This is a genomic window from Chitinophaga eiseniae (assembly GCF_900167135.1).
In the GTDB taxonomy this organism is placed as follows: domain Bacteria; phylum Bacteroidota; class Bacteroidia; order Chitinophagales; family Chitinophagaceae; genus Chitinophaga; species Chitinophaga eiseniae.
In genome coordinates, this window is sequence record NZ_FUWZ01000002.1 from 115,344 (window position 1) to 173,014 (window position 57,671).

Below are 57,671 nucleotides of genomic sequence, written 5' to 3' on the forward strand. Positions count from 1 at the left end.
CCAACTACAAGGTTATCTTCGACATCACCAGTAAAACACCTGAAGCACAACAAACCCTTTTACGGCAACTGAACGGTATCCTGAAAGGCGCTCCTGATGCGCAACTGGAAGTAGCCATATACGGCGACGCCCTCGATATGGTGTTGAAAGACAAGTCCGGCGTGGCGCCGGCAGTGAGCGAACTACTCAGCCAACACAAAAATGTGAGCTTTAAAGTATGTGGCGCCACGATGAAACGAAACAACAAAACCGCCAGCGAACTGCTGCCCGGCGTACAGGTAGTACCCGACGCCATTTATGAAATTATCACCAAACAAAGAGAAGGGTGGGGCTATATCAAAGTAGCACACTGACACATAACCGGATTTTCATGACGGGTATACGGGCACGCTTTGACATATGCCTGGTGGCGCCAGGAGCGCGCTGGTCCCAGGATCGACTATAATAGTATCGCTCCCGTTTTTTAACGGGCTTGCAGCGGCTGTTAAAAACACCGGGCAGGCGTAGATTTCGCAAAGCGGCTGTCCGTGGCGGAACACTGGAGAAAAAACTGGCGGAGCTGATGAACTGATGAAACTTGTTAAGGCTGGAAATACAAAAGGGCCGGAGATCAGTTTCCCGGCCCTTTGCAATACACGCAGGCAGATATTATCATTTTTTTATTAGACGTACCAGCCAAATCAATATAATGGAGCCGATCAGCGCCACAACCAGTGAACCGATCAGGCTACTGCCTATATGCAGCCCCAGTTTACCGAAAATCCAGCCGCCCAGCCAGCCACCAACGACGCCCAGAATAATATCTATGATAATCCCGTATCCGTCGCCACGCATAATTTTACCGGCCAGCCAGCCAGCGATGCCTCCGATAATAATAGTCCAGATCATAATGATGGGTTTTAATGTACTCATCAATATAAGGTAAAATTTCCTTGTTATTTGTTATTTTTTGTTAATACAAATTAATCAGTAGATATTTACGGATGTTAAATTATTAGTTTATATTAGGATACAAACAATATTTTAAATTACGCTTCTTCCATTTTCCCTTCAAAAAATTTAATCAGCACCCCCTCACTAAAACTGTAACCTAAAACTTCCGAACACCCCAAAATTACTTGCATTCGACACCGCCGCCTGCTGGGGATAAAACCGCCAAACAGCGTCTACTCTGAAGAAACGGAAAATATTATCAAAACCGGTGCCTACCTCCGTATATACGTTTCCGTTAAGCGACCGCATGCCATATCGACCAAATTCCATCTGGTTGTACATACGATTTCGATATGATAAATCGCCGATCACTGACTTCACATTCCAGAACTGGCGCACGCCCGTCCTGCGCATGAAAGGCAACAGGTTCAACAGTTTACCGTTGAAGTTATGCTCGATATTGATTCCCGCATAACGGTCACTGAAGAACTCATATTTATTCATCAGGCTGAAAGCCTCTTTGTTATAATAATAGGTTTCGTTTCCGGGATGTATCTGCAATAGCATAAAAGGCAGCTTATCAGCAAAAATCTGCCCGGCATATACCATGTAATTGATACGGCCCCAGCCTGTTAAATTAAACTGCTGCCGGATACTCATATTTAGTTTATGATACTGGTATTTGCTATCCAGTACGCCGGCGCCGGCGAGGGAATAGCCGATCTCTGCAACCGGTAGGTTGCTGCGCACCCGCCTCGTTTTACGGAAGGTACGTACCTCTTTCTCGCCCGGCGCATAACGGAATTTCAGCTGAAACTCCGTATTGACGACTTTTTCATGTTCTGTCGACAGAAAAATTTTATGTGGTGGCAAAGGTTCGAAGGTGGTGTAACAGGTACGGGAAACGGTGCCCTGCAATGAGAACTCCTGCGGGAACTGTTTGAGGACGGACACCCGCATATCTGCCTCCCGGATAAACTTCTGCGGAATACCACGACGGCGCACCAGCTGACCAAAAATATTGTCGAGTGATACTTCCTCTCCGTTAAATCCACGCTGGTTATTGTCCAGGTCATCTTTATAGGAAGCAAATACCTGCCACCCGTTGTCTTTGGGCCAGGTATAGGATACGGCCATCTTCCCTTTCAGCGACCTGTCTTTCATACCGTAGGCCAGATAACCGTTCAACCGCCAGTTACGGCTGAATTCAGCGGTAGTGCCGAGGTCAAACCGCGCTCTTGCTCCTTCCACGCGGTTGCGGCTCACCCACTTATACCAGGGCCCTATCTCCACCTTGCCCAGCTTGATATGACCATCTACCAGGAAAGTAATGGTATTGCTCAAACGTTTGAAAGAAGGGATCGATTTTAGTGTATCCACCAGCGTTATAGCATGTTTTTCGTTGCGGGTTAATGTCTCCGGCCGGTGTTGTTCCATATATGCCTTACCGCCGGTGGTTGCGCTGTCGGCAATCACCACCTCTTCATTCCTGCGGTTGCTGTTTAGTTTCGTAGTGATAAAATCCTGGTTGGTAGCAATATTACTGTATAAGGTAGTCTTACGGCCGATGAAAGTCGTCCTGGATTTTCCCAATGGCGCCAGCTCCACTACAAAACGGTCTTTCGCCACCACCCAATCTTTCTCATGCTGCTGCGTAAACTCCTGGATAATATCCAGCCGCTTTACAAAATTGATATTCACCGCCCCCACCACCGATAAACTGATCTTCTGTATTGCCCAGGTGGAAGCCTGTATCCAGCAATCGCCGGCAAACAGGTTTTCGCCTTCGCGACGGGGTGTAAACGCCAGATGATAAAATTGTTCTCCGTTACGGGTAACGGTATCCAGTCCTTTGTAATGATAGTAGCGGTCTCCCACGCTGCTGAGCGGACTGATAAACTCACGTCCGAAAACAGGTATGGCGTTCTGATAAGTATTGATTTTTTGGTTGATGCCTCCCATATATTCCATCACCGACTCATTCTTAACGCCGCTACTGCTCAGGGCACGTATCTCCTCCCTTACGCGGGACGGGCTGCCGGACACATAATAATCGGAGACCGATTCACTCAGGAAAACGGGAAGAAAAGGACTTTGTTCAGAAGTGGAGTCTATCCGCTGCGTGACAAACGTATAGGGCTTCATCAAACGCGACTTTTCCCAGCGTCGCTTGTCGATATTGGAAATATCTATCTCCAGTTTGTTATACAGTTCGGCGTAATAGCTATCATAATGCCCGGGTGCATTGGCCGCCTTGCGGGCCACTATCTGCCGCCACCATACCAGGCCCCTGTCCATCTTCGCTTTTACCTCCACGCCAAGTTTCATGGTGGCTTCCAGCTGTATCAGCAACGGAGCAACATCTGTGGCCGCCAGCGGAATCATCTTCTGGTCATACCCCACGTAACGCACTACCAGCGTGTCTTCCCGGCGGAAACTGCGCGCCAGGTTAAAATGACCGGCACTATCCGTCATCACGCCGTAACCGGCGGCTTTCCAGTAAACAGTAGCGAATGGTAACGGCTCTTCGGTAAATTTGTTCACCACTTTCCCGCTCGTTGTAGCGGAATGCTGTGCCCAAACCTCATTTGCTGACAATAGTAACCAAAATAACACGACCCATCCCTTGCAAATACAGACGAAGGTTTGCGGCATCAATATAACAGTTGTCGTACTAATAAGACGGTAAATATCATGCCACCCCCCCATTCCCCTCAAAGAATTATTGAAAAGAGCACCCCGCCGTTGAAAAGGTGACAGCGACTGTTTAATTGATTTTTATCGCAACACGCTTATAACCAACTTTAGTACACAAAAAAACAAATATGAAACAGCTATTATTTTTTTTGCTGCTAATGGGACTTTTTCCCGGGGAGCAGGGTCAGGCACCGGCACCGGCACAACTCCGCGAATGCGATAGCAGGGAACACACCATCAGCGTACCCTGGAAACTGGGTGGTCCCGGTACCCAAACCATCACCGCAGTGGCGCCGGAGCAGGACCATCAGACGATTACGTTAAAGCGGGAAGGATTTAGTGAAGGATTTTATGATAACGATGCCCGCAAAAAAGGCTGGATTAAAATACCCAGCCCTGGCTATTTATGCTAAAACATCAGCAGGTTGCTGATAGCGGGCATAGTCCGTATAGCCTTTGCCGGTACCGCCGAAGAAAGTGGAAGGATCCGGCACATTCAATGGCAGGTCATATTCCAGGCGGTAAGGCAGGTCAGGGTTAGCGATAAAAGGACGGCCAAAACCCACCAGGTCTGCCCAGCCTTTCTTCAGCGCTTCTTCCGCTTTGGCTTTGTTGTATTTACCGGAATAAATCAGTGTGCCTTTAAAAGCTTCACGGTAGGCCTCTTTAAAAGCCGGCGCCATCACCGGCGCATCTTCCCAGTCAGCTTCCGCGATATGGATATAAGCTACTCCAATTTCATTCAGCAGCCGTGCTGCGGCGATATAGGTCTCCTCCGGATGATCGTCCTGTGCGCCCATCAGCGTTGTCAGCGGCGCCTGGCGAACGCCCACTCTTTCTTTGCCGATAGCATTGGCGACAGCCGTTGTTACTTCTTTCAGGAAACGCAGCCGGTTTTCAAGGCTACCGCCATATTTGTCCGTACGACGGTTGGTTTGTGAATCAATAAACTGTTCGATCAGGTAACCGTTGGCGCCATGCAGTTCCACGCCGTCAAATCCGGCAGCGACGGCATTTTTTGCGGCGACGGCATAGTCCTCAATAATAGCAGCTATTTCCGGGATGGTCAGCTCACGGGGCATAGAGTGTTGTTCCTTACGGATACCGCCACCGGTCGGGCCATTGCCGGTAGCGTCAATCACTACTTTTACACCTTCCGCCTGGATGGCGGAGGGGGCCACCGGAGCTGCGCCTCCCGGCTGCAGGGACACGTGCGATACACGGCCCACATGCCACAACTGGGCAAATATCTTCCCGCCTTCGCGATGCACCGCATCGGTTACTTTTTTCCAGCCTTCCACCTGTGCAGGGGAATAGATACCCGGTGTCCAGGCATATCCCTGGCCCTGGCGGCTGATCTGTGTTCCCTCCGTAATAATAAGCCCCGCGGTGGCGCGCTGCGCATAATATTCCGCCATCTCATCGGTGGCTACGTCGCCGGCGCCCGCCCTGGAACGGGTCATGGGAGGCATTACAATCCGGTTGTGCAGTATGATATTTCCTATAGTGTGATTTGTAAAAAGCATTGTCTTCTGTTTTTAGGTTTTCTGATTCGACAACACAAATTTCCATCGAAATAACTCATTACACAAATAAGATAAATTGTACTTTTGTATCAGAAAAATGATAGATCATGAATTTAAATATGGAATGGCTGCGTACCTTCAAAACCATTTACGAGAAAGGTACCCTTACCGCGGCCGCGCAGGCGTTATATATCTCCCAGCCGGGCGTGAGCCTGCATCTCAACTCCCTGGAGGTGGCTACAGGCTACAAACTGTTTGACCGCTCAGCAAAGAAAATGGTGCCTACCGAAAGGGCCAAGGTGCTCTACAACTTCATCCAGGAGCCTATGGGCCGGCTGGAAATGGCGGAACAGGTATTTCACCGCAGCAGCCGGGAGGGGCGCTCTACCATCAGCATCGGCATGTGCTTCGAAACATTCCAGTTCACCCTGGAAAGATATATCTCCACCCTGCCGTTTAACGTGATCGTGAAATTCGGCCTGTACCAGGAAATGATACACGACCTCGATAAAGGCGTGCTCGACCTGATCGTAACGCCGGAAAAAGGAGAACAGACCAACCTCGAATTCAAACCTTTCTCCCGGGAGAAAATTCTCCTGGTATGCGGTGAACGTACAAACATCAAACCGCTTAAAACACTCCTGAAGGAGCTCGACGTAAAGGAAGAAAAAGTAAAAGTGGCCAAAATAGGCGCGCTGGAAAGCTGGCTGAAACAACAGGTATGGTATAGTACCGCCGCAGACATGGACCATCTCAAACGTTTCTGGAAAATGAACCTCCGGCAGAACATCGACTTCAAGCCCAATTATATCGTGCCTAATATCAGCTCTATTGTCCGTTGCCTGAGCGGCAATGAGGGCTTTGCGATCATCCCCGATTTCCTGTGCCGCGACGAGATCAAATCAGGACAGGTAAAAGCCGTATGGGCCGGGGATGTCAAAGTGGAGAATACGTTGTATTTCGGGTCCCGTAAAAAAACCATCTACGCCAAAGAAATCAAAATGGTGGAAGACATCTTCCGGAAAGAAATGGCGGCGCTATAAAAAAGTCAGCCGCTAATTGTTTCCAATTAACGGCTGACGTGACAGTTATGGGTAAGGCAAAAATTACGGTTTCTTAGCCCACCACAGCGGTGTAGTAACTTCTTCGGTACCACCCAGGAAGCCTACGGCCTGATCGTAGCCTTTGCTGTTGGCAGCTCTCATAGAAGAAGGATAGCGTATACGCTGCGGGTAAAATTTAACGCTACTGGTCATATAGTTACCATTATTCAACGCCGGCAATCCGGGTATAGACTGTTCTACGTTCGGTGTTTCAAAGAACGGCAAGCCCAGCCTGCGCTGATCGCTCCACGCTTCCAGCGGCAACCATGGCATGTTGGCAATATACTTCTGTGTAATGATCTTCGTTAGCAGGTCATTTTTTACCGCCCCATTTTTATACAGGTTATTAACCGGGTATTTAATAGCAACAGTGCCTGGTGCATCGGTATAACCGTTTTTGAAGTTCATGGTGTGCGTAGCCGGCGGTTCAGCAGTGTGGTCCCAGCTTACAGAAGTACCAACCATGTTGAAATCGGAAGAAGCCAGATAAGCGCCTGCGAACTGGGAAACACCCCAATACTCAAAGTTCTGCGTGATCGCTTTTTCATACGCCGCTTTACCGGACATCGGCACGGTCCATCCTCTTACAGCTGCTTCCGCCATCAGGAAGTAAGTTTCCCACGGAGCGAAGAAGATACGTTTGCTGGTGCTGCCACGGAATTGCTGTGTCATACGCGGAGCGCCGCCGGGCCAGTAATACCAGCGGTTAAGCGTACCTTTGGTGCCCCAGTCGCCATTGGTTTGACCATTCCAGGCCATTTTACCATCCAGTAATTTGGCTGTATCCTTATCATTCTTCATCAAAGCACGGGCAGTTCGCTTCCAGGCATTCTCATTGTAAGAAGGGTATTTAGAGAAATTAGGATTAGTGAAATCGCCGGCAGGAATAAACGCTTTATAGGCGCGCGGGTCAATTGTCTGCGGTAAACCATCAAACCAGAAACCTGCCAGCGGATCGCTGGAAGTAGTTGGGAAATGGTTTGTCAACTGCAAACCTGCCCAGTCGGCAGGCCGGATATACGGCTGGTAAACCGGGTCGGTGAGCTGATCAGCAGTTTTCACACCACCGAGGCCTGTGTACAAATTCTCCAGTGTAGTAGTCATCAGCTGCTCATTCCATTCACGGCTCATTACACCGCTCAGCGCATCCCATCCTGGTTTTTCCTGTACCTGGAAAGTCTGGCTCATCTCCGTGATCAGATTGCCACGCACTGCATCTTCAAATTCTGCTTTAGCCTTACCGCCATCTACTTCAGACAAACGCATGGCAAGGCGCAGGCGCATAGAGTTGGCGTAACGCTGCCATAACTTATAGTCAAACCCATAGGCCGGATCATAATCTTTCAGACTACCGGCGCCACGATCGACTTCCAGTTTCGAGCTGGCATCTTTCAATTCAGACAACGCAAAATAGTATACATCCTTCACACTGGCGAAGTCGGGATTGAGACCAGTAACATAACCCTGAATCGCCACCGGTCCGTAGTTATCAGACATTTCGGTCAACAGATACGCACGCCATATACGCGCTACCTGCAACAGGTTATTGGTATTTTCAGTGATCTTACCTGCCTTGATTTTTTTCTCACTCACCTCAACGGCATTGTAAATATTGGTCAGCCAGCTGGTAACCTGGTTGTAATAAGCGCCGGACCAGCCGTCGTTATTAGCACCGGAAGTAATACCGTCGTCCAGTTGCTGGTGTGCTGCTGCTTTCCAGATCAGCACAAACGAACGTTCTGCCACATCCGGGTCCATTTGTGCGGCAATGATAGAGCTATTGATGAGAAACTCCTCCTGTACCTGGGTTTCATCGGCCACTTTAGGGTTCCGGTTGATTTCATCAAATTTGCTGCAGGCGGACAACAACATGGAAAATGCTGCCAAAGCCACGCCTGATTTTATGAATATTTTTTTCATGTCAGTTGCAATTAATGGTTAGAAACTAAGGCTAAGGTTCAACAGGAATGTACGGGTGGTCGGAGGCGCACCGTTTTCAAAACCGGTAGCATTGGAACCGATCGCAAATACGGATTCCGGATCCAAACCGCGTACATGGCTGGAGATCATCCATACGTTGTTGCAGGACAGACCTACTTTCACTGCCTGCACCGGAAGGCGGCCCAATGCGCTCTTCGGCAGGTTGTAGTTCAGCTGTACATTTCTAAGACGAACACTGGTAGCATCATACAGGTTGATTTCCGGAGCGCCGAGGTTACCAGCAGTCATGGCGTTCCAATACTGCTGTGTTGTAACTGACTTATTATTGGCTCCATACTTTCCATTACCCAAATCTACAACGCCAGGAACGACGAGATCATTTCTCTCACCGCCGGGTGCTGTAATAGCAGCAGTACCTGCTTTCTGCATCATCAGCTGGGTAGTAGAAAAGATCTTACCACCAATACGGGCGTCCACCAGGAAACCCAGGGAGAAATTCTTATAAGAGAAAGTGTTCGTTACACCCACCAGCGCTTTAGCACCCTGGTTACCGAGAAACAAGCCGCCAGTTGGCGCATCCACCACCACCGGCAGACCGTCTGCATTCAGCAAGAGCTGTCCGTAGAATTCACTGTTCACATCTGTTACCCGTTGCAGTATTCTGTTAGCGTAAATATCGCCGTACAATGAACCTGTGCGGGCTACTACAGAAACCGCGTCGAAACCACCCAGCGCATAGTTGTTCACGTTTTCTGCTGTACTAATATCAATAATCTTGTTGCGGTTCATAGAGAAGTTACCGGATATGTTCCACATCAGTCCTTTAGTATTGTTGAGAATCCTGGCATCTGCCATAATCTCAATACCGCTGTTCTGAATGTTACCGGCATTGATTTTACGGGTGGAGTAACCTGCAGCAGGGTCCAACGGCAGATCAATCAGCTGACGGGTAGCATTGGATTTATAATAGGTAAAATCAAGACCAAAGCGGTTGTCTGCAAAACGGAATTCTGCCCCAAATTCATGGGATTTAATCAACTCGCTTCTTACGTCTTTATTATAGTAGTTTTTGTTGCGGGAAGCGGTAGTATGGCCGTTCGGATCGTTGCCAATCGTAAAGTAGTTATACAGCTGGTAAGGAGGCAGACTGTTACCTACTGCGGCATAGGATGCTCTCAGCTTACCGTAGCTCAACCAGGAAGGCAGCGATTTGATGTGCTCTGTCAACAGATAAGATAAGCTTACAGACGGATAGAAGAAAGAACGGTTTTCCGGGCTGAGTGTAGAAGACCAGTCATTACGCCCGGTAACATCGAGGAACAGGTAGCCGTCCCAGTTCAGACCTGCAGTTCCGTACAGTGAATTGATACGTTGCTCGGTGATAAGATCTGTGCGGCTGATAGCACCCTTAGAGTTGTCGATGGCAAACAGGTCTCTCACTACCAGGGCGCCGGTACCAAAACCTACATTGGACGTTTTCTGCTTCATGAGGTTTCCACCCACGCTGATATTTCCGCTCAGTTTACCAATCAGGTTATCTTTTTTAGCAGTAATCAGGGTGCTGTAGTTCAGTTCAGAAAAAGTATATCTTCCGGTACTGTAGCCACCATCAACAGCGGCGGGGCTACCGAAATAGGTTTTGCTTTCTGTGTTGGTGGTATACATATCACCACCCGCTTTGATTTCGGCATTTAACCAGCTGGTGAATTCATATTTCATAGATCCATTCAGGATAAAACGATTACGGATATCCTGGTTAAGCCGGTATTTGGTGGCCCAATAAGGGTTTACATCATTACTGGTGCTATACCAATACATTTTACCAAACTCGTTCACCGGATTTTTGAATTGGGTAATATCTATGCTGGTAGGCATGGTGTACAACAGGGAAGCATAGTTCCACGGGTTAGTACCTGCTGCCGGCCTGTTCAGGGCATTAGCATTGGAGTACTGCACCTTAAAGTCTGTGGATAGGCGGTTTTTCTCACCGTACTTGCTGGAAATTCTGCTGGTGATATTTATACGGGATAATTTTGTTCCCGGGATCATGCTCTTATCATTCAGATAATTCAGGGAAGTATATACAGACGTCTTATCCAGTTGTTGCTGAAAAGAGATATTCTCGTTGTGGCTCAGCCCTGTATTATAGAAACTTTTTGGGTTGTCATAATAGGCCATTTTCTCTTTTTTACCAGCCCAGTTGGTTACCTCCTGTCCTGTAATTTTCGGTCCCCAGCTGGTACCGGCAGTCTCGTTAAAAGCGCCGTTAGCACCTTGTCCATAAGCTTTTTGCATTTCAGGACGGGTAAAGAAGGTTTCTACGCCAACTGTGGAGGAAACGGTAATACCCACACCTGCATTTCTTTTACCTGTTTTAGTGGTAATAAGAATAACGCCATCGCCTGCACGGCTACCATATAATGCAGCAGCCGCAGGACCTTTCAACACTGATACACTGGCGATGTCGTTGGCGTTCAGATCGGAAAGACCGTTACCCATGTCCAGAGACGGGTTCCAGTAGTCATTGGTACCATTGGGCGCCACACCGGTGGAGTTGTCAATAGGTACGCCATCCACTACGATCAGCGGCTGGTTTTTACCATTCAAAGAGGTGTTACCACGCAGGTTGATTTTGGAAGAAGCCGCAGGACCGCCACTGGAGCGGGTTACCTGTAAACCAGCCACCACGCCGGTCAGCGCGTTGGTGATATTGGTTTCATGTGCTTCCACCAGTGTATTGGCTTTTACTTCCTGCATGGAATAACCCAGCGATTTTTTCTCACGGCTGATGCCCAAAGCGGTTACCACCACTTCGTTCAGACCTTTGGAGTTGTCCTGCATCACGAGGTCCAGGTTACCGCTGGCAGGTACTTCCAGCTTGGTGAAGCCTACGCTTGTGATGACCAGCGTAGCATTAGATGCTACCTGTACGCGGAAAGCACCTTTTTCGTTGGAGGTAGTACCGTTGGTAGTACCCTTTTCAACAATCGTTGCATAGATAACAGGGGCGCCGGAGCCATCCTTCAGGGTACCGGATACCCATTTTTTCTCCTGCGCATAAGCGCTTTGACAGCAAAGGGCTACCAGACAAGCCAGCAGCGCAAAGCCTAACCACCTTTTCATTGCGGTAAATTTTGAATTTAAATAATAAATGATGACACGTTACTATTACAGCACAGGAAGTCCCATACAGCCTTTGTCAGTGCTGTTTATCTTTTGATTGATGCTAATTTTTTTTGTCTTACGCTTTACTCTGTTGAGCTTTATCCAAATTTTCCATAACAAGTGCCGCTGCGCCTAAACGTTCCGCAGCATACCCCAGGGATGATATTCTTATTTCTACATTTTCTGCGATTTTTGGAATACAATGCTCATTTAATGCATGTTGTACCGGTGCCAGCCAAAGCTTGCCGGCCTTTGTGCCTCTCCCACTCAGGATCACCAGCTTGGGGTTGAACAAGTGAATCAGTATAGCGATCCCCCTGCCGATGTGATATCCTGCCTCTGATAATAATTCTACAGCATACTTGTCGCCCTTGATAGCGGCGTCCATAATTTGATGATACGTGGCAATTCTGTTGTCCATCGACAACCCTTTCATTACCGTGGTCCTCCCGGCCTGAATGCCGGCAATCGCTTTTTCTGCTATCACAGAAAGTGAAGTCTCTGTTTCCAGGCAACCCATTTTTCCACAACTACAGATCTTATTGTTGGTAAACAGCGGAATGTGGCTGAACTCACCGGCAAATCCGTTTTCACCGCGGAAAAGGCTGCCATTCAATACCATACCCAAACCAATCCCCCAACCAATATTGATCACCAGTGCATGCTGACGGTGGCGGGCTTCCCCCAGTTTCCACTCAGCCAGCGCAATCAGACTCGAGTCATTGTCAATGCTCACCGGTATTCCGGTCACTATCTCCAGATATTCATTAATGCTCTTCGCGGGCGTGTCAAAAAAAGAATAATTGACCCCCTTCGTTACGTCCACAAAACCCGGCATACCAATGCCAATGCCTGCAAACTTCTCTTTTGGAATACCAGATTGCTCCATCACTCCTTTTAATTCCTGCCCCAGGATAGAGATCCCGTCAGGATGAGCGGATAAATCCAACTCCAGTACCCGTTCCTCTCCGATCATCCGGTTGCTCATGTCCAGTATACAAATACTGGTCATAAACTGGTCCATCGCCACAGATAATATATACAGATAGTCCTGCCGTACAGAATACATCTGCGGACGGCGCCCCCCTGTAGATATCGCATATCCCGACTCTATCACCAATCCCTCCTTCACTAACTCATTAAGCGCTTTTGTGGTATGCGGAAGACTCCTGCCGGTCAACTGCGTTAAGTCGGTACAGGATAACTCCTTGTTGAAGTAAAGGTGTTTTAGTATAGTCTTCTTAAATAACTCTTGGCGGTCAGACACCATTTTGATTGATACTATTTCAGGTACATCACGATTATAACAAGTGAATCAGCTCATCTCTCATAATTCCGGTTCAAGATAGCCAAACTTTCTAAAACTAAACAAGAACTTCCTCGAAAATTTTAATTAGTTCGATATAATTATCAAAAAAATGCGTAAAGTTATTATGAAAATGTTAATTCTGTATCAGAAAAAGGCAAAAATCTGTCTTTAAAAAGTAGCTAAAACGTAAAAGCAGGTAAAACGTTTTACGAGTTTTCACGCAAAGCCATATTTAAGACCACAATATGTGGTAAGAACGCAAAGGAGCGGAGATCACATTTCATTGAATTACCAACAAAATGTAATCTCCGCTCCTTTGCGTTCTTATAAAACAACGTAGGCCTTAAAGTATTTCTTTGCGAGAAAGCGCTTCGCGATATGCCGCCACAATCTCTCCCACCGGCCTGTTCAGTAATGTCTCATTAAAATTCAACGACGACTTCCCCTGTTCAGATGACCGCCGCATCACAATCTGATGCTTCTCCCGCAGGTAATTGGACAGCTTCACAGAATCAATCCCCGCCCCGTATGCCATCTCCACACAGTTGGACCCATGCTCAAAAGGCGTCAGCTTCAGCCCCTTCAACCGGTTCAACTGTCCCATCAACTCCCGCGCTCTCTCCGCCGTTTCCCGCAACCGCTCCTCCAAACCTTCCAGGTAGTACAAAGCCAACGCACTGTTATGCCAGTTGCGGTACAACGCGCCGCCATGTATCTTGATCTGATGCTCCATCTTGTCCATCACCGCCTGATCGCCGCAAAGCACCGCACCGTTAATAGCTCCCACACATTTATACAATGAAATAAACACGGTATCAAAATAACTGGCATACTCCTTCACGCTGACGCCGGCAAAAGCCGCCGCCAGGTGCAGCCGCGCACCGTCCAGGTGCAATTTGTACCCCTTCTCCCTGCACCAGGCGGATATACGCCGCAACTCCGCCACCGGCACCGTCTTCCCCATACAACGCCGCACCGGGTTCTCAATAGACACCACCCCGATACCGCTCTTAAACAACTCCCCTTCCTCATGATACGCAATGGACTGCTGCAATGCCTCCAGCGTAAAATAAGCTTCCCCGGGAGCCAGCGGTATCAGTCGCTTGCCATGCAACGCTGTCGCCGCATCAGCTTCATCCCGGTACACATGGCTCGTCTCCTGTACAAACACCTTGGTATTATCCCCGCTCAGCACCCGGATGGCCAACTGATTGGCCATCGTGCCGGAAGGCATGTACACCGCTTTCTCCTTGCCGGTAAGTCGCTGAAATAACTGCAACAACTCGTCCATCGTGCCATCATTACCGTAGAAATCCGGTACGATCGGTTTCTTCCGGTTGATCTCCTGCAACTTGTCCAACGTCTCCGTCATGCTCAATCCCAGGCCGTCCCGGATAAAGTTCACCGGCAACGCCTTCTCTGTACTACGTACAGCCATCCTCGTTATCACGGATGGTAAACATACCGGCAATACGCCAAGGCCGGAAGATCTCAGAAAATTCCTTCTGTCTATGCGCATGTCATTTATGGGTTAAATGGTATGAAAAAAATCAGTCATCTGCTGCTCTGTAGGCAGGTTCAGCTTCTTACGCAACCGGTACCGCTTGATCTCCACCCCACGCACGGATATCGCCATCAGCTGCGCTATCTCCTTGCTGGAAAGCTTCAACTGTAAATAAGCGCACAACTTCAGATCGGTATTGGTCAGCACCGGGTAACGGTCTTTCAGCTTCTTCAGAAAATTATTATTGATCTCATCAAAATGCGAGGCAAACTGCTCCCAGTTGGCATTGTTCTTCTCCACATCATTCAACAGCAGCAATGCATTGCGGATCTCCGGGTTATTATCGTTTTTCTTATACACACTCGCCAGGATATCCTTCACCTTCACCAGCGCATCACCCTTTTCCACCAGGTGCAACGACGCATCGGCCAGCGCATTGTTCTTGAAACGTATTTCATTGGCCAGCTTCTCATTCTGTAACTCTACAATCTCTTTTTCATTCTTCTCCAGCTCCAGCTGATGGATGTATTTCAACCGCGCCTGCTCTTCGTCAAACTTACGCTGCTGCACCGCCAGGTTCCGTTGCTGCCAGCGATACAACAGGTACAGCAAGCCCGCCAGCAATAACACATATACCAGATACGCCCATACGGTTTTATACCACGCCGGCAACACACTGAAGTGATAACGCAATGCCACCGACTCATGCCCCAGGTTGTCCCGCGCCTTCACTTTAAAAATATACCTGCCATCCGGCAAATTTGTATAGTCTTTCTCCGACTTAGACGACCATGCTGACCAGCGCCCGTCGTATCCCTCCAGCTGATAGCTGTATTCAATATTGTTCTGCAACCCGTATGCCGGAGAACTGTATTCAAAATGAAAAGAGTTATAACTCTTCGGCAACGCCGGCGCCTCCTTTTCATCCTGAACAAAACCAGCTTCTGCCCGGCGAAAATATCCTCCGAAAATCAGGCTGTCCGATTTCCCCAGCGCCCTTACCTGCCCCATGATAATACGTACCTGCTGCTGATTGCCGGCATATTTCTCATAGTTCAGATGGATCATCCCCTTCTCAGAACCAATGAATATATTCTCCCTGTTATAAGGATAGATGTTTTCAAAACCCAGTAATATCTTACCATCCAGCTCCGGAATATAGGTAATGGTAAACGGCTGGCCCTCCGATGGACGGCGGAAATCCACCACCCCTATCTTTTTCCCGCTGCAAAACCAGAGATTGCCATCTGCGTCTTCATTCAGATAACGTATCTCCATCGTGCCGAAGACCGGCCGCAGAAAAGCAGAAGGAACAAACCTCCCGGCAGCGGCGTCGAATTCGTATATCCCCTTCGCGGTACCAAACACCACGCGGTTCTTTACTTTAAAAACAAAGTTATTCAGCGCAGAAGGCAGGCCCGCGCTGTCGGTAAACAAATGCGCCGTAAGCGTCTTACGGTCGGCTGACAGCTGTAGCTGGTACACGCCCCGGTATGGGTGCGACGCCCATATCACATTATTATTGTCGATCTCCAGGAAACGGATAGACTCCTGTAACCCCGGCACTACGCCCTTGTCCACAAACCGGCCCTGCTCAAACGCCAGCATCCGCACCCCCGCATAAGTGCCGGCCAGCACTTCCGTAGCCGGGTACACCGATGTCATCGGCTTAAACAACCAGGTCCCCAGCCCAAAAGCCAACGGTTGAATGATATGGTCTTTTACCTCGAAACTGCCAATGTGCTGCCCAATTAAAAGATGACCGTTCACTTCATCCAACCGCCATACCTCGTGCTGGCTGCCACCCATCCTGGCAAAGTCACCTTTGGAAAAACTCAGGTCGCCGCTGCCGGACAAGGGTACATAATACGCCCCGTCAGACGTGGCGATATACAGCTGCCCTTTATAAATACGGGCGGAATAGCCGGATACTTCATTGGTCTTACTGGGACCTATATATTTTATTGCCGCATTGTACGCGATAAAACTGATCCCGTTATTTAATCCTGCCCACAGGTTGTTGTCCTTATCCAGGAAGACACTGAGCACATTATTGTTCTGCAGCCCTTCCGTCCGGGAGATCTTCTGCACAATGCGCCCTGCGAAATCCATCACCAGGCAGCCTTCCGCCGTGGTGGCGGCTACCAGCTCACCAGCATTGATACGCGTGCACACAGAGAGATTAACACCTGCCGGCAGATGGCTGTCCTGCTTTTGCAACGACCCATCCGGCTGCAGGAGAAAAAGCCCGTGCGTCTGTGTGGTGATCAACAGGCTGTCCCGGCCAATTTCCATCATACCGGAAATCAGCACGTTGTTCAGCGGCTCCCCGGTATTGACCGGCAGCCATTCATGACGCTCCAGCCGCAGCAGGCCATTGGCCTTGTCCTGCGCATATAGTTTATCACCCACCTTCCGGAGATACATCCACTCGCTGGTAGTGGGGTATACCTTAATACTGTTATTACGGAATTCCATCAGCCGGTCCGAAGCCTGGAAAAAAACAGACTCCCCGAAGCGCTCTATCCTCCAGATGTCCGCGAACCTGTTCTGCGATTTTGGCAGTAATTTCTTTAAAGAAGTATAAGTCAATACCCCGTTGGCCCCTCTTTCAAAATAGCCTATTTCATCCTGGCCGCCGACATATACCCTGTCGTTGCTGTCCATCGCCAACGCACGTACGATGGTTTTATTGGGCAACGGGTATACGTTCCAGTGACTGCCGTCATAGGTCAGCATTCCTTCATTATTCGCGAAGTACATCATCCCCCTGCTGTCCTGCCGGATATCCCAGGTCTGCGTCCCTGCCTTGAAATCGCTTTTGCTGTAATTAATGATTTGTGGTAATCCTATAGTGTTTTGTCCGGTACAGGTCAACCTGCATAGGTATATCAAGATAAGCAAGCACCATATTCTCATGAAATGAAGATATAAAATTCGGATGATGTAGTAATGATGTAGTTGATTTTTATTGAAAATCAATTATTTAAATAATTATGATGTAGTAGAGATGTAGCGCTTTTGTTTGGGCTGAAAACGGTATCCGATAATTTTACTGCATCCAAACCAACACTCCTGTCAACTAAAATCCTTACGGAATCTTAAAAAAAATTGAAACGAAAGATCAGCATCATCACCGGACATTCTCCCGTATGAAACTGTAAAAACTGACTCACGTATGAAAAAATTTCTTCCATGCATGCTGATGCCTGTACTGTTGTTTTTTGCCAATATGTCATGGGCTCAGAACATTCCCGTTACCGGCAAAGTAACTGATGAAAAAGGGGAAGCCATCCCCGGGGCATCCGTCGTGTCCCGCAACAGCAAAACGGCAGTAGCGGCCCACCCGGACGGCACCTTCCATATCAGCGTACTCCCGGGCGAAAAAACCCTGCACGTATCCGCCATCGGGTTTGTGCAGCAGGACGTAACAATTACCGCCGCCCCCCTGCATATCATCCTGCAGGCATCTCCCAGCGACCTTAACGAAATACTGGTCGTAGGCTACGGCACCCAGAAAGTGACCAAAGTATCCGGCGCCGTGTCCACCGTCAAAGGCAGTGATATCACCGCCCTCCGACCGGTAAGGCCGGAAGAGGCGCTACAGGGCCGGGCCTCCGGAGTAAACGTCATCCAGAGCGGCTCTCCCGGGTCCAAACCCACGGTCCTCATCAGAGGTATCCCCTCCTATACCGGCACCGACCCACTCGTGATCATCGATGGCGCCATGCAGTCGCTCGACGATCTGAACGCCCTCAATGCTGCCGACATCGAGTCGATGAACGTGCTGAAAGACGCCGCCACCACTGCCATCTATGGTGTTAAAGGCGGCAACGGCGTGATCGTGGTCACCACCCGCGGCGGTAAAAAGAACCAGAAGCCCGACCTCACCATCAACGCCAACTACGGCGTGCAGGAAGTGCTGAAAACCATTCCGGTGTTAAATGCAGCCGAATACGGCGCCATTATTAATGAAGGCAGCGTAGCCTCCGGCGGTAACATCATCTTCCCCGACCTCGCTAAACTGGGCGCGGGCACCAACTGGCAAAAAGAGATCTTCCACAAAGCGCCTATCATGAACTACAACGCCAGCTCCCGCGGCGGCAGCGACCGGATGACCTATTTCCTCTCCGCCGGATACCTCGCACAGGACGGTATCACCGGCGGCGGCAGCAAATCCAACTTCAAAAGGATCAATGTCACCGCAAACATATCCGTAGACATCACCCGCAAACTGAAGTTCATCCTGAACACCAGCTACGTAAACATCAAAAGCAAAGGGATACAGGAAAACTCCTTCAACTCCATCATCGGCAGCGCGCTCAATTTCGATCCTACCGTGCCCATATATAATGATGTACCCAATACCACCGGTAAATACAGCTTCAGTAACCTGCTGCTCTCGGAGATCTTCAACCCGCTGACCAAACTGGAAAATACCTATAACCTGAACAACGGCAACAAACTGTATGGCAAAGCGGAACTGCAGTATGAAGTGATCAAAGACCTGAAACTGACCGGTCGCTTCGGCTACACCAACTGGGACAATACCAGCAAAAACTTCACCCCGCTCGTATTTTACGGTCCGCTCAATGTGGAAAACACCATGACGGCCGAAGGTATGCCGGTGGTGATTAAAAACGGCCTTGGCGGCATCGCCACCAGCACCCATAACAACGTTTCCCAAACCAAAGAAGGTAACTTCAGCTTCACCGCCGAAGCATTCGCCAACTATCACTTCAATTTAAAACAGCATCATCACATTGACGTAGTAGCCGGCGGGGCCATGTATAAAACCACTGCCAACGGTATCACCGCCACCGCACAGGACGTGCCTTTCAACTCCTGGGCCTTCGCAGACCTCAGCGCCGCCACCGGTACCAACACCGCCGGCGTGATCTACTTCCGCGATACTGTCATCAACGGCGTAGCCACACAGGTACGCGATCCCCGCGGCGACGTGGCCCCTAACCTCAACGCCCGCACGAACAGTAACTATTACTCCTTCCGTCGTAACCAATCCTATTTCGGCAGGATCAACTACGACTACAGGGATAAATACCTGGCATCGTTTACCGCCAGAAGGGACGGCTCCTACGCCTTCGGTCTAAATAACCCTTATGCCAACTTCTTCTCCGGCTCCGCCGGATGGGTAGCCTCCCAGGAAGATTTCTTCCGCTCTGATTTCATCAGCTTCCTGAAAATCAGAGGCAGCTACGGCACCGTGGGTAATGAAAACGTAAAACCCTCTCCCGTTAAAATCGTCACCGGTGGCCCCAACTATGGCGATGGTAACAACAACGGCTACACGTTCGGCAACTCTTTTGTGCCCGGTTCCACCGTTGCCTCCTACGCCAACCCCAGCATGGCCTGGGAGAAACAGACACAGTTCAACGGTGGCTTCGACATCACCTTCTATAAAAGCAAGTTTTCTGTGTCAGCAGACTACTTCAGAAAAGAAGTAAAAGGGCTGCTGTTCGTGTCCGAACCATCCCTTTATCTGGGAACCGCACAGGTGCCTGAATCCAACATCGGCTCCACCCGCAGCAGCGGCGTGGAACTGTCGGCAGGCTATAATGAAAATATCGGCCGTGACCTGAAACTGAGCACCAACCTCAACTTCACCACCGCCCGCAACATCGTGACAGCCACCAACGAAGATGGCACCGCTTTCATCCAGGGCGGCAACTACTTCAACGGTGTATCCCAGAATGTGACCCGCTTTGAAAAAGGCAAAGCCCCCGGCTACTTCTATGGCTATAAAACCGCCGGCCTGTTCCAGTCCACCGACGAAATAACCAAAGCCCCGAGGCAGGACGGCGCCCAGCCCGGCGACATCCGCTTCGTGGACGTCAACGGCGACGGCGTGATCAACGACAAAGACAAAACCGGGATCGGCAACCCCTTCCCGAAATTCACCCTGGGATGGAACCTCTCCCTCTCATACAAAAAGTTTGACCTCAACGTGTTCACCTATGCTTCAGTAGGCAACGACGTATACCGCGCCTACGAAAGAAACGCCAACTACACCAACAAATTCCGCGATGTGCTGGACAGATGGACCGGCCCCGGCAGCACCAACGATGCACGCCACCCGCGCTATTCTTTCACAGACGCCAACAGCAACATCCGCGCATCCGACCGCTACGTGGAAGACGGCTCTTTCGTGAAAATCAAGAATATCCTGCTCGGCTATACGCTGCCGAATACTTTCTTCCGGAAAGCCGGCTTCTCACAGGTACGGGTATACGCACAGGTGAAAAACGCTTTCACGTTCACCAACTACTCCGGCTATGACCCGGAAATATCCGGCTTCATCATGAACACCGGCGTGGACCGCGGCGCCTATCCGCAAGCAAGAACATGGTCTGTAGGCGTTGATTTCAAACTGTAAAAAAATAACAACATGAAAAACTTACTGTATATAGCCGGATTGTTCGTGATAGTAGCCCTGCTCTCTTCCTGCAAGAAGTGGGTGGACTATGACGCACATGAAGATTTTCTCGTGACAGAGAAAGACTACCTCCGCTCCTCCGATGACTACAACACCATGGTGATCAGTGTATACTCGCCGCTGCAATGGCTCAACCAAACCGTCCCTATCGGTGATATTGCCTCCGACAACGCCGTTACCGGCGGGGAAAACGCTTCCGACGTATTGGGCCTTCAACAGATCGACGACTATACCCACACACCGGCCAACGACTATTTTACCGAGATCTGGAAGTCGGCTTACGAGGGCATCAACCGCGCCAATTATCTCACCCAGTACAAAGACAAGAACATCTCTGGCAACAGTATCAATTTCACGGGCAAGGATGCGCTTTATGGAGAAGTATATTTCCTGCGTGCTTACTATTATTTTACCCTGGTGAAGTTTTTTGGGGATGTGCCCCTGTTTTTCGACAGAAGGCTTAACCTCTCCGATTCACGGACCTTACAACGGTCACCCAAAGCCGAAGTATATGCACAGATAGAAAAAGACCTCAACACCGCCATCGCCGTACTGCCTAACTCCAATCCGCAGGCTGGTCGTGTTACCAAATACGCCGCCCAGGCACTGTTAGGTAAAGTGCTGATCTATCAGAACAAATTCGACGCGGCCGCTACTACGTTGGAAAATGTAGTGAACGGGCCTTTTACACTGGTGCCTAATTTCGCCGATATCTTTTTACAGTCCGGCGAAAACGGGTCAGAATCCGTATTCGAGATCCAGTATTCCAACCTGTTCCCTTACTGGAACTGGGGCGCCGCCACCCGGGGCCAGGGCAACTATGCCGTACAGCAATGCGGTATCCGCGGCCTTACCGGCAGCAGTCCTTATGCACCGGGATGGAGCACCAACCTGCCCACCCAGGACCTGGCCAAAGCCTATACCGTCGGTGATCAGCGGAAAGCTGCCACCGTACTGGATATCGAAGCCTATAAAACAGCGCATCCGGAGTTCACCATCACCTACCAGGCAGCGCCCTATAAAAATACAGGCCTGTATAATCAGAAATACCTGCCGCGCAAAGGAGAAACTTCCGGTCAGACAGAACTCAACTACCTCAATAACTACCGCACCATTCGTTTTGCAGAAGTACTGCTCCTGGCGGCAGAAGCCAACAACCGTGCGACCACGCCCAACGATGCCAAAGCACGCGATTACCTCAACAAGGTACGCCGCCGCGCTTTCCGCGATAACCTGCATGATGTCACCGTCTCCGGAACAGCGCTGCGCCAGGCGATCTGGGACGAACGCCGGCTGGAGCTGGCCATGGAAGGCGATCGCTTCTTTGACCTGGTACGTACCGGCCGCGCTGCCACAGTCATCACCGGTTTCAAAGCAGGCAAGAATGAACTGTTTCCTATTCCGCAAAGAGAAATCGAGATCTCCCAGCTGCAACAAAATCCAGGTTATTAACAGCCAAACTTCAACCGCATGAACAAACTTACCTATATACCGCTGCTGCTGCTCATGACCATGGGCAGTGGCTGCACCAAAGACAACTTCGATAATACGGACTTCCTCAACACAGGAACAGCTCCTGCCAGCGAAGGCATCAACTTCAACATCAAAGACGATAACTCCGGCCTCGTCACCATTACCCCCAACAGTGCCGGCGCTACCGCTTACGATATTTATTTCGGAGACGCCACCACCGAACCCGTGCGCATACTTCCCGGGCAAAACACCACCCATATTTACAAGGAAGGTACCTATCCCGTAAAAGTAATCGCGAGCGGCATCACCGGCCAGAAAACAGAAACCACCAAACAACTCGCTGTAACATTCCGGGCACCTGAAAGCCTGACCATCACGGCCAACGCCAACCTGCACGATCTTACCGTGTCGGCGGCGGCGTTGTACGCGACCGGAGGATATAAAGTGTACTTCGGCGATGCGGCCAATGAAGTACCGGTACTGATCGCTGAAGGTGCCCATGTTACACACACCTACGCCAAAGCCGGCAAATACCAGGTAAAAGTGGAAGCTCTCAGCGGTGGCGCAGCCATCACCACCGCCACCAAAGAGGTGACGATCTACAACGCGCTCACCCTGCCAATGACTTTTGAACAGCCGGATGTCAGCTACGCCTGGGGCGATTTTGGCGGCAGCGTCACCTCGGTGATACCGAATCCCTATCCCGGAGGGATCAACGGCAGCGCCACCGTTGGCAAAATCATCAAAACAAAAGACCAGACATGGGCCGGCAATTATATCAGCATGAGCAGCCCGATAGATTTCACCAACAACAAAAAATTCAAGGTAAAAGTATATTCCTGGCGACCAGGGCTGCGTGTACTGTTGCAACTGGAAAGAAGCGGGGACAACACTTTCATGGAAAACATGGAAGCCGTTACCACCAAAGCCAATGCCTGGGAAGAACTGACGTTCGACTTCAGCGGCAAAATCATGGATAACAGCAAGAAACTGCAGAACATACTCTTCTTCCTGGACAACGGCACACAGGGCGACGGCAGCCAAAACTTCACCATCCTCTTCGATGACATCGTATTAACCAACTAATTACGTATCACGCATGATCAAGCATATCACACTGACATTCCTTTTCGGCGCCATGCTGTTGCTGGCCGGCAGCTGCGGCAAAGACGACTATAAATTCGGCGATCTCACCACACCCGGTAAACCCGCACTCACGGTCACGGTTAACGGGAAAGACGCCACCCACCCCAATGGCGACGGTACCGGCACCATACAACTGAGCATCCATTCCGAACACGCCTATAACTACAAAGTGGATTTCGGTGACGGGCAGACACCGAAAACAGGTACCATCAGCGCCTATACGTATACCTATAAACATACCGGTGTGAAAAAATTCACCATCACCGTGTATGCCTCCGGTAAAGCCGGCATCACCAGTACCAACACCATGGAACTGGAAATATACCGCGCATTCATCCCCAACCCGGAGCTGGTCAGCATGTTGACCAACAACGGTGTAAAAAAATGGCGGGTAGATAAAGATGCGCCCGGCCATCTCGGCGTATCTGCCGCCGATGCCTTCACACCTGCATGGTGGGCCGCCGCGCCGAATGAAAAAGCCGGTCTTGGCATCTACGATGACATCTACACCTTCAATGCCAGCGGCAACATCTTCACCCACACCACCAACAATGACCTCTTCGGTAAAAAGGAATACTTAAAAGACTTCGATCCCGCCATGACCGGCACCGGAGACTATACCCTTACCGGCGCTAAAGCGGCCGACTATACGGAAACGTTCGGGTACGATGGTAGCGCCACCGAAGAATTTATCACCTTCCCGGTAAAAGGTCATCTGGGTATATACCTGGGAACACACAAGTTCCAGGTACTGGAAAGGACCGACACGCATATGACATTACGTTGTGTGCAGGACCCGGGTGCATGGTATGTTAAACTAATCGCAATTCAATAACTTATGAAACATTTAACCGGAATGATGATGGGGCTGCTCATCACCCTGAGCAGCTGTGGAAAATCAAATGACAACAAACCGGCGGAGAAAGTAGCGCCGCTGAACCTGGCCGTAAGCACGGTCGTGAGCACCGACAGCAGTGGCACCGTTACCTTTACCGCCGCCGCCGAGCACGCCGTGAGTTATGACTATGACTTCGGAAATGGTCATATCAGATCTACCGCCAACGGTAGCACGAGTTACACGTACAACACACCGGGAGTAAACAACTACACCGTGAAAGTCACCGCCAAAAGTGCAGACGGCCTCACCATTGGCAAATCACTAACGGTAACAGTACCGGTGTCCACGAAGTTGATTTGGTCCGACGAGTTTAACCAGGATGGTGCCCCTGACTCAAAAAACTGGGGATACGACATCGGCACCGGCGACAACGGCTGGGGCAATAACGAAGCACAGTATTACACCAGCCGTGCCGAGAACGCCGCGGTTTCCAACGGGACCCTGAAAATCAACGCCATGAAGGAAAGCTATGACGGGAAAGATTACACGTCTGCCCGCCTGCTCACCAAAGGTAAGTTCAATTTCACCTATGGCCGCGTGGAAGTCAGCGCCAAACTGCCCACCGGTGGCGGCACCTGGCCAGCCATCTGGATGCTGGGCAGCAATATCACCACAGCAGGATGGCCTGCCTGCGGCGAGATAGACATTATGGAGCATAAAGGCAACGAACCACAGAAAATATACGGTACCGTGCATCATCCGGGCCACGCCGGCGGCAATGCAGACGGCGGCACTACCATGGTAGCCAACGAAACCGGTGCGTTCCATAAATATGCGCTGGACTGGTCGCCCACGCAACTTCGCTGGTATGTGGATGATAAACTGTTCTTTACATTCAATAATGCGGCTGGCCTGCCTTTCAACCATGATTACTTTATCCTGCTCAATTTCGCCATCGGCGGAACTTTTGGTGGCGCTATCGACCCGGCCTTCACCAAAGGGACTATGGAAGTAGATTACGTAAGAGTGTATAAAAACTAACAGACAGGAATTCTCTAAAAATATTACCGCCGGCTTATGTTGTTAAGCCGGCGGTAATATTTTTATTCGTTGCTATCATACGTGTCTGCTGCACGTCGCAGCTTCCATTGGATAACCTTCCGCAGTTTCTCCGGCCCCAGTACCTTCATACCATCCGCAAAGCCGAGGATTTCCCGCTCCAGCTCAAAATTATGCTCTACCATAATGGTAATGACCGTCCCTTCTGTTCCTTCAGAAATCACTTGCTGACTATGATGCAGCGGTTTTGTCAGCACATAGGGCGCATGCTCCGGCGTCACGAGGATCGTTACCTGCTGGGGTCTTGTTCTTGCTACGGTAGGCCCGATCGCGTGTTGATAGTAGTCTTCCGGCGTGTGTCCGTCCAGGTTAGGGCGGTAGGTTTCGGTTTCATCGATTTTTAGTTCCACTATCCTGTCCAGCGCCAGCGTGATAATGCCAGCAGTGGCGTTTTTTGTTCCCACTGCAAACCACCGGTTCTTAAATTCTTTCAGCCACCAGGCGTGCAGGTGCATCTCACTGGCGGATTTAGCGCGGAACGACTGATATTTCACCAGCAGGGTCTGTTCCCGGACAATGGCATCGTAGATCATGCCGAGATGCGATAATCCCCGCAGGTGCTCATTCTTCTCAAAATCGACCACCGTCCGCTGGTTATGTGACGAGGCATATACGTGCCCCTCCAGTTTCTGCACCACGTCGTTCAGATGCTGGAAATGGGAAAAGCCCCTGAACTGCTTCAGTACCTCCACAGCTTCCGTCATACGGGTCAGGTCATGCTCACTCAGTGGGATATTGGTAATGCTATAAGCGGGATCTTCGTAGGTATAATATTTTTTCTCTACTATAATAATAGGCGCGTTGTAGCCCAGCTTATCACTGCGCATCATCTGGATGTCGGCCTGTATGGTACGGCGGCTGATGCCTTTTTCCATGCCTTCATAGTCATACAGGGCTTCCGACACTTTATCGATCAGGTTCGCCAAAGTCCAGCGCCGGCGGCGGTTCCGGAGGCAGGTGTCAATGGTTTTATATCTTATTAAGGCGTTACGGTTAACAGGCATTCCAAAAAAATTTTAATAAAAATAAATAAAAAATCGACCTGCGCAAAAAGACTGCGCACATAGGGAGACATCTTTGCATCATCAATCACACAGTAATACAAAACGATATGAAATTCAATCTTTTCACCAAAGGCTCCCAACAGGTAACCAATCATGCAGGTGCACCGGCGTACAAGACAACTCCGGAAATGGAACTGTACACCAGCGTAGTGACAGCTTCTCTGAATGACCAGTTCTATGAAGGAGCCGGTGACAGACTGGCTCGTATCTGCGCACTGATGGACCAGAACGATCCGGCTTTTGTAGCCCGGCTGGCAGTGTACGCCCGTGAAAAAATGTACCTGCGCAGCATCCCGATGGTATTGGCCGTGGAAATGGCCAAACGCTTCAGCGGCAACGCGTTGGTAGGTAAAACAGTGGCGCGTGTAGTACAACGTGCAGATGAAATCACGGAAATACTGGCTTACTATACCATGGCCAACAAACGCACACAGGTAAAAAAGCTGCATAAGCTGAGCAAACAGGTACAGAAAGGACTGGCCGAAGCCTTCAACCAGTTTGATGAATACCAGTTTGCGAAATACAACCGTAAAACAGCCATCTCGCTGAAAGACGCGTTGTTTCTTATACACCCGAAAGCCAAAGACAACGCCCAGCAGGAAGTGTTCAACAAAATTGTCAACGACACCCTGTCTGTACCCTATACCTGGGAAACAACCCTGTCTGCCGTTGGTCAGCGCTCCTTTGCCTGCGAAACAGATAAAAGAGTGGCCGTGCGCGAAGCCTGGGAAGAACTGATCGCCAGCAAACAACTGGGATACATGGCCACCATGCGTAACCTGCGCAATATGCTGCAGGCGGATATCAGCCCGGCACACATCAGCATGGTATGCGACTACCTGACCAACGAGACAGCGGTATTGAATTCCAAACAGCTGCCCTTTCGCTACCTCGCAGCTTACCGTGAACTGAAAGAGGTGCAGCACGGCCTTACCGGTCAACTGATGCAGGCGCTGGAAACAGCCGTTAAAATCAGCGTAACGCACCTGAAAGGATTCGATGTCAACACCCGCGTGGTCATCGCCTACGACGTATCGGGGTCCATGCAGTTCCCGCTGTCTCCCCGCAGCAAAATCAAAGGCTATGACATCGGTCTGATGCTCGGCATGTTACTGCAGCACAAATGCAAACATGTAGTCAGTGGCATGTTCGGAGACACCTGGAAAACCGTAGCGCTGCCGGGTAACAGCATCCTCTCCAATGTAGACGCATTCTACCGGAGGGAAGGAGAAGTAGGTTACTCCACTAACGGCTACCTCGTGATAGCAGACCTGATCCAACGCGCCTGTGTGGCCGACAAGGTCATGCTTTTCACGGACTGCCAGCTGTGGAACAGTACCGGCGGACAAAATACATTCGCCAACAGCTGGGCCGCCTACAAACGAAAAGTGGCGCCCAACGCCAAACTGTATCTCTTTGACCTGCAAGGGCTGGGTACTACTCCGGTGGATATACGTCAAAACGATGTATACCTCATCAGCGGCTGGAGCGATAAAGTATTCGATGTGATGGAAGCCATCGAAAATGGCCACTCCGCACTGGAACACATCCATAGCATAACCCTTTAATCATCCGTTTTTGTTAACTACATAAAACGCAGCGCGCTGAAAGGGCGCGCTGCACTACCGGCCCGGTAGCTTAAAAGGACAAAGCTGCGGTAAAATTACGTCACCGCGGAGTGTATGGAACATATCGTGACGGGCACGCCCTGTCATGATCAGAATTTACAGTGCACCGAACGTTTGAATACCAGTAGGGAAGCGTATTTACAGCCATACTGTTCAGCAATGAAAATGCAGGTTCGATCCCTGTCCGGGCAACATCAACATCTGTCAGGTGTCGTATGAATGGGCTACTTCACTCCAAACGAAAATTCCTATTCGACTTGTTACCCTGATATAACAACGGCGGGTGCCGTAGCGACGGGCTACTTCGATTCAGGCTTGATGTGCAGGTTCAAATCCTGCTCGCGGTGATATCCGCGGTCGTCTAATGGCAGGACGCAGGCAGTCTGCAACGGAGCAATCCGGGGGCAGATCCACAGCCATCCTGTTGCGCCCTTTTGCCCTGCTGTTGTTATCTATAAAAACATAATTATTGAAGATAAGCAAGTGTCGTATGAACGGGATACTTCGTTAGGGAATTCTTTCCTGTTCAGTTTTTTACCTTGTTTACCTTAACAGATATTCCCGTACCTCTACTCCACGTGCGCCAGCCACTACCGGCACTCGGCTATCCAGCGAAAAAAAATGCACAAATGCCTGGTGAATAAAATCATGCATCACAGCGGTACCACTGGTGTAAACAGAATAGTTAATGCCATTTGCAGTAAAAAAGTAGCTGGTGATAATACCTTTATCTGTCTGCTCCGTGATTTTAAACCGGGTAATGTTTTTCCGCCTAAATACCACCTCCTTGCCACGGCGAACAAACAACAGGCTATCTGTAGTAAATATCAGTTGCTCACACCGATACCACATGCCACCTAAATAATGACCGATCGCCAACATCACCCCTACAAAAGGCAGTAACAATACCACCATCCTGACCAATCCCGGTATACGGAGAGCCATCAGCGCACTTTCATACGAATGCACCCAAATGGCATACAACGCAAACAACGGCAGGAAGATGGCAAATGCTATCAGCAGCTTTCGCTTCGGCTTCGCTACCAGCCAATATTCTACAGGAAATTTTTTTTCCATCAGGACTTGTGGTCTATGTAATAAAACAACACCTGCAACAACAGCACAAGGATAATGACGCCAGCGCCCAGAAAAATCAGCATCACCTGCCCCGGCGTTCTTTTTTCCAACCATTTATAGGTGAGGGGTTCGGTCTTGACAAGATATACGCCATAATGCGGAAAAAGGTTCTGATGAATTTTATTCCGAAGGTCTTTTTTGTTGAAGTGTTTATCGATGTAAGGTTTCAGACAGGACATCATCTCGTCTACGGTCTGTAGGTCTTCCTTTCTGGAAAAAGGCGTCATAGCGCCGATGCCGACCCGCATCCGGACAGACAGCCCCGTTTTGGTATAGAAAGTAAGGTAACGAAAATCGGCACTGCCCATATTATTTATTTCCCGGATGCTCTCCAGTGGAATATCAAATTCTTGTTTCCGAAACCGGATCAGCAAACGCTCAGCATTTACCCGCACGGTCCAGGTCTTGTCACGGACCAGCTTCGCCAGCCAGTACATGGAAAGGATACTGATACCCAGTATCGCGGGAATAATCAGGCCACGCGGCACTTGTAGCGGATTGACCGGTAAAAATACGTTGAGGAGATAAAACAATCCCAGCAGCACAACAACCAGGATTGGCAGCAATGCAAACCCCAGCCGTATCTCTGTCTTCAGGTCAAGCCCCTGAAACCGGAATTCCTTTTCTTTGATAGCTGTCATCATACTTATTTTATCTGTACCGGCGCAGTAGTAGTGGGTAAAGGTCCATCCGGCGGCGTGGAAGGCTCGTCGAGCGGTTTATACCGGTAGGAGTTTTCCGGATCGCCACAGGCGGTATAAAACACCGGTGGGAGCTGCACTTTTCCAGGCGCTCTTTTTTCTTTGGAAGCCGGACCCAGCAACATGTATTTATACAGGACGCTTACATCGTTGTATTCAGTAACAAGTTTATCCTGCGGTGTATCATGCGCTGTATATTGTCCCGCTGCGGCATTATAGGTGTATTCAGCAGTATCTATTTCTGTCAGCAACTTATAAAACCGGTTAGCATACAGCACGTCTTCCTTCTCTTCTTTTTTCTTGTCGTCACCCAGGTAAGCCTTCATTTCCTCTACTTCCTTATCGTTGGGCTGATGAAGAAGCCCCCTGCTTCCTGTAAGACTTGTCCGCAGCACCGTCTCCCCTTCTTCTTTGGTGACAACACCTACAAACGGCTCCTGGTAACGGTTAGGCTTCTGGTAGAGGAATACAAAATCATTGTATTTTTTTTCGGGAGAATAGATCTCTGTGTTGTGGTCCATCTTTTCTATCCCAAAGTCACTATCCACATGGGAAAATATGATCTGTGAAGGAACAGCAGCAGCTTCATAAATGTAAGGAGGCTTAAAACAGTTTGCGTCTTCATTGAACACACGGCGCGTTTTGCCATCATTAAACTGAATAAACGTTTTTCCCCGTTCAAATCCGTTGAAATACATCCGTACACTGTCTTGCAGCGCCTTATTTTCTCTGGCGAATACAATAAAAGTATTGGCTGGTTTATCGGGAACAAACCGGATATGGTCTTTTTCCACATGATAAGTCCCGGGCACCAGTGTGGCATAACCATACAGGAAAAAACGGCCGTTATCGAAAAGACAGAACCCGTCCTGAACACCGCCATAGCGGCCGGCGAGAGACTGTGCAGAGGCGTCATTATTCATAAATAAAGATAGCGTGATGGTAGTCAGTATACAAAGAAAGTAGAATATGCTGTTCATAAATTGTTTTGATTACAATACTCAAAAAAATCCCCCAAACGGAAAATCCGGGTAAGGTAGGCATAGTCCTGGTTCACCTGCTGATAACTTTTCAGGGACGGCGCCGCTACGTCCAGATTACCTTTGCCGAGGGTACGGTCGGGAATAAACAAAGCATTCGTTACTTCCGGCTCCCCCAGCAAAGAATAAACTTCCCGGCCTTCCACCGCATAGGGCTTGAACCGGGAGCTGAGGTTTTTCCTGGTATAGATGGTATTATAGATAACATATTTGGACCGCGAAGGGTTAATCACTCCATAAGAGGTCAGTTCCATATTCAGCTCCTGCGGGGGCATACCCAGCGCCTCACAGCTGATATCATGTACACCTTCCGTCAACGCCACCCTTAAAAAGGAACGCGCCGGAACGACATACTGTTTCTGGTCAATCGCAACAGTTATGTCCCGGCCCGTCGGGTTATCAATCAACGTTGAGCCGCTGAGCGTTGGTTTCAGCAATAGCTCATAGCCGGCGTAACATCCCATCAATACCAACACCAGCAACAGTCCTATGATTCTTTTTCCTGCTATTTGTGTCATGGAATCACTGTTTTTTCTGAAATACGGTTTTCAGTGATTAAAGTTAACCCAGGACCGTTGCATACTTTGGGGCAAATTAATTTCCGCACACGGCGGGTCAACATCTGTAGGCTGCAGAGAAATATCCGCATTTATATTTTATCGATAAAACTGAGTACCACCTCTCTCTTACGGTCAGACACCGGTACCGTTTCACCGTTAAACATTTCAAGATAACCTTCCTTATAATATTTGCTGACGTAGTTACCATTCACAAGATAAGACTGATGGCAACGGATAAACGTTTCTTCCGGCAGCAGCGCTTCATACTCTTTCAATACTTTGGAAACCAGGATGGAACTGCCGTTTTTCAGATAAAAAGTCGTATAGCCCCGGTCACTCTTACAATACAGGATATCCTCTATATCGATGATCTGTGTATATTCTGCGCTCCTGAGCGCCACGCGGCGCGGACGCGTTCCTCCTTTATAGTGATTGGCGGCGATCTCCAGCTGATGCTGGTTAAATTTCTGTTGCTCGCTTTTTTTGAAACAACGGTCCACAGCTTCTTCAAAAACAGTTGTCTCGATCGGTTTCAGCAGATACGCGAAAGCGCCGAGGTTCAACGCCTGTAACGCATACTGGTCGTAGGCGGTAATAAAAATGATCTGGCTGGCGGTAACGTCAATGCGGCTAAACAAGGTGAAGCTGTTACCGTCTTTCAATTGTATGTCTGCCAGAATCAGCTCCGGCTGCAGCGCAGGTATTTCTTCCTGTGCCTTTGCTATTTCCCCGGAATAGCCCACCACCTGCAGGTAGGGAATCTCATTCACCAGCGCCATGAGATGTTTCAGGATATTGATTTCGTCTTCAAGTATATAAACAGTCATCGGACTTGGTTTTAATCTATTAATAAAGGCAGATAGATGGTCGCTCTGAAGCCCTGCCCTTCCGTTTTGGGCTGTGCTTCAAAGTACGCTTCGCGGGCCGTTTTGTTGAATAGGAGGTCCAGCCTTTCCTGGGTGATGATACGTGACAAAGATTTTTTCTCGCGCGGACCGTGTGTCTTTTCCTGTTCTCCCGCGCCGTTATCATCGATACAAATCACGAGCCGCTGCTGCTCCTGGCGAAAGGTGATGGTCAGCACACCGCGGTAATCGATAGACTTAAAGCCGTGCTCAATGGAGTTTTCCACAAACGGCTGCACCAGCATGGGCGGTATCAGGATAGACGATATATCTGTATCGGCTGTATCAATGCTATAGGAAAATGCGTGTTCAAAACGCATCTGCTGTAGCTCGATGTAATTTTTCAGTGAACTGATTTCGTCTTCCAAAGGAATCAGGTCATGTCGGTTTAGTTCCAGTACATTGCGCATCAGTTTGGAGAAAGATACCAGGTAAGCGTTGGCTTCCCGCTTTTTATCCGTGCTGATCAGCCCTTGCATATTGGCAATGGCATTGTAGATAAAGTGAGGGTTCAGCTGCATCTGGCGTGTCTTCTGTTCCAGCAGCAGTCGTTTGTTTTCGATGGACAATCTTTCGTTTTTCTCACGGAGAAGTTTCTGCCGGTAAATATTGTATACATAAAACGCAACAATGGCCAATAACGTACAGACACCTACGAAAATCCAGCGTTGCTGGGAAATGACTTTTTTATTCAGTTCATTGTTCATCTGCAACGCTGCTATCGCCTGGTCCTTTTTCTCAGTCTGGTATTGGGTGTGCAGCTCTTCTATCCTGGAAGCTTCGATGACCTGCATGTTCCGGCCAAAGATGTTGAAAGCCGCATGTAAAGCTTCCAGTGCATTTTTGTAATCACCTTTTTGTTTGTAGGCTTCATGTAGTCCCTGGTATTCCACCAGCAGGTTCATTTTCTCCGGCTGACGCCCTGCCCATAAAATAGCGGCTTTATAATAATAGATAGCAGAATCTGTCTGTTGATTGCGTACAAACGTGGTCGCCATATTATTAAATGCCTGCAGGTGCAACTTCTGCTGCGACTGCAGGTAACTGAAATAGCGCCGTTCGGGGGCGACGGCTTTACCGAACTCTTTCCGGGCAGAATAAAGCTGCGATTCATAGTCAAAGGTACGGGCGAGCGCGAGTGTGTCGTCTATCTGCAGTGCCAGCTGACGGGCGCTGTCCAGGAACCGCTCCATAGCGGCGGTATTAAGCTGCCGTGCGGAGAGCATAAAGGCTATGTCAAAATAACGCTGACGGATATTCGGATGGGTACGGAATGGATGGTGGTTGTAATACTGCTGCGTGTACTCCACTGCCTTGGCTACATTCTGATTATTGTAATAGGATTTTGCCAGCAGGTCGTACAGCCGGTAGGTGAATACACTTTGATGTTGTTCTGCCTTTTTTACGGCCTCCAGGATACGGGTTACAAGATCAGCCTGAGCAATATCGGAGCCGGACAGCGCACGGTTCAGTGTGGCGAAGTCCTTTAACGTCTGCAGGTCTGTCTGCCTGGAGGCCGGCACTACTTGGCGGAAGGAGAGCGAGGCACTGTCATATTTCTTTTCCAGTGTATACAGGTTACCATGCAGATAATGGTACCAGGGGTTAACAGCTTTATCGGGCGTGGAATCCAGGCGCGCCAGCTGTGCGCGAAGGCTGTCCGTATACGGCTTTGTTTTAGCCGTATCGCCGGAAAGGATGAAGGAAACATAGTTTTTATCGGATGCACCGGTATTGTCGGGAGCCGTCTTTTGGTCCGGCGTCCCGCAACCGGCGCACCAATAAAGGGCAACAAACAAGGGAAGTAATAATTTATGTGCTCTGAACAGTTTGATCATATTCGTATATCCGTGTCCCCTTGTAAGCGATAACGATTGCTAACAGGAACAAAATTAAGAAGTGAGGTGATTCGTTTTTGGCCGGGGTAATATTCGCAGACGGCCGGTTAATATTCGCGGCGGCAGACAAAATATCCGCTCAGGAGGCCATACCGGCTGTTACCAGCCGCAGGCCGTTCTGGCCGTATTTCTCCTTGTAGGCCTTGGGTGTCATGGCCACGTACCGCTTGAATATCTTGCGAAAGAAGCTCATATCTTCATAACCACACCGGAAAGCGATTTGTTCTACGCCCTCCCGGCTGCTCTCCAGCATTTTTTTGGCAGCTTCGATACGCACCCTTTGCAGGTAGGCCAGCGGCGTATTGCCGGTGGCCTGCTCAAACCGGCGGATAAAATGCCGGATGCTCATATTATATTGGGCTGCCAGCGCCTCGACGCTGATGGCGTCTGCATAGTTTTTTTCGATGAACTGCTGCGCTTTACCGATCACGTCATCGGTGTGATCATGCTGCAGCCTGAAAATAGAGAAGGCGTCCTGCGGCTGCTGGTGCATATTGATCATCAATATCTTGGAAGTGATGATGGCCGCTTCATGCCCGCAGAATTTCTCCACGAGGTACATCATAAAGGTGGTGAAGCTGAAAGCACCACCACAGGTATAAATGCTTCCCTGGTCAACAATTATTTTATCGTCCTGCACCTCCACTTCCGGGTACAGTGCCCGGAAACGGTCGGCAAACAGCCAGTGGGTGGTGGCTACTTTTCCGTTCAGTAAACCGGTAGCCCCCAACAAAAATGCCCCTACGCAGATACTGGCCAGTTCAGCCCGCTGCAGGTGCTGTTGCCGCAGCCAGTCAATCAGCCGCCGCTCCTGTTGCACCACCGGCAGTATCTTGTCCGACTCCATGGCCGGTACGATCACCAGGTCGTACACTTCCTCTTTGGGTAATTTGGTGGGCACAGCCGTTCCCATGGCTTTCCGCCAGAGCTGGCCATCCTTCTCTTTCACAAAGTCTATCTCAAACCGTACGCTGACAGGACTGCCTGTCAGCAACGGCGCTGTCCGCGCCATGGCGGCCAGGATGTCTGCCGGGCCCGCCACGCTGGACGGAACAGCATTTTCATAATCGAGAATAGCAATACGCATATAATTCTGGATATATATGATAATGGCAATATTAACTTCCAACAAGGCATTTTTGCCATAGTATAAAGTTAGCCTTTCCTCCCGTTTCCGGTAAATTATTTTCTACCGGGTATGATAATTGAGACCTGGAAAATGGGAAAACAGGAAAAACCATGCCGTCGTCTGTCATCCGTACATATCATTACGACGCCCTGCATGCTGTACTGCGGATTGTGTTTGTTTCAGGGGCTGTATACGACTACGAAGCCGTACCGGAATCCCTGTATGAGGAAATGAAAAAAACGAAGTCTAAAGGCATTTTCTTCAACCAGTACATCAAAGACAGATTCAAATTCTCCCGCCGGCATGATCCTCACGACCATGCCTGAGAGCAATCAGCCGAAAAAAACCGTCCTCAATGCTCCCCGGCAGGAGAGGCAAAAGGAACTTTAAAAGTATCAGCTTCGGGCTAAAAAGGCACAAAAAAAGGGCTTAAAAAGCCCAGTGTCAGCCGTCCATAAAACAGCCTGAAAACATATCATAGCCCCGGACTTCAGCCCGGGGGCCCGGATATTAAAAATCTATTTTCTGATCACGTTTATCCACCCTGTCTTTACGGCCATAACGGTTACGGTTACGTGGTTTGGGCCTTCTCGGTTCTGCTTTCGGTGCGTCCGGATCGGCATTATTGGCCTCTATCAGCGCAGATTCTTCAAACGGATGACGCACGGAAGGGATCTTCTGTTTGGTCAGTTTGTTGATGCTGTTCAGGAAGGGACGTTCTTCGGTGGCGCAGAAAGAAAGCGCGTAACCGGTAGCGCCTGCACGGCCCGTACGGCCGATACGGTGTACATAAGTTTCCGATACGTTGGGCAGATCATAGTTGATCACATGTTCCAGCGCTTCCACGTCGATACCTCTGGCAGCAATGTCAGTGGCAACGAGCACGCGTAAACGACCATTCTTGAAATTGGCCAGCGTGTTCTGGCGGGACGCCTGCGACTTGTCGCCATGCAGGGCGTCTGCATTGATATTACGCTTACGCAGGTTCTTGGCGATACGGTCTGCGCCGTGTTTGGTCTGCGTAAAAACGATGGTGCGTTTGATGCTTTTATCCTGCAGGATGTGGTCCAGCAGTTGTTGTTTGTCTTTTTTCTTCACGAAGAATACACACTGCTCTACCCTTTCAGCGGTAGTGGACACCGGCGTGATCTCTACTTTCTCCGGCTTGTACAACAGTGAGTTGGCCAGCTTCGCAATATTGGGAGGCATGGTAGCGGAGAAAAACAGCGTCTGGCGCTGTTGTGGCAGCTCACGCACCACTTTCTTGATATCGTTGATGAAACCCATGTCCAGCATGCGGTCTGCTTCATCCAGCACGAATATTTCGAGGTGGTCCAGGTAAATATACCCCTGGTTCATCAGGTCCAGCAGGCGGCCTGGCGTCGCAATCAGCACGTCTGTGCCGTTGCGCAGCGCGATGGTCTGCCGGTGCTGAGGCACGCCACCGAATATCACGTCGTGTTTTAACCCGGTAAACCGGCCATACGCTTCAAAACTTTCATCGATCTGTGTCGCCAGTTCACGGGTAGGTGTCAGCACCAGTGCACGGATATGTTTATACCCGCCTTGTACTCCGGAGCGGGTATTATACAACTGCTGCAGGATGGGAATAGCGAAAGCGGCGGTTTTACCGGTGCCGGTCTGTGCACATCCCAACAGGTCTTTCCCTGTTAAAACGATCGGAATGGATTGTACTTGTATGGGGGTAGGTTGGGTGTAACCTTCTTTTTTAATTGCTTTTAAAATGGGCTCAATTAACCCTAGTTGCTCAAATAGCATATTGTGTTTATAATCTTCAGTAATAAAATTAAACGCCTCTTTTATGGCCGGCGTTCAGCATTGAGGAGAGCAGTAAAGAAAGATTCGGGAGAGTGCTTTATGCTTTGAACTCAACATAACAAACGTAAAGATACGGATTTTCCTGTCAGCAAAACCCTCAGGGCACGGATAATGGATATATGTGGAAATCAAGCGGGTAAAAAACACTATTATTCAACGACTTATACATAGAAAGGGACTAACTCCACGGGGAAAAAGCCCCTTTCTGCAATGTCATTGGCCGGACTTACTTAGCCGCAGCTTCATCTGGTTTGGTTTTTGGTTCTTCGTTACCATGGTGACAAGTGTAACAGGACACAGCCATCACATCTTTTCCGAAGTACTTCTTGTTGATGCGACGCGTCATTTTCATCATATCCCGCGCGATACCTTTGTGCTGATTATCATCGCTGGCGAAGTCCAGTTTCTTGGGATCATCTTTTTGTGCAACGTGACAGTAACCGCACTTTACGCCCAGCGCCGCGTTAAACCCGCGCATAGTGGCAATCAGCTCATCGTGGCTGATGTTTTTCGGCAAGACTTTGAGGTTTTTAGGCTTCTCCGGCTCCTGCGGCAAAGCCAGTGAACACAAGGTAACCGCCGCCGTTAACGCTGCCGCCACCATGAATGTTTTTTTCAGTTTCATGACCATCGATTTAAATAGTATGTAAAGCTTCCTGATACGGAATCTACAAAAAATTATATATGTAACAGAATTTTTTTTGACAGGCGGAAGGGGCTTCCGCCGTCTTCGTACGGGCAAATGCGTTAGTCAGCAGCATACTGCCACCAAGAAAGAACTGCAGGATGGCATATCCGCAAGTTCCGGGTTTTTTACCGATTTTCGCCGGGGTAACTTTGTCTTAAAATGATAAAGCCATGAACAATTACGATAAAATTGCCACGGCAATTGCTTACATCAACGACAACTACAGGGAACAACCTGAACTGAAAGACATGGCGGCTGCTGTACACATGAGCCCGTTCCATTTTCAACGGGTGTTCAGTGAATGGGCGGGCGTTACACCTAAAAAATTTCTGCAATATCTCACATTGCATCATGCTAAACAACTACTGAAACAGGAGAAAACAACCCTCTTTGACGCTGCCTTTGAAACAGGGCTATCCGGCACCGGCAGGCTGCACGACCTGTTCATCAACATAGAAAGCATGACGCCAGGCGAATATAAAAACGGGGGAAAACTTTTGCACATCAACTACAGCTTTGCGGAAAGCCCGTTTGGCAACATCCTCGTCGCCTCCACCAGCAAAGGCATCTGTCATATGGCTTTTGCGGACAACCGCGAAGCGGCGCTGCAGGAACTGGTCGCCAATTTTCCCAATGCACAGTTTACGCAGATGACAGACCTCATCCAGCAAAACACGCTCTACATCTTCACGAAAGAGCAACACCGTCTTTCAGAAATAAAACTCCACCTGAAGGGCACCGCCTTCCAGCTGAAAGTGTGGGAAGCCCTGCTGAAAATTCCCATGGGCAATCTCACCACCTATCAGCAACTGGCGGCCGCAGTAGACAATCCCAAGGCGTCCAGGGCGGTAGGTACGGCCGTAGGCCAGAACCCGGTGGCCTTCCTGATTCCCTGCCACCGCGTGATTAAAGCGACCGGAGAATTTGGCCACTACCATTGGGGAGACATCCGCAAACAGGCGATGATCGGCTGGGAATCTGCCCACTCCCATCGCTGACACCACCTCGTCCAAATAAAAAGGAAAGGGCCGCCCACTCGTGAAGGGCAGCCCTTATTTGCTTATGAAAGAGGACCAGCACTAGAAAGTGCCTGTCTGTTTATTAGAGGATAATAAGGTATTACTGGTTATCTACCGCCAGCTTGTTATACACCAGCTCATCGGACGAAATAGGCCAGATGTAGTTGGGTGCTGTCGGCTTCACTTCCAGCACAGTGGCGCTCTTACCAGGGAACGGAATACCCAGCCGGATAATTTCCATCGCCCTGTTACCTTCTCCCAGTAACTCAATATGTTTTTCTCTCAGAATAACTTCTATCAGTTTATCCGCATTGGCGAAACTGGCAGGGGTAAACACCGTGCCCGGGTCCGAGCGACCGTGTACCGCGTTCAGCAAAGCAATAGCGGTAGGATCTACGGTGTTGGATACACGCACTTTTGCTTCCGCCTGTATCAGCAATACTTCCGCCCAACGCAGCACCGGCGAAAAGTCCAGGTAAGGGCTCGGACCGGAGTACTTCACCAGGAAAGAACGCGCGCCCACCGGCAGGATAAACTGCCTTCTCGCATCGCCCGCTACCCAATTGGGATCTCCCATGATACCGGCAGGACTCAGGGCATACTCGGCGTTACCGCCAACAGAGGCCGGGCTGTAATAATAGCCCAGCTGCGTCTGCGTACCGGGAAAATCGCCGGGAGAAGCACCAAACGGCATGTATATCACCGCTTCTTTACCGGCATATTTGGGGATGTACAGGTTCTTTACATCAGCCTCCAATGCGTAACCGCCAGGCGATGTGAATGGTCCGGAGCCGGCAATCAGCTTGGCCCCTTCTGTCAGCACCTTATCGTACTGTCCCATTTGCAGGTACACTTTCATCTTCAGGGCGATGGCACTGTAAGCATTGCCCTTATTGGCAGCGAAACGGGTAGCTGCTGTCAGCTTGGGCAGCAGCGTTTCTGCAGAGTCCAGGTCACGGATAATCTGTGCATAGGTTTCTTTTACGGTGCTGCGCGCACGGGAGTAGTCTCCCAGCTTGGTATGCGGCTCCCAGAAAAGCACCAGGCCTAATTTACTGCCGGCGCCATCCCAGTAAGGACGGGCAAATAACTGCAGCAGGGAGAAATAAGACAGACCTCTTACGAACTTGGCGTCGCCGGCGTATATCTTTGACAGTGAGTCGCCCACCACGGCGTTACCCTTGGCGGCCATACCGGCCAAAAACACGTTCACGTTGTTAATGGCCATATATCCCTGGGACCAGATCTCCTTGATCTCCTGGGACTCGCCAACGGCGGTCATCTTCCAGGAAGCATTCAGGGTTACGTTATTGGTCGTCAGATTCACAAAGTCCGCTCCTCTTACATCATTTGCGATCAGCACTTTGCCACCAAGGAACTTACCGTTTTTCATCACGGTATATAAACCGGTAGCTTCGTTAGCAATCCTCTCTTTCAGCGTAAATGCCTCCCAGTCCGGAATATCGGTTGTCGGCTTGGGTGTCAGCAGATCTTTCTGACAGGCAGTACCAAAAGCAGTAAGACCTAACGCCAGTATATATGCACTAATTTTATTCATCGTCAATCATTTTAGAAATTAACATTTAAACCCACTGTCACAGTACGGCCGTTACCCAGGGTGTTACGGTCGATACCCTGTCCGGAAGCGTTGTTACCATTGGAAGACACTTCAGGGTCAGGACCGGGATACCTGGTCAGGATAGCCAGGTTCTGGCCTCTTACATATACCCTGGCGCCGCTCACGCGAATGGATTTAAGCGCTGTCTCCGGCAGTATGTAAGTCAGTCCCACTGTACGGAGTTTAAGGAAATCTCCTTTAAACGCATTAGCGCTGATAGCGAAAGAAGAACCATTGGAGATGTTATCGCCATACACTACTTTAGGCGTCTCGCTGACATCACCCGGATTCTTCCACCTGTCCAGCACGTCAACACTATTGTTCCAGTAACGCTGGTCCTTCATACCGGCAAGACTGCCATAGTAAACATAGAAACCGGTCTGATAAGTCAGCAGCACGTTCAGTTCAAAACTCCTGTAGCGGAAAGTGTTTTCAAAACCGCCGATCAGCTTGGGATTGGTATTTTTGTAAGCCACCGCGTCTTTGGCGCCAACAGCGGGAGCCTGTTTGCCATCCGCATAAGAGAACACTGCACCTATCGGATTATAGAATACTTCTTCCCCCGCTTTGTTAACGAAGATCCTTCTGCCGGTTTGCGGGTCCACCCCATTGGTACGAACAACATAAATCATACTGGCCGGGTTGCCTACCTGGTTTACGCTCGTCTGTTCCAGTGAACTGGTCACAAACGGGATTTTGTCCAGGGCGCCTGCCAGCTCCGTGATTTCGTTTTTGTTGTAAGCAATGTTGAATGAAGTGTTCCACGTAAAATCCTTTTTAGTAACAGCAGCTGCGCTGATGCTGAACTCCACGCCTTTATTGTACATCTTGCCTACGTTGGCAGGAATAGTAGCAATAGCAGAAGTAGAAGGAATACCGGCGGAAGGGATTTGAGGCACAAACAGGATCAGGCCGTCGATATTGTTATAGTAGTAGCTCAACTCACCGGTAATCCTGTTATTCAGGAAACCATAGCTGATGCCTATGTCTGTCTTTTTACTTACTTCCCATCCCAGGTTGGGGTTACCTGCCTGGCTGAAGTACAGGGAGGGTCTTTCACCATAAGGCACCGGCCTGTAGAGAGACAACGCATCATAGTCGCCCAGACCGGCATAGTTACCCACTTTACCGAAGCTACCACGCAGCTTCAGGGTAGAGAACACATTCGCCAGTTTGCTGTTGGCCCAGAAATCTTCTTTGGTGATTTCCCAACCTGCAGACACACTGAAGAAAGTACCTTTCTTCTTGTCTTCACCAAACGCTGAGTACTGGTCCTGACGCACGCTTCCGCTCACGAAGTATTTTTCTTTGTAGTTATAGTTCAGACGGGAGAACCAGGATAACAGGTAGTTCTCGCGGCGCAGCATGTTTCGGCTCAGGTCTGTCAACCAGCCACCTTCGGAGTTATTGAAGTAAGGGTCCATCTGGTTCTGGCGACCGATACCATAACGCTCACGCTGATCGCGCTGTTGCTCAGACCCCAGCAGTACACTCAGGCTATGCTGGTTAAATGTTTTGTCAAATTGCGCCGTGTTGGTCCACATCCATCTTTTATACTGTGTATAAGTGCTGGTAGCGTCACCGTTGGCGCTGTAGCCGTCGCCATTCTTGTTATTGGCGTATACGTCGTTGTTCATCAGGATATAGTCGATACCATATTGCGTACGTAAAGTCAGCCATTCCCAGGGTCTCAGCTGACCGTACACGCTTCCCTGTACGTGGTTCGCCTCTGTATTGGAGTGGTCGAGGTCCAGCAGAATTTTGGGATTGTAGATCCCCACGTTGAGGCCTCCCTTAGCGCCCCCGATACCGGAACCGCCATTCGTATTGTAAGTACCGTCGTTGTTGTACGGCGCCACAATCGGAGAAGTGAGAAAAGCCAGGCGGGCCAGGCCGCCGGAGCTGAAAGCTTCGCCCTCCAGTGAACCGGAAGAACCGGAGATAAGGCTGGCTTCATTGGAGTAAGAAACCTTCGTGCCCACAGAGAAAATCCTGCCCACCTTCTGGTCTACATTCACCATGAGATTTTTGCGGATAAAATCATTTCTTTTCAGGATACCTTCCTGTTTGGTATAGCCGGCAGAAAAATAATAGCTAGTATTCTCCGTGCCACCGCCTACGCTCAGGCTATGGCTTTGGGAAATGGCTTTGTCGCGGTATACCACATCCATCCATTTGGTATCGATGTTATTGCCGTTCGCATCTTTGTTGAACTCGTAACGCCTGGTATCACCGGCGTTGGCCAGCGCTTCGTTTTTAACGTCGATATACTGTTGTGCGTTGAGCGTTTTAGGCAAACGGTTAGGGGTGGTCATACCTACCCAGCCGTCATACATCACACGCGGGCGGCCGGCTTTACCTTTTTTGGTAGTCACGAGCACCACGCCGTTGGCGGCGCGGCTACCATAGATAGCGGTAGCAGCAGCGTCTTTCGCGATGTCAATAGATTCGATGTCGGCAGGGTTGATACTGGACAATGGATTCAACGGAGCGTTGGTAGCGCCTACGTCACCGCTGAAAGTAGGCACTCCGTCAATCACGATCAACGGGTAAGCGCTCATGGACAGGGAGTTGACACCCCGGATCCTGAATACCGGCGGGTTGTTTACCACGCCGTTAGGCACGGTGATCTGTACACCGGCGGCGCGGCCACCCAGACCGGATTCAAAGCTTTGTACCGGCAAATTGGCAAGTGCGGTGCCTTTCACAGAAGCGATGTTGCCCGTCACTTCCCTTTTACGTTGTGTACCATATCCCACCACCACTACTTCAGATATCGCTTTTGTGTCTGCCGTCAGTTTGATCGTTCCCAGGCTCTCTCCGGTAATAGGTAAGGATTTAGCTTCATATCCCACGAAGGATATGCGTAATGATTTTGCATCGGAAGGAACAGATAGGGAAAACGCACCTTTGGCGTCTGTTACAGTACCAGTTTTACCACCGGGCAGGCTTACAGATACGCCGGGCAAAGCGGATCCCTGCTCATCGGTCACTTTACCAGTAACCGTGCGGTGGGATTGCGCCAGCATGGTCGTTGCTATAAACAGCATACTAGCCACCACGAGTAATAATTTCCTCATGTAATTGCAGATTTTGGTTTAGATAAATTAAAAAGAAGTCTGATCAGATCAGATTTTGGTCATAGTTCTCCAGCATCATGATGTTCCCCATGATGATATACCCGATGGCATTTGAGTTTTGAAAATACGGTTTAGCTTAAACGGTTTCTGGCCATAGATCTACAGCATTGCTGCAGGTTTCGTTAGATTTAGATTTACTTCGCTTAGTGTTTTTGTTTACTGGTTAAGAAAAAAGGTTCTGATTTTGGTTTTTTATGCTACAGTCTTCACGAGACGTATTACGGATTCAGATTTTGGTTGCAATACTATCGTTATCCTCTACGATCACTAAATAAACAGGTCTGAATAAAAATAAAAAAAATTTTTTACCCCCATCATGCTTTCTGATTTCGGATCGTTTTTTCCAGGACCGTATCTTTGTTAAATTTAGTGATAATTAATTTATTACATATTAAAAAGGAGCCAAAATATTTTTTTTACCTTTATTTAAATAAAAAAAATGAGTACACCTGGAAAGACCACCGGACATACCGCCTCCCAGGGATGGGAAATCGGGGTAAGACGCACCTTCGCCCTTTCACCGGCAGCCGCCTGGGAAACACTTTTCTCCCAGCCCATTCTCGGCATATGGCTGGATAACGAGGCCAACATCGCTTTTCAAAAAGGAGATACCTATACCACCGCTTCCGGTATAACCGTCACCGTTACCAGCGTCACGGAAGTAAAAGTGATCCGGATGAAATGGCAGCAAAAAGGACAGGCAGACACCTCCACCCTACAGATACGGGTGATCCCGGCAAAGGATAAAACCACTATCAGCTTCCATCACGAATGGCTGGCCAATGGCGCCGAACGCGAATCCATGAAGACTTACTGGACACATGTTCTCGATGCCATCGGCCATACGCTGAAGGGATAGGTACGGTTATACAATATTCGTATAGTCGTTATTGTTACACACCCCATTTGCCGCCGTACGCCTTACTGTTGCAGCCCCTCTGCCGGGTCCAATTATTAACAATAAGTACCGTTTTGAAAAGTGGGAACGGCCCCTGGGAGGGGCTGCTGCCGTTCACCGACAGTTAGGCCTTATTGAACGACCCTAAGTCGGTATTCGCCTATAATAACGTATTTTTAAGCCAATTATAAGCCAGCGCTATCACCGTACCCTGTAACTTTGTGATATCAAGCCCCATCAACACTACGGGCAGCAAAATTATGAACGGCTATAGTATAGTACAAGGACCCCGGCTTCAGGAATTGTTGCATCAGGAAACACTGGCCGATATCTTCAGGCAGTCGGTCAGCGCGCATAGACACCATACCGCACTGATCTTTCAACACCAATCCCTCACCTACGCTGAAATGGACCATTGGAGCGATGCAGTGGCAGCCATGCTGCAGGCACGCGGCATAGGCCCGGGCAGTGTGGTAGGCGTATGGTGGCCACGCGGACTGGAACTGCACGCCGCTATTCTTGGCATCGTAAAAGCCGGGGCAGCATATGTTCCGCTGGACCGCGAAATGCCCGCCGAGAGAGTGGAAGGCGTGCTCACCGAAGTAAAGGCCGCTGCCTGCTTCAGTCAGGAATCCCTCCGCCTGGATGCCGCCATCCTCTCCGTTCCGCCGGTACCGGCGGCGACGGAAACATTCTCCCTCAGCACCGGCCCTTCCCCGGATGATATAGCCTACGTCCTGTATACCTCCGGCAGCACCGGCAAACCCAAAGGCATCCCCATCTCCCACCGGCAGATATGCCACCTGGTAAGAGCAGAACAAACCATCCTCCGCATCACCGCCCATGATAAGGTATACCAGGGATTCTCTGTTTCGTTTGACATGTGGTGCGAAGAAACATGGGTCAGCTACTTCGCCGGCGCCACCCTCTGGGTAGCAGATACTACTACCGCCAAAGCCATTGATGAACTGGGCGGCGTGCTGCGTAACGAAAAAATTACCATCCTCCATGCAGTGCCCAGCCTGCTGGCCGTTATGGAAGACGATATCCCCTCCCTCCGCCTGATCAATGCCGGCGGTGAAGCCTGTACCCCGCAGGTACTGGCACGCTGGGGCACTCCGCCAAGAACATTTTATAACAGTTACGGCCCTACGGAAACAACCGTCAGCGCCACCTTCGCCGCCCTCAAACCCGGCGATACCATTACCATTGGCCATCCCCTGCCCAACTACAACATGGCAGTGGTGGATGAGCAACTCAACGTTCTCCCCCTCGGGGAAAGAGGGGAGCTGGTGATCACCGGTCCCGGCGTTGGAAACGGCTATATCGACCGGCCCGACCTTACCCGGGAAAAATTCGTTCCCAAACCGGCCTCTATGGACATGGTACCGGGCGACATGGTATACCGCACCGGCGATGCCGCCATCATCCTGCCCGATGGCAACATCGACTTCCAGGGCCGCCTCGACGACCAGATAAAACTGCGCGGCTACCGTATCGAACTGGGGGAAATCGAGAACCGGCTGAATACCGTTACCGGCGTCATCTCCGCGGCAGTAGCAGTCAAAAAAGATAACAACGAACAGGACCAGCTGGTGGGCTACATGACGATGGAAAACGGACAAACTTTTGATGAAAGCCTATTCCGTGCAGCACTGGCAAAAGTGCTGCCGCCTTACATGGTGCCCGGTACCATCCTCCGGCTGGACGAAATGCCACGCCTCCCCAGCGGAAAAATAAACCGCAAAGCATTACCGTTGCCCCCAGCCTTCGCACAGCCTGCCACCCATGAAGCGATTGATGCTAATGCCCCCCTGCAGGACAGGGTCATGGCCATCCTGGCCAAAGTATTCCCGGACAGGGATATCCACCTGCAGCACGACTTCTTCACCGACCTGGGCGGGCACTCCCTGCTGGCCGCCGCGTTTGTATCACGCCTACGCCGCGAAGCCAACGTACCACAGGCATCGCTGAAAGACATCTATGTCCATCGCCCGTTGCAGGCACTCGTAGATACCTGGAACATACAGCCGCAAAACAACGGAAAAAAAGAACGCAGCTTCAACAAAGTACCCTGGTGGCGGCACCTCACCTGCTGGACAGCCCAAACCATCGCCCTGCTGGCGATCTTTGGCCTGTTTGCCATGCAGATATTCCTGCCTTACCTCGGCTACTACTATGTGGAACAGGAAACCGGCCGCCTGGGATACGCCATCATCACCGCACTGTGTATGTTCTGCCTGCTGCCACCGCTGTTTTCTGTACTGATCATCAGCGCCAAATGGCTGATCATCGGAAAAATGAAAGCCGGCGATTATCCACTGTGGGGACAATACTATTTCCGTTGGTGGCTGGTGAAAACCATGCAGCGCCTCATGCCTTCCCAGTTCCTCAATGGTACGCCCCTCTACCCGGCCTATCTGCGGCTGCTGGGCGTTAAAATAGCTTCCGACGCGCAACTGGCGGCCGTCACCATCGGGGCGGAAGACCTGGTGACCATCGGCAGCGATGTCAGCATCAGTTCCCAGGCCGTGATCAACAACGCATGGGTGGAAGACGGCTGGCTCAAACTGCGCTCCGTACACCTCGGCGACCACGCTTACATTGGCAGCAGCGCTGTCATCGCCGGCGACACCGTCATGGAACCCTGGAGCGAACTGCAGGACCTCAGCTACCTGCCTGCGGGCAACCGGGTAGCTACCTGCGAAGTATGGTATGGAAGCCCCGCACAGCTGAAAGTGAAAAAAGACATGCATGACATGCCGCAACCACTGCCGGTATCTGCTGCCACCCGCAGAAAATATAGCCTTATCTTTTCCCTGTTCCTGCTGGTATTTCCGTTCACCATCCTGCTGCCGCTGCTGCCAACCATCATCACGCTCAACCAGCTGGACAACGCCGCGCCGGACTATAACTTCAACTACATGGTCATCACGCCTTCGCTGGCGCTGAGTTATATTATCCTGTTCACTGCGCAGACCGTCGTACTGACCCGCCTGTTGCAATGGGGCATCAAACCCGGCACCTATCCCATTTACAGCCTGTTTTATGTCCGTAAATGGTTTGCCGACCAACTGATGTCACTTACATTGATCGTGATCCACCCGATTTTTGCGACAGTATATATCTCCGGCCTGTTCCGCGCACTGGGCGCCCGCGTCGGTAAAAACACGGAAGTGTCTACCGCCAGCAGCGTCACCCACCCGCTGCTCGAAATCGGCCACGGCGCCTTCATCGCCGACGCCGTTACCCTCGGTGAATCCGATGTACGCGGACAGCAACTGGTCCTCGAAAAAACAATCATCCACGATACCAGCTTTGTGGGTAACAGTGCCCTCATACCACAGGGATACGAGCTGCCGCCCAATATGCTGATCGGCGTATTGTCCACGCCTCCCACAAAAGAGCAGCTGGCCGGCAGTACGGCACGCGACTGGTTCGGCTCTCCCGCCATTGCACTGCCCCGCCGCCAGGAAAGCCACTTCTTTCCGCCGGAACTGACTACCCACCCCTCTTCCCAAAGAAAGATGGCCAGAGGACTGGTAGAATTCGTCCGTATCCTGATACCGGAAACCATGGTCATTTGTTGCAGCATCCTTTTCATCGCCTACGCACATGACCTGGTAACCGAACAGTCCTGGTGGCAGATACTGCTCAAAATACCTTTCTACTACCTCTTCTTCCTTGGCCTGCCGGCTTTCCTCTTTACAGTATTCATGAAATGGATACTGACAGGCAAATACCACGCTGTACAGCATCCGATGTGGACTTCCAAAGTATGGCGCAGCGAAGGCACCACCTCTACCTACGAAGCGCTGTCGGTGCCGTTCCTGCTCGATTTTCTCAGAGGCACGCCCTGGCTGCCGGTACTGCTGCGTTTCCTCGGCGTAAAAACAGGCCACCGCGTATGGCTCAACACCACCGACATCACCGAATTTGACATGGTGGAAATAGGCTCCGACGCCGCGCTCAACGAAGACAGCGGGCCACAGACACACCTGTTTGAAGACCGCGTCATGAAAATCGGTCCCATAAAAATCGGCGAACGCGCCAGCATCGGCGCCCGCACCATTATCCTCTACGATAGTGAAATCGGTAATGATGTGAACATCGCGCCGCTGTCGCTGGTGATGAAAGGAGAAAAGCTGCAGCCCGGCACCGACTGGACCGGCAGCCCTGTCAGACCTGAATAATCCAATGTTATGATAACAATAACGCCTATACGCATAAAAGAACATTATGCGCTCCTTGCAGCCATGATGGAACAACTACACCTGTCAGAACGGGCATTTTTCCCGCAGACAGCCGTCTGGGAAGACATAAGGGAAAATTACATGCAGCATGTCATCTCCACTCAGGAAGAAAATGACGGTACCTGCCTGCTGGCCACCAAAGACGGTGAACCAGCAGGTTTCATCTTCGCATATGTGGAAGAGCCGGATGAAAGCCGCATTGAAGCTTACACCGGCAATACGCTCTACGTGTCAGATGGATATGTAGCGCCGGCCTTCCGGCGTATGGGCATTTACCGTCAACTCAACGATGCCCTGGAAACGATCTACCTTCAAAAAGGCGTACGCAGGATCGTACGTTATACATTGAGCAACAACCTGCGGATGCAGCAGTTCCTCGCCTCACAGCAGTATGAGCCCGTGAGGCTGGTGTATGAAAAATGGCTTACGCCGGATGGGAAAGCGCCCATCAGATTGTTTTCTCCTTAATTTCCTGAGCTGATCGATCACCAGTTTGTCATTTTTCTTTACATATCTTGAAAATGATTTTAGATTACCGGCTTCGATATTCTTAAGCAGAAAAAGTCGAAGAATGGTACCAAGTGTAATATGACTGTATTGAGGATGTATCGTTCTAAGTTTCGCTGAAATTTGATCCTGCCAGGCATAATCATTTAAACCATCAAGAATATCATTTATCACGCTGTTGTTTATAAACGCTTTCTCTACCGCTTTTGCGCCCTGAGATTCAGCTGTAATTTTTAAAAACAGTCCCATAATCTGTTATAATTTTCTAAAAACTACCAAACTATTAATTTTAGATAGCTAAAAAAAGACCGAAGCGAAATAAATCGATCCGGTCTTTTTACTTATCAGTTTACGAAATCAAAAAATCGCAAATCAAAAAATCTCTACATATCAATAGCGTGGTCTTTCTGCACAGGCTTTCCTTTCCATACTTTTTGCGCCGTCCACTCTGCAGCGGGAGCGCTCCAGTAGGGATCGTTCGCCGGCAATCCCAAATCCAGGAAACCGGTGGCGCATAAATAGAGGCTGCCGGTAGAAGTATATACATCGGCTATCTCCGGCTGATGCCCGCAGAAACCAATCTGCAGCCAGCCGTTTTTATCGAACGTGCCGGGCGCTTCAAAAATTCGTTTATTCACTGCCGTTAGTGCGCAACGTACCTGTGCCGGTTGCAGCTCCGCAGGCAGTTTGCGTTCCAGGGCCAGCTGCGCCAGCGCCTGGAAAGCGCCGTTGCGGTAAGGCATAGAGCGGCCCACTACCGGGAAAGTTCCTTCCGGAGAAATCTGCCTCTCCAGGATAGCACCGTAGCGTTGCATCCTTTTCAGCGCCAGTGCATATTGTTCTTTGCGGCCTTCCCCTTTTGCCACCAGCACTTTGAGTATGTCTACCAGCATCGGCTGGATCACAAAAGAATTATAGTAGTCGTAATGAAAATGGGGGCCGTCGCCATACATGCTGTCGCCTTTGTACCATTCCATGATTTTCTCCACGGCCAGGTCCACCGGCTTGCGGTCCCACCCGCCGCCAAACTGCAGCAGGGCAATTTCAATCATAGCGGCAAACAACACCCAGTTGTTGGTACTGAAAGCTTTGATGCTACGGAGGCTTTTAAGCGCATCGATGGTCTGTTGCTGCGTACGTTCAGACAACCGGTCCCACAGCTGCGTTGGCGCGCGCAACAGGCCATGGGCCATGAAAGCGCCGTCTACCAGCGGCTGTGCGTCAAACTTGCCGGTGAAGTTCATAAAGTCCGGCGAAGCGGGATCTACTGCCTGTGCTATCGCTTTACGTGTCAGTGTCAGCATATCAATACGCTGGCTGCCCTCCATGGTATTGTCCGGCCCAAGCTCCAGCCAGGGCGCCAGTCCCGCCAGCGCTCTGCCGAAGGCTTCGAGGTAAGTCACCTTACGTACCGGCTTGCTGTAATGCGGCGCCACTTCTGTCGGCATACCGGCCATCAGTGTCCCCTTACTGAGATGGGTCATCACGGGACGGCATATACGCAGCAGCAGCTCCAGGTTATAAGCCCGGTCGGTGGCCGCCGGTGGCACCGCCATATCAGCCAGCAAGCTTTTGTCTGTCTTCAGCGAACCGGCGATACCTGCCATGGGTACCGCCTTGAGGAAAAAACGTCTGTTCAAGGTATCGTTTATTTAGCCCACTGTTTGTAACGCAGCAATGCTTCCACAAAATAATAATCAGCATAGGTCAGCGGTACATCTACCTCGGACTGATGAGGCAGAGAGCCTACGCTATGCATCAGGATAAAGTCGTTGTTCTCTCCTTCTTTCGCCAGGTATGCCGGGCTGCAGAGGCTGTTCAGCATCTTCTCCGCCGCATTCCAGTAACGTTTGCCTTCTGCTTTGTTGGTATAACGGCTCAGTTCCAGCAGTGCGGAAGCTGCTACGGCGCCGGCGGAAACATCGCGTGGCGCGTTGGGGATCTCCGGCGCGTCGTAATCCCAGTAAGGAATCAGGTCGGCCGGCATACGCGGATGACGGAGAATGTATTCCGCGATATGACGGGCCTGGTTCAGATAGGCCTTGTCTTTGGTCTCCCGGTACATCATGGTATAACCGTACAGGCCCCATGCCTGACCGCGTGACCAGGCGGAGCTGTCAGCCAGCCCCTGATGCGTTTTCTTTTGCAGTACGGCGCCGTTGGAAGGGTCGTAGTCGATCACGTGATAAGAGCTGTAATCGGGCCGGAAGTGATGTTTTATGGTGGTATTGGCATGGGTGCGTGCAATCTTGTCAAACCGGGCGTCGCCGGATTCGCGGCTGGCCCATGTCAGCAACTCGAGGTTCATCATGTTGTCGATGATAACCGGGAACTTCCAGGTGCCATGGTCCCACGATTTGATGCAGCCAACGGTGGGGTTAAAGCGGGTGGACAGCGACCGGGCACTGTTGAGCAGCATCCGTTTATAGGCGGTGTCGCCGGTAATGCGCAGTGCATTGCCGAAGGGGCAATACATCATAAACCCGAGGTCGTGGGTGCGGGTATTGAACTGGTTCTTTTGGATGAGCGCCATCCGCTTCAGCGCTTCTGTTTTAAACACCGGATCTTTTGTGTATTCGTACAGGAACCAGGTGGTGCCCGGGTAAAATCCGGATGTCCACCAGTTGGCGTTGGAAGTCATGAGGCTGCCGTCTTTGTTGGTACTGCGGGGCAGCAGGGTGTCCGGCACATGGCGCATCATCAGTTTATATTGTCTGGCGGCAAACTGCAGTGTTTCATCGGCCTTGCGGAGCAATGCCTGGTCAGCTTTACCTGATTGTGCATACGATTGCATAAACAACGCGGGCAACAGTACCAGGGTAAAGAACAGGTTCTTCTTCATAATAAGTTTTGTTATAGGTTGACTTATTTCTTTTTACCGGCGGCTTTTATAGCGGCTGCACTGGATTCTCTGGCTATCAGCTGGATGGGTATGATCTCCTGTGAATAACGTGGGGTACCGGTCTGACGGCTGGTGACCAGTTCCATCAGGGCTGCTACCACCCGTTCGCCCATCATGGCCGGGTACTGGTCCACGCTGGTGATAGGCGGTGTAACGATTTCTGTTCTGGGATCGTTGGAATAGCCCACTATTTTCAGGTCTTCCGGCACCCGCAGGTTGATTTTGCGGCAGTATTCCATGATAGTAATAGCGGTAGTGTCGTTAGACGCGAAAATGCCATCCGGATAAGGCTTTTGTGCGAAGATTTTTTCGCAGGTCTGCCAGGCGTTGTCGCGTGTCAGTTCCTGGTAGAAAATCCTGGTTTTGCGGAAAGGCAGTTTATGTTGCTGCAACGCGCTTTTATAACCTGCCACCCTTTCGAGATATAGGTTACAGGACAGCGGTCCGGAGATATGTACAATGTCTTTACATCCTTTTTCTATCAGGTGACTGGTAGCGGTAAATCCACCGAGGTAATCATCTCCCTTGATCACTTTCACGTTGTAGTCTTTGGGCACGCGGTCAAAAAATACCAGCGGGATATTGTTGTCTTTGAAGACATCGAAGTGGGAGAAATCGGTGGTGTACAGCGTAGTGCTGACAACCAGGCCGTCTACCCGGGCGGAATACAGGGTATTGACCAGGGCTACTTCCTGTTCATAGGAATCGTTGGACTGACAGATGATCAGGTTGTAGCCATGTTCCTGTAATTTATTCTGGATAATGGTACTGATGGCAGCGGGAAAAAACATAGAGATACGCGGAACGATCAGGCCGATGGTTTTACTTTTATTGTTGCGTAAACCGGCAGCCAGCGCATTGGGACGATAGCCCAGTTTACGGGCCATTTTTTTCACCCTGTCTTTCGTACGTGCGCTGATGTTAGGGTTGTCGTTCAGGGCGCGCGATACAGTAGATACCGATAACTTCAGTTCTTCTGCGATATCAACGATTGTTTTTTCTGTACGTTTACTCATGTATTAACCATTAACGGTAAAATTAATTATCTGCCCATCCATCCGCCGTCGACTGTGAGTATGGTACCATGTACATAGTCCGCAGCTTTGGAGGCGAGGAATATCACTGGTCCGGCAAAGTCTTCCGGTTCGCCCCAGCGTCCTGCGGGTATCCTGTCGAGTATGGAGTTACTGCGTTTTTCATCCGCTCTCAGGGCGGCCGTGTTGTCAGTAGCGATATAGCCCGGGGCAATCGCATTGACGTTCACTCCCTTGCCGCCCCATTCATTGGCAAACGCTTTCACCAGCGAGCCTACCGCTCCTTTGCTGGCGGCATATCCCGGTACATTGATACCCCCCTGGAAGGTGAGCAATGAGGCTGTAAAGATAATCTTTCCGGCGCCTCTTTCAATCATCCCCTTCCCGATTTCGCGGGTAAGGATAAACTGTGCATTCAGGTTGATGTTGATCACCTCGTCCCAGTACTCGTCGGGGTGCTCTGCGGCCGGTTTCCGGAGGATCGTGCCGGCGTTGTTCACGAGGATGTCCACCACTTTTACCTCCTGTTGCAGCTGGCCTATAAAGGCGTACAGGGAGTCGCGGCTGGAAAAATCGCATTGGTAGGCTTTAAAACGGCGGCCCAGCGCTGTCACTTCTTTTTCCACGTCGCTCCCCTGTAATTCCAGCGAGGCTGATACCCCGATGATATCCGCGCCGGCGGAGGCCAGCGCCACCGCCATCGCTTTTCCGATACCACGCTTACAACCAGTGACCAGCGCGGTTTTTCCTTTCAATTGAAACAGGTCCATATATCAGTTTTATTGAATCGTTACTTTAAGTGGTGCTTTGATGCGTTGTGCAAATGCTTCGAGGTACTGAAACCATTCTTCCGCATTGGTGATACGGCCTCCTTTGTTCCAGGCGGCGCCGGCATAATACACGTACGGCTGACGGCCAACAGCGGCGCCGGGGCTGAGTAAATGTACGTTATCCGTTTTCATGCCGGGCACTGGTGCCGGGAATACACAGCCTACGCCCAGGGTACCGTCTTCTCCATGTGGCGGCTCCCAGTAGCCCATCACGCCATTCCGCTCATCCAGCAGCACGGCGCCGGGCTCTTTCCGCTTTACGATGCCTGTCACCACCGGCAGCTGATCGCCTTTGAAGGTGTATTGCACCTGCATTTTGTTCAGCTGGGAACCGGCGTCCAGGGAGATGGTTTTGGTAACGGAAACGGGTATATTGCCCGCCTGCCATGTGTCGTAAGTGAGCGCGAAGGTGGTGCGGAGCGGACCGTTGTCCAGCCGCTTCCATTGGCGGTAGTTTTTCGGGAAATAGATGGTGTCCTTACCGTAAGGGGCCGTATCCCCTGCGCCGAGTGTGAGGCCTACGCTGTAATAATCAAGTCCTTGCCCGTTGTCGTGGTGATAATTATCCAGCTTGTACCAGTTATCGATCACCATATCGGTGGTACGCTTGGCCCATACGTCAATGCCGAAGGCCATTTCTCTGGGCGTTTTCTCCAGGGCCGCGCCATACATACGGTAAGCCATGCGGTCGTTTTCCCAGGCATAGTCATCTTTTCTTTCCGGCACAAAACGGCCGTACGCTTTGGCGGCCACGGGAGCCGGTGCGCCAGCCTTTATCCCCAGCTGACGGCTGCCGGCCGGCGTTACGCTTACCTGCAGCAATACTGCTTTTGGTGTTTTGCCGCCTTCATATATCAGCTGATAAGGAATTTCCTGGTCAGACAACAGGTCCACTACTTTGAAGGATTTTCGTGTATCCTTGTTCAGCTTCGCGGTGAACTGATCGTAAGGAATCTCCACGATCTCTCCTTCCCGGTTCAGCCCTGTAGGGTTGCTGATGGTAATATCACCGGGGCTGTTTTGCAGGAGATTATGCCGGATCAGTTCTGAACCGGCTAACAGGAAAGCGCCCACGCCATATACCTCTGAATCATCGGCAGTGGCTTTGCCCGGGGCGGCGGCCACTACCTGTACATATCCCAGTTTACCGTTGGGCTGTACGCAGTCCACCAACGCCTGCCATCCTTTATGGATCACAGGCAAAAAATCTTTTTCCGGCAGGATGCCATTGTTCACGCCCCACATGAGCGCATACACGTAAAAGCCGGTGCCGCTGGTTTCTTTGGCGGGATAGCTATCAGGGTCCAGCAGGCTGGCATGCCAGGTGCCATCCGCTGTTTGCAGGGCGGCAATGCGGTACGCCATTTTTTTGAACAAGTCCACGAAACGTGCCCTGTTAGCGTAATTGGCCGGCATATTGTCCAGCAGGCGGGCGAGCCCGCCCATCACCCAGCCGTTGCCACGGCTCCAGAATACTTTGGCGCCGTTGTTTTCTTTCTGGTCAAAGTAACGGGCGTCGCGGTAGTAGAGACTGTCTTTTTTATCGAACAGGAAATCGGTGGTTTTCCACCATAGCTTATCGGCGGTTTCCAGGTAGCGCGGGTCGCCGGTGGCGGTAGAGAGGTAACCCAATGCCGGCGGCCCCATAAACAAGGCATCGCACCAGGCCCATTCCCGATGGTGGATACCGTTTTTCCAGTCCAGCGACTCCGTATGCGGAGCAGCAACAATGCTGTCTGCCAGCTTCCGGAATTTATCAATCATCACCGGGTCTTTATAATAGGGGTATAGCTGGGCGTACAGTTGGCCGATGCAGTATTCATCCGCAAAAAACCGGTCTGGTCCTGTGTTCCAGTCGTTGTCCCTGCCTACCTGTATCAACCGCTGAATAAAAAACGGATTGTCGGTTACCTGGCTCAACGCTACCATACCGGCATACATGGCGCCGTTGGTCCAGTTGGTCTGAGGATTTGCCCAACCTTTCCGTTCGATGGACTGCCACTGCCAGTTGGCCACTTTCTCCATGTAACCACGGATAAACTGCGCAGAGAGCGCATTGAGCGAGGGAGCCACAACAGCCGTTTTCCGCGGAGCAGCACCTGCATCCGGCCCAAAGTGCAGGGCCGACAGGCCCAGCAGGCTTCCTGCAATGATGTTTTTCATTTTCATGATAAAAGGATGATCGGGTTTTAACGTAATTCGGTGATTTTGCAATGGTCCATATCGCCGTAGTCCAGATTCTCTCCTGCCATGCCCCAGATAAAAGTATAATTGCTGGTACCGGCGCCGGAGTGTACGGACCAGGGTGGGGAAATCACTGCTTGTTCGTTCTGCATCCAGATATGACGGGTTTCCTGGGGCTGTCCCATAAAGTGACAGACAGCCTGTCCTTCCGGCACTTCAAAGTAAAAATACACTTCCATTCTTCTGTCGTGCGTATGTGCCGGCATGGTGTTCCAGACACTGCCGGGTTTCAGCTCCGTCATCCCCATCTGCAACTGGCAGGTCTCCAGTACGGAGTTCACCAGCAACTTATTGATGGTGCGGTGATTGGATGTCTCCAGCGCGCCCAGGGTCACCACTTCTGCCTCTTCTCTCGCCACCTTGCGGGTAGGATAGCTGTGATGGGCCGGGGTGGAATTGAGATAAAACTTTGCAGGCTGTGCAGCATCTTTACTGTGGAAGACCACCTTTTGTTTACCTTTTCCTACATACAAGGCTTCTTTGAAGCCTATTTCAAATTGTTCTCCGTCCACTTCCACTATGCCCGGGCCGCCGACATTGATCATGCCCAGTTCCCTGCGTTCCAGGAAATAAGCGGCTTTCAGCAGATCAATCGTTTGCAGTTCAACACCGCCTTTTACCGGCATGGCGCCGGCGGTGAGGTACCGGTCGTAATGCGTGTGTACCCAGGAGATACGATCAGCCTCAAAAATTCTCTCTATCAGGAATGCCTTTCTCAGCGCTTCGGTATCCATGCCTTTTACCTCTGAAGGACTGCTGGCATACCTTGATTCATACTGTGTGCTCATATCGTTATGATTATCTTATTTATTTCAGATGATTAGTTCCTTATTGCTGCCGATGGCCGGTTGTTTCCAGGAAGAGGCACACAAACCGGCGTCAGCCTGTCATGCAGTATGACGGCTGGTACTAACGTGGACGGGGCCGCCGGCTTGCTAATCGTCACCCGTCTTTCCTCTTTCACGGCTTTTGTCCAAAGTAATGCAAACGTTTGCAAAATACAAAGCTTTTATAAAAATCATAGCGTCAGTTAATTGTAAAAATTACAATTATTTTAAACGAAAAGCCTTACTATACGATATTTAAACACAATTTCGGCATATCATATTTTATAAAAAACACATGTTTCTACCAGGGTTATCGTTTGCGTTTCATCTCAAAGTCGATGTTGTTTTTACCCTGCAACGCCTGTCCTTTTGTTTTGAGGGTGATACGATACACAGCATCTCCCCAAACGGGCGACAACCGGCTGTCATCCACTGTCTGCCGCTCTACGTCGGCTTCAAAACGGGAAGGGTCATATGTCATCTGTAAACTAACGTTCTCTCCCTGCAGTACTACCTTTCCGGGTGTTTTGAGATCAACGGGCAGGCAGGTCATAAAATGCAGCTGGTAGGGCGCTTTCCATGACAGTAGTTCATAGTCTTCG

General features: G+C 50.3%; 41 protein-coding genes (2 of these 41 cut by a window edge). 14 read left to right on the top strand and 27 right to left on the bottom strand.

Going from position 1 to position 57,671, the window contains the following annotated elements; translation table 11 throughout:
- On the top strand, window positions 1-353 hold the 3' portion of the coding sequence (locus B5D63_RS10070) for a DsrE family protein (RefSeq protein ID WP_078668691.1). Its footprint begins 61 nt before the window's first position; only the last 353 of its 414 coding nucleotides appear in the window; its start codon lies off the left edge, out of view; it ends in the stop codon at window positions 351-353.
- Between the two features lie 298 nt (window positions 354-651).
- Here the strand turns inward: B5D63_RS10070 and B5D63_RS10075 are convergent, their stop codons facing one another.
- Both B5D63_RS10075 and B5D63_RS10080 read right to left on the bottom strand, forming a co-directional pair.
- Window positions 652-888 carry a GlsB/YeaQ/YmgE family stress response membrane protein gene (locus tag B5D63_RS10075; protein ID WP_078668692.1) on the bottom strand — a complete coding sequence of 79 codons (237 nt, stop codon included), beginning with the start codon at window positions 886-888 and terminating at the stop codon, window positions 652-654.
- A gap of 189 nt (window positions 889-1,077) precedes the next feature.
- Window positions 1,078-3,477: a DUF5686 family protein gene (locus B5D63_RS10080; RefSeq protein ID WP_159455972.1), complete on the bottom strand. Its 2,400-nt coding sequence runs from the start codon at window positions 3,475-3,477 to the stop codon at window positions 1,078-1,080.
- Between the two features lie 281 nt (window positions 3,478-3,758).
- On the opposite strand from B5D63_RS10080, the gene B5D63_RS10085 reads away from it, so the two are divergent.
- Window positions 3,759-4,043: a hypothetical protein gene (locus tag B5D63_RS10085; protein WP_078668694.1), complete on the top strand. Its 285-nt coding sequence runs from the start codon at window positions 3,759-3,761 to the stop codon at window positions 4,041-4,043.
- Here B5D63_RS10085 and B5D63_RS10090 read toward each other — a convergent pair.
- Window positions 4,035-5,156 carry an alkene reductase gene (locus B5D63_RS10090; protein WP_078668695.1) on the bottom strand — a complete coding sequence of 374 codons (1,122 nt, stop codon included), beginning with the start codon at window positions 5,154-5,156 and terminating at the stop codon, window positions 4,035-4,037. The two genes, B5D63_RS10085 and B5D63_RS10090, sit on opposite strands and share 9 nt — an antisense overlap.
- Before the next feature lie 107 nt (window positions 5,157-5,263).
- On the opposite strand from B5D63_RS10090, the gene B5D63_RS10095 reads away from it, so the two are divergent.
- Window positions 5,264-6,199: a LysR family transcriptional regulator gene (locus tag B5D63_RS10095; RefSeq protein ID WP_078668696.1), complete on the top strand. Its 936-nt coding sequence runs from the start codon at window positions 5,264-5,266 to the stop codon at window positions 6,197-6,199.
- A 63-nt stretch (window positions 6,200-6,262) separates the two neighbouring features.
- Here the strand turns inward: B5D63_RS10095 and B5D63_RS10100 are convergent, their stop codons facing one another.
- The 5 genes from B5D63_RS10100 to B5D63_RS10120 all read right to left on the bottom strand — a co-directional run bounded on the left by B5D63_RS10100 (window position 6,263) and on the right by B5D63_RS10120 (window position 17,055).
- Window positions 6,263-8,179 carry a SusD/RagB family nutrient-binding outer membrane lipoprotein gene (locus B5D63_RS10100; protein WP_078668697.1) on the bottom strand — a complete coding sequence of 639 codons (1,917 nt, stop codon included), beginning with the start codon at window positions 8,177-8,179 and terminating at the stop codon, window positions 6,263-6,265.
- Between the two features lie 18 nt (window positions 8,180-8,197).
- Window positions 8,198-11,323, bottom strand: coding sequence for a SusC/RagA family TonB-linked outer membrane protein (locus B5D63_RS10105; protein ID WP_078668698.1), 3,126 nt, complete (start codon window positions 11,321-11,323; stop codon window positions 8,198-8,200).
- A gap of 118 nt (window positions 11,324-11,441) precedes the next feature.
- Complete coding sequence (locus B5D63_RS10110; RefSeq protein WP_078668699.1) at window positions 11,442-12,635, bottom strand: ROK family transcriptional regulator; 1,194 nt, start codon at window positions 12,633-12,635, stop codon at window positions 11,442-11,444.
- A 382-nt stretch (window positions 12,636-13,017) separates the two neighbouring features.
- Window positions 13,018-14,193, bottom strand: a complete 1,176-nt coding sequence (locus tag B5D63_RS10115) for a threonine aldolase family protein (RefSeq protein ID WP_078668700.1) — start codon at window positions 14,191-14,193, stop codon at window positions 13,018-13,020.
- Window positions 14,194-14,205: 12 nt separating this feature from the next.
- Window positions 14,206-17,055: a triple tyrosine motif-containing protein gene (locus B5D63_RS10120; protein WP_159455973.1), complete on the bottom strand. Its 2,850-nt coding sequence runs from the start codon at window positions 17,053-17,055 to the stop codon at window positions 14,206-14,208.
- A 301-nt stretch (window positions 17,056-17,356) separates the two neighbouring features.
- Between B5D63_RS10120 and B5D63_RS10125 the strand changes: the two genes are divergently transcribed.
- From B5D63_RS10125 to B5D63_RS10145, 5 genes are read left to right on the top strand one after another with little or no spacing between them, the layout of a single operon-like run.
- Window positions 17,357-20,572 (top strand): SusC/RagA family TonB-linked outer membrane protein, encoded by a 3,216-nt coding sequence (locus B5D63_RS10125; protein WP_078668702.1) that lies wholly within the window; start codon window positions 17,357-17,359, stop codon window positions 20,570-20,572.
- A 12-nt stretch (window positions 20,573-20,584) separates the two neighbouring features.
- Window positions 20,585-22,084 carry a RagB/SusD family nutrient uptake outer membrane protein gene (locus B5D63_RS10130; protein WP_078668703.1) on the top strand — a complete coding sequence of 500 codons (1,500 nt, stop codon included), beginning with the start codon at window positions 20,585-20,587 and terminating at the stop codon, window positions 22,082-22,084.
- Window positions 22,085-22,102: 18 nt separating this feature from the next.
- Window positions 22,103-23,191 (top strand): PKD domain-containing protein, encoded by a 1,089-nt coding sequence (locus B5D63_RS10135; RefSeq protein WP_078668704.1) that lies wholly within the window; start codon window positions 22,103-22,105, stop codon window positions 23,189-23,191.
- A gap of 13 nt (window positions 23,192-23,204) precedes the next feature.
- Window positions 23,205-24,086: a PKD domain-containing protein gene (locus B5D63_RS10140; protein WP_078668705.1), complete on the top strand. Its 882-nt coding sequence runs from the start codon at window positions 23,205-23,207 to the stop codon at window positions 24,084-24,086.
- Between the two features lie 3 nt (window positions 24,087-24,089).
- The gene (locus B5D63_RS10145) at window positions 24,090-25,130 is read left to right on the top strand and encodes a family 16 glycosylhydrolase (RefSeq protein WP_078668706.1); all 1,041 of its coding nucleotides are present in this window, start codon (window positions 24,090-24,092) and stop codon (window positions 25,128-25,130) included.
- Window positions 25,131-25,192: 62 nt separating this feature from the next.
- Here B5D63_RS10145 and B5D63_RS10150 read toward each other — a convergent pair whose 3' ends face one another.
- A complete protein-coding gene (locus tag B5D63_RS10150; protein WP_078668707.1) occupies window positions 25,193-26,212 on the bottom strand; it encodes a helix-turn-helix transcriptional regulator in 1,020 nt (339 codons plus the stop codon).
- A 107-nt stretch (window positions 26,213-26,319) separates the two neighbouring features.
- On the opposite strand from B5D63_RS10150, the gene B5D63_RS10155 reads away from it, so the two are divergent.
- The gene (locus B5D63_RS10155) at window positions 26,320-27,840 is read left to right on the top strand and encodes a TROVE domain-containing protein (RefSeq protein ID WP_078668708.1); all 1,521 of its coding nucleotides are present in this window, start codon (window positions 26,320-26,322) and stop codon (window positions 27,838-27,840) included.
- A gap of 603 nt (window positions 27,841-28,443) precedes the next feature.
- On the opposite strand, the gene B5D63_RS10160 is transcribed toward B5D63_RS10155, so the two are convergent.
- The 7 genes from B5D63_RS10160 to B5D63_RS10190 all read right to left on the bottom strand — a co-directional run bounded on the left by B5D63_RS10160 (window position 28,444) and on the right by B5D63_RS10190 (window position 35,228).
- Window positions 28,444-28,977: a hypothetical protein gene (locus tag B5D63_RS10160; protein WP_078668709.1), complete on the bottom strand. Its 534-nt coding sequence runs from the start codon at window positions 28,975-28,977 to the stop codon at window positions 28,444-28,446.
- Window positions 28,977-29,681: a hypothetical protein gene (locus B5D63_RS10165; protein WP_078668710.1), complete on the bottom strand. Its 705-nt coding sequence runs from the start codon at window positions 29,679-29,681 to the stop codon at window positions 28,977-28,979. The genes B5D63_RS10160 and B5D63_RS10165 overlap by 1 nt, the downstream gene beginning before the upstream one ends.
- Window positions 29,682-29,683: 2 nt before the next feature.
- Window positions 29,684-30,718 (bottom strand): hypothetical protein, encoded by a 1,035-nt coding sequence (locus B5D63_RS10170; RefSeq protein ID WP_078668711.1) that lies wholly within the window; start codon window positions 30,716-30,718, stop codon window positions 29,684-29,686.
- Entirely contained in the window at window positions 30,715-31,296 is a 582-nt protein-coding gene (locus B5D63_RS10175; protein WP_078668712.1) for a hypothetical protein, read from the bottom strand. Before B5D63_RS10175 ends, B5D63_RS10170 begins: the two co-directional genes overlap by 4 nt.
- 131 nt (window positions 31,297-31,427) lie before the next feature.
- Window positions 31,428-32,165, bottom strand: a complete 738-nt coding sequence (locus tag B5D63_RS10180) for a LytR/AlgR family response regulator transcription factor (RefSeq protein ID WP_078668713.1) — start codon at window positions 32,163-32,165, stop codon at window positions 31,428-31,430.
- A gap of 11 nt (window positions 32,166-32,176) precedes the next feature.
- On the bottom strand, window positions 32,177-34,042 hold the full coding sequence (locus tag B5D63_RS10185; protein ID WP_159455974.1) for a tetratricopeptide repeat-containing sensor histidine kinase: 1,866 nt from the start codon (window positions 34,040-34,042) through the stop codon (window positions 32,177-32,179).
- Between the two features lie 178 nt (window positions 34,043-34,220).
- Window positions 34,221-35,228 carry a GlxA family transcriptional regulator gene (locus B5D63_RS10190; protein ID WP_143312865.1) on the bottom strand — a complete coding sequence of 336 codons (1,008 nt, stop codon included), beginning with the start codon at window positions 35,226-35,228 and terminating at the stop codon, window positions 34,221-34,223.
- A gap of 152 nt (window positions 35,229-35,380) precedes the next feature.
- Here B5D63_RS10190 and B5D63_RS10195 point away from each other — a divergent pair, with 152 nt between their 5' ends.
- A complete protein-coding gene (locus B5D63_RS10195) occupies window positions 35,381-35,596 on the top strand; it encodes a KTSC domain-containing protein (RefSeq protein WP_078668716.1) in 216 nt (71 codons plus the stop codon).
- A 184-nt stretch (window positions 35,597-35,780) separates the two neighbouring features.
- Here B5D63_RS10195 and B5D63_RS10200 read toward each other — a convergent pair whose 3' ends face one another.
- Complete coding sequence (locus tag B5D63_RS10200) at window positions 35,781-37,049, bottom strand: DEAD/DEAH box helicase (RefSeq protein ID WP_078668717.1); 1,269 nt, start codon at window positions 37,047-37,049, stop codon at window positions 35,781-35,783.
- Between the two features lie 286 nt (window positions 37,050-37,335).
- Complete coding sequence (locus B5D63_RS10205) at window positions 37,336-37,734, bottom strand: c-type cytochrome (protein ID WP_078668718.1); 399 nt, start codon at window positions 37,732-37,734, stop codon at window positions 37,336-37,338.
- Between the two features lie 233 nt (window positions 37,735-37,967).
- Here B5D63_RS10205 and B5D63_RS10210 point away from each other — a divergent pair, with 233 nt between their 5' ends.
- Entirely contained in the window at window positions 37,968-38,795 is an 828-nt protein-coding gene (locus B5D63_RS10210; RefSeq protein WP_078668719.1) for a methylated-DNA--[protein]-cysteine S-methyltransferase, read from the top strand.
- A gap of 121 nt (window positions 38,796-38,916) precedes the next feature.
- On the opposite strand, the gene B5D63_RS10215 is transcribed toward B5D63_RS10210, so the two are convergent.
- The gene (locus B5D63_RS10215) at window positions 38,917-40,374 is read right to left on the bottom strand and encodes a RagB/SusD family nutrient uptake outer membrane protein (protein WP_078668720.1); all 1,458 of its coding nucleotides are present in this window, start codon (window positions 40,372-40,374) and stop codon (window positions 38,917-38,919) included.
- Window positions 40,375-40,385: 11 nt separating this feature from the next.
- Window positions 40,386-43,514 carry a SusC/RagA family TonB-linked outer membrane protein gene (locus B5D63_RS10220; protein ID WP_078668721.1) on the bottom strand — a complete coding sequence of 1,043 codons (3,129 nt, stop codon included), beginning with the start codon at window positions 43,512-43,514 and terminating at the stop codon, window positions 40,386-40,388.
- A 499-nt stretch (window positions 43,515-44,013) separates the two neighbouring features.
- Here B5D63_RS10220 and B5D63_RS10225 point away from each other — a divergent pair, with 499 nt between their 5' ends.
- The 3 genes from B5D63_RS10225 (at window position 44,014) to B5D63_RS10235 (ending at window position 49,193) form a co-directional block, all read left to right on the top strand.
- The gene (locus B5D63_RS10225) at window positions 44,014-44,433 is read left to right on the top strand and encodes an SRPBCC domain-containing protein (RefSeq protein WP_078668722.1); all 420 of its coding nucleotides are present in this window, start codon (window positions 44,014-44,016) and stop codon (window positions 44,431-44,433) included.
- 299 nt (window positions 44,434-44,732) lie between these two features.
- Complete coding sequence (locus B5D63_RS10230) at window positions 44,733-48,665, top strand: Pls/PosA family non-ribosomal peptide synthetase (protein ID WP_078668723.1); 3,933 nt, start codon at window positions 44,733-44,735, stop codon at window positions 48,663-48,665.
- 9 nt (window positions 48,666-48,674) lie between these two features.
- A complete protein-coding gene (locus B5D63_RS10235) occupies window positions 48,675-49,193 on the top strand; it encodes a GNAT family N-acetyltransferase (protein WP_078668724.1) in 519 nt (172 codons plus the stop codon).
- Between the two features lie 422 nt (window positions 49,194-49,615).
- Here B5D63_RS10235 and B5D63_RS10240 read toward each other — a convergent pair whose 3' ends face one another.
- The 7 genes from B5D63_RS10240 to B5D63_RS10270 all read right to left on the bottom strand — a co-directional run.
- The gene (locus B5D63_RS10240; RefSeq protein ID WP_078668725.1) at window positions 49,616-50,872 is read right to left on the bottom strand and encodes a DUF2264 domain-containing protein; all 1,257 of its coding nucleotides are present in this window, start codon (window positions 50,870-50,872) and stop codon (window positions 49,616-49,618) included.
- 8 nt (window positions 50,873-50,880) lie between these two features.
- A complete protein-coding gene (locus tag B5D63_RS10245) occupies window positions 50,881-52,074 on the bottom strand; it encodes an AGE family epimerase/isomerase (protein ID WP_078668726.1) in 1,194 nt (397 codons plus the stop codon).
- Between the two features lie 23 nt (window positions 52,075-52,097).
- Entirely contained in the window at window positions 52,098-53,150 is a 1,053-nt protein-coding gene (locus B5D63_RS10250) for a LacI family DNA-binding transcriptional regulator (RefSeq protein ID WP_078668727.1), read from the bottom strand.
- 26 nt (window positions 53,151-53,176) lie between these two features.
- Entirely contained in the window at window positions 53,177-53,938 is a 762-nt protein-coding gene (locus B5D63_RS10255; RefSeq protein ID WP_078668728.1) for an SDR family oxidoreductase, read from the bottom strand.
- A 9-nt stretch (window positions 53,939-53,947) separates the two neighbouring features.
- Window positions 53,948-56,167, bottom strand: coding sequence for a glycoside hydrolase family 88 protein (locus B5D63_RS10260; RefSeq protein WP_078668729.1), 2,220 nt, complete (start codon window positions 56,165-56,167; stop codon window positions 53,948-53,950).
- A 20-nt stretch (window positions 56,168-56,187) separates the two neighbouring features.
- On the bottom strand, window positions 56,188-57,030 hold the full coding sequence (gene kduI / locus B5D63_RS10265; RefSeq protein ID WP_078668730.1) for a 5-dehydro-4-deoxy-D-glucuronate isomerase: 843 nt from the start codon (window positions 57,028-57,030) through the stop codon (window positions 56,188-56,190).
- A gap of 349 nt (window positions 57,031-57,379) precedes the next feature.
- Window positions 57,380-57,671: the end of a heparinase II/III domain-containing protein gene (locus B5D63_RS10270; RefSeq protein WP_159455975.1), read on the bottom strand. The gene runs 1,667 nt beyond the window's last position; only the last 292 of its 1,959 coding nucleotides appear in the window; its start codon lies beyond the right edge, outside the window; its stop codon occupies window positions 57,380-57,382.

Coding starts and splice junctions, on each gene's coding strand:
- B5D63_RS10075 (WP_078668692.1), bottom strand. CDS start 888: ATGATCTGGACTATTATTATCGGAGGCATCGCTGGCTGGCTGGCCGGT.
- B5D63_RS10085 (WP_078668694.1), top strand. CDS start 3,759: ATGAAACAGCTATTATTTTTTTTGCTGCTAATGGGACTTTTTCCCGGG.
- B5D63_RS10090 (WP_078668695.1), bottom strand. CDS start 5,156: ATGCTTTTTACAAATCACACTATAGGAAATATCATACTGCACAACCGG.
- B5D63_RS10095 (WP_078668696.1), top strand. CDS start 5,264: ATGAATTTAAATATGGAATGGCTGCGTACCTTCAAAACCATTTACGAG.
- B5D63_RS10100 (WP_078668697.1), bottom strand. CDS start 8,179: ATGAAAAAAATATTCATAAAATCAGGCGTGGCTTTGGCAGCATTTTCC.
- B5D63_RS10105 (WP_078668698.1), bottom strand. CDS start 11,323: ATGAAAAGGTGGTTAGGCTTTGCGCTGCTGGCTTGTCTGGTAGCCCTT.
- B5D63_RS10110 (WP_078668699.1), bottom strand. CDS start 12,635: ATGGTGTCTGACCGCCAAGAGTTATTTAAGAAGACTATACTAAAACAC.
- B5D63_RS10115 (WP_078668700.1), bottom strand. CDS start 14,193: ATGCGCATAGACAGAAGGAATTTTCTGAGATCTTCCGGCCTTGGCGTA.
- B5D63_RS10125 (WP_078668702.1), top strand. CDS start 17,357: ATGAAAAAATTTCTTCCATGCATGCTGATGCCTGTACTGTTGTTTTTT.
- B5D63_RS10130 (WP_078668703.1), top strand. CDS start 20,585: ATGAAAAACTTACTGTATATAGCCGGATTGTTCGTGATAGTAGCCCTG.
- B5D63_RS10135 (WP_078668704.1), top strand. CDS start 22,103: ATGAACAAACTTACCTATATACCGCTGCTGCTGCTCATGACCATGGGC.
- B5D63_RS10140 (WP_078668705.1), top strand. CDS start 23,205: ATGATCAAGCATATCACACTGACATTCCTTTTCGGCGCCATGCTGTTG.
- B5D63_RS10145 (WP_078668706.1), top strand. CDS start 24,090: ATGAAACATTTAACCGGAATGATGATGGGGCTGCTCATCACCCTGAGC.
- B5D63_RS10150 (WP_078668707.1), bottom strand. CDS start 26,212: ATGCCTGTTAACCGTAACGCCTTAATAAGATATAAAACCATTGACACC.
- B5D63_RS10155 (WP_078668708.1), top strand. CDS start 26,320: ATGAAATTCAATCTTTTCACCAAAGGCTCCCAACAGGTAACCAATCAT.
- B5D63_RS10160 (WP_078668709.1), bottom strand. CDS start 28,977: ATGGAAAAAAAATTTCCTGTAGAATATTGGCTGGTAGCGAAGCCGAAG.
- B5D63_RS10165 (WP_078668710.1), bottom strand. CDS start 29,681: ATGATGACAGCTATCAAAGAAAAGGAATTCCGGTTTCAGGGGCTTGAC.
- B5D63_RS10170 (WP_078668711.1), bottom strand. CDS start 30,718: ATGAACAGCATATTCTACTTTCTTTGTATACTGACTACCATCACGCTA.
- B5D63_RS10175 (WP_078668712.1), bottom strand. CDS start 31,296: ATGACACAAATAGCAGGAAAAAGAATCATAGGACTGTTGCTGGTGTTG.
- B5D63_RS10180 (WP_078668713.1), bottom strand. CDS start 32,165: ATGACTGTTTATATACTTGAAGACGAAATCAATATCCTGAAACATCTC.
- B5D63_RS10190 (WP_143312865.1), bottom strand. CDS start 35,228: ATGCGTATTGCTATTCTCGATTATGAAAATGCTGTTCCGTCCAGCGTG.
- B5D63_RS10195 (WP_078668716.1), top strand. CDS start 35,381: ATGCCGTCGTCTGTCATCCGTACATATCATTACGACGCCCTGCATGCT.
- B5D63_RS10200 (WP_078668717.1), bottom strand. CDS start 37,049: ATGCTATTTGAGCAACTAGGGTTAATTGAGCCCATTTTAAAAGCAATT.
- B5D63_RS10205 (WP_078668718.1), bottom strand. CDS start 37,734: ATGAAACTGAAAAAAACATTCATGGTGGCGGCAGCGTTAACGGCGGCG.
- B5D63_RS10210 (WP_078668719.1), top strand. CDS start 37,968: ATGAACAATTACGATAAAATTGCCACGGCAATTGCTTACATCAACGAC.
- B5D63_RS10215 (WP_078668720.1), bottom strand. CDS start 40,374: ATGAATAAAATTAGTGCATATATACTGGCGTTAGGTCTTACTGCTTTT.
- B5D63_RS10220 (WP_078668721.1), bottom strand. CDS start 43,514: ATGAGGAAATTATTACTCGTGGTGGCTAGTATGCTGTTTATAGCAACG.
- B5D63_RS10225 (WP_078668722.1), top strand. CDS start 44,014: ATGAGTACACCTGGAAAGACCACCGGACATACCGCCTCCCAGGGATGG.
- B5D63_RS10230 (WP_078668723.1), top strand. CDS start 44,733: ATGAACGGCTATAGTATAGTACAAGGACCCCGGCTTCAGGAATTGTTG.
- B5D63_RS10235 (WP_078668724.1), top strand. CDS start 48,675: ATGATAACAATAACGCCTATACGCATAAAAGAACATTATGCGCTCCTT.
- B5D63_RS10245 (WP_078668726.1), bottom strand. CDS start 52,074: ATGAAGAAGAACCTGTTCTTTACCCTGGTACTGTTGCCCGCGTTGTTT.
- B5D63_RS10250 (WP_078668727.1), bottom strand. CDS start 53,150: ATGAGTAAACGTACAGAAAAAACAATCGTTGATATCGCAGAAGAACTG.
- B5D63_RS10255 (WP_078668728.1), bottom strand. CDS start 53,938: ATGGACCTGTTTCAATTGAAAGGAAAAACCGCGCTGGTCACTGGTTGT.
- B5D63_RS10260 (WP_078668729.1), bottom strand. CDS start 56,167: ATGAAAATGAAAAACATCATTGCAGGAAGCCTGCTGGGCCTGTCGGCC.
- kduI (WP_078668730.1), bottom strand. CDS start 57,030: ATGAGCACACAGTATGAATCAAGGTATGCCAGCAGTCCTTCAGAGGTA.